Raw genomic sequence first — 57671 nt, 5'->3', positions numbered from 1 at the left:
CGCCGCCGCCAAGCGTGATCTGACCCACGCCCCTGACCTGCGAGAGTTGCTGCTGGATCACCGAATCCGCGGAATCGTAGAGCTGGGCCTTGGTGAACGTGTCCGACGTCAGCGAGAGCACCATGATCGGTGCATCCGCCGGGTTGTACTGGCGATAGCTCGGATTGCTGCGCAGCGTAGTCGGCAAGTCGGCGCGCGCCGCCTGGATGGCCGCTTCGACGTCGCGCGCGGCGCCGTTGATGTCGCGCTTCAAGCCGAACTCGACCACGATCAACGACGAGCCGACGGAGCTGATCGAAGTCAGTTCTTCAACGTCGGCAATGGTGGCGAGCCGCCGCTCGAGCGGCTCGGCCACCGTGGTCCCCATGATGTCCGGGCTCGCGCCCGCCATGTTCGCCTGCACCACGATGACCGGGAAGGCAATGTTCGGCAACGGCGCAACCGGCAGCCGGAAATAGGCGAGCGCCCCGGAGATCAGGATCGCGATGGCCAGAAGCGTGGTCGCGACGGGCCGCCGGATGAATAACGCCGAGATGTTCAAGGCGCGTTCTCCGTCCCGCCGGGAGGCGAATTCTCCGGTTTATTGCGGTTGCGCCAGCGTCGCGTCCGCTCGGCCATTCTGTCGAAGAACAGATAGATCACGGGCGTGGTGAAGAGCGTCAGTATCTGGCTCAGCGTCAGACCGCCGATGATCGCGAGCCCCAGCGGGCGGCGCAATTCCGAACCCGTGCCGGTGCCGAGCAGCATCGGCAGCGCACCGAGCATGGCGGCGAGCGTGGTCATCAGGATCGGGCGGAAACGCAGCAGCGACGCCTCGAAGATCGCCTCGCGCGGCGCTTTGCCGTGATTGCGTTCGGCGTCCAGCGCGAAGTCCACCATCATGATGGCGTTCTTCTTGACGATACCAATGAGCAGCACGATACCGATAATGCCGATCACATCCAGGTCGCTGCCGGCGATCATCAGCGCGAGCAGCGCGCCGATACCCGCCGAGGGCAGCGTGGACAGAATCGTCACCGGATGGATGAAGCTCTCATACAGCACGCCGAGCACGATATACACCGCCACCAGTGCCGCGATCAGCAGATAGACTTCGCTCGACAGCGAATCCTCGAATGCCTGAGCCGCGCCCTGCAGCGACGAGGTGATCGACGGCGGCAGGTTTACCGATTGTTCGGCTTGATGGACGGCTTTGACGGCAGTGCTCAGCGACGCATCTTTCGCGAGATTGAACGAGATGGTGACCGACGGGAATTGCGCGAGATGGCTGATCACGAGCGGCGACTTCGTGATCTGGATCTTCGCGATGCCCGACAGCGGCACCTGGCCCGTACTGCTGGTCTGACTCGGCAGATACAGGTTGCCGATCGACTGCACGTTCGGCAACGCTTCCGGTTTGGCCACGAGAATCACGCGGTACTGGTTCGACTGCTCGAAGATGGTCGAGACGATCCGCTGGCCGAGCGCGTCGTACAGCGCGTTGTCGATCGTCGCAGGCGTAATGCCGAAGCGTGCAGCCAGTTGCCGGTTGACTTCGACGTTCACGCTGAGGCCGTCGGTATTCATGTCGCTTTGCACGTCGGCGAGCGACGGGATCTGCTTCATCCGCGCGATCAGTTCCGGCACGTACTTCTGGAATGCCTGCTGGCTCGGTCCGCGCAGCACGAAGCTGTACTGGTTCGGCGAGACCGTCGTGTCGAGCGTCAGATCCTGCTCAGGCTGCATGTAGAGCCTGACGCCCGGCACATGGGCGACTTCCTGTTGCAGTCGCCGGGCAATCTCTTGCGCCGTATCGGAACGCTTGTCGTGTTCGCGAAGATTGATCAGGAAGCGGCCATTGTTCAGCGTCGAGTTGGTGCCGTCGATACCCACGTAGGAGGTCAGCGAGGTGACATCCGGGTCCTTCAGGATCGCATCGGCGAGCGCGCCCTGGCGATTGACCATCGCGGCGTACGATACCGAGTTGTCGGCCACGCTGATCCCCTCGATCACGCCGACGTCCTGCACCGGAAAGAGGCCTTTCGGAATCACCACGTACAGGATGCCGGTCAGCACGACCGTGCCGACGGCCACCACGAGCGTCAGCACCTGGTGATCCAGCACCGAGCGCAGGCCGCGTTCATAGGCGGCGAGCGTTTTGTTGAACAGGCCCTCGCTGATCCGCTCAAAGCGACTCGGATGACGTTCGGCCTGCGCGCGCAACATGCGCGCGCAGAGCATCGGCACCACGGTCAGCGACACGATCGCGGAGATCACGATGGTGACGGCAAGCGTTACCGCGAATTCGCTGAACAGACGCCCGATCACACCGCCCATGAAGAGCAGCGGAATCAGCACGGCAATCAGCGAGATGGTCAGCGACAGAATCGTGAAGCCGATTTGCCCCGCGCCTTCCAGCGCGGCTTCGAGCGGTGTCTTGCCTTCCTCCAGATAACGCACGATGTTCTCGATCATCACGATCGAGTCGTCGACCACGAAGCCGGTGGCGATGATGAGCGCCATCAGCGAGAGGTTGTCGATCGAGTAGTTCAGCTGGTACATCACCGCCAGGGTGCCGATCAGCGACACCGGCACCGATATGCTCGGAATGAGCGTGGCGGGCACGTTGCGCAGGAACACGAAGATCACCGCCACCACCAGCACGATGGCGAGAATCAGTTCGAGCGCCGCGTCGGAGACCGACGAGCGGATCACGCCCGTGCTGTCCGACACCACGGTCACGTTCATGCCGGCCGGCAGCGTGGATTCGAGCTGCGGCAGTTGCTTCATGATCTGGTTGACGGTCGCGATCACGTTCGCGCCCGGTTGCCGCTGCACGTTGAGCACGATGGCCGGCGAGCCGTTGTACCAGGCGCCGCGCTCGACGTCCTGGGCGGCCTGGCTCACGCGCGCCACGTCGCGCATGAACACCGGGGCGCCGTCCTTGTAGGCGATCACCGTGTCCAGATAGTCCTTTGGATCGGTGATCTGATCGTTGCCGTTGATCGTGTAATCGAGGTCCGGGCCGTCGAAATTGCCCTTCGGCTGGCTGACGTTGACATAGCTGAGCAGCGTTCGCAGATCGTCGATGTTCAGGCCGTAGGCGGCCAGCTTGTGCGGGTCCGCTTCGACGCGGATGGCCGGCACATTGCCGCCGCTCGTCGTGACCACACCCACGCCCGACACTTCGGAAATCTTGGTGCCGAGACGGTTGTTGGCGATGTCTTCAAGCTGGGTCAGCGACATCGACTTCGATGTGACCGCGAGCGTCAGGATCGGCTGGTCGGCCGGATTGACCTTGGCATACGTCGGCGGCGCCGGCAGGCCGGAGGGCAGGTAGCTGTTGGAGGCGTTGATGGCCTGCTGGACGTTCTGCTCGGCGATGTCGAGGTTCAGCGACAGATCGAACTGCAGCGTGATGACCGACGCGCCGTCCGAGCTATACGACGTCATCTGTTGCAAGCCGGGGATCTCGCCCAACTGCACTTCGAGCGGCGCCGTGACCGTGGTGGCCATCACGTCCGGGCTCGCGCCCGGATAGAACGTCTGCACCTGGATGGTCGGATAGTCGACGCTGGGCAGCGACGAAACCGGCAGCACGCGCATGGCGACGAGGCCCACCAGCACGAGGGCGATCATCAGCAGCAGCGTGGCTACCGGTCGAAGAATAAACAGGCGGGAAATATTCATCGGCGCGCGAGCCTGCTACGACGAAGCAGCATGGGCCGCAGCCGGTGCCGACGACTTTGCCGCGGGGGCAGCAGCGGGTTCGGAGGCGGCAGGCTCCGCGGCGGCGCCGCTGGCCGATGCGCCGGCCCCCGCGCCCTTCGGCTTGGCCGCCTGGATTTTGGCGCCGTCGTTCAGGCGGTCCGTGCCGTCCGTGACCACCTGATTGCCTTGAGAGAGGCCGGACAGGATGACCGTGTTCTTGCCGTCGCTCGGGCCGAGCTTGACCTTGTGGACGGAGACGGTGTTGTCCGCGTTGACCAGATAGACGAAGTCGCCCGGCGCGCCGGTTTGCACGGCGGGGGTCGGCACCAGCACGGCATTCTGCATCGTATCGACCAGCAACTTGACGTTGACGAACTCGTTGGGGAACAGCGCTTCGTTCTCGTTGGCGAAAGTGGCGCGTAAGGAGACGGTGCCGGTCGCCGTGGCCATCTGGTTGCTGACTGCGTAGAGCGCGCCGGTGGCAATTTCGCGCGCGTTGTCGCTGGAATAGGCGGTGACGGGCAACGTAGCGCCGCCATTCACGCGCTGCACGATGGAGGCCAGCGCGTCCTGTGGCACCGTGAATTGCACGGTAGTCGGCTTGACGGTGGTGATGACGACGATCCCCGTCGACGATGACGCCGTCACGTAGTTACCCGGGTCGACGAGGCGAAGGCCGACTTTGCCGGAGACCGGCGCGGTGATGCGGCAATAGGCCAGGTCGAGGTCGAACTGGGCGATGTTGGCGAGATCGGACTGGACCGCGGCCTCGTCCTGCTGCACGAGGAATTTCTGATCCTCGAAGGTCTGCTGGGCGATCGACTTGCGCTCGTTCAACTGCGTGAAGCGGGCAAGATCGGCGCGCGCCTGAGCAAGTGACGCGCGGTCTTTGGCGAGTGTCGCCTGAGCCTGCTGCTTGCTGATCTGATATTGGCGCGGATCGATCTGGGCGAGGAACTGGCCTTTCTGTACTTCCTCGCCTTCGTGATAGCCGACGGCCGTGAGGTAACCGCTTAGTTGCGGCAGCACGGTCACGGTGGCGGTCGGCGTGACCGTGCCGAGTTCGCTCAACGTGACGGGCATTGAACCGAGCGTAGCGCTTGCCACGGTGACGACGATCGGGGCGACGTCGCGCGAGGGTTTGTTCTGGGTCAACAGGTGGACAACGACCAGCGCGATCAGCGCCAGCACGACAACTGCAAAAAGAATGAGCCCGCGTCGGGAGCGCTTGGGTTGCTTGGACACGGCTTCGCTCATAGGTCTCTCCGGAAACAGATGCTGCCGTTGATGATCGGGCGGGAAGTCATTCTCTGCTGGGATTTTGGGAACATGCCATGGTTCTCGTGCGTTGTCACAATTTAATGACGAGCCTGGCGACAATGTACCGGGTGTGCGTAAAGCTTGAGTTACCGGAGTAAGACATGTCGGGATCTGAAAGACACGGTCGAGTGTCTTCCGGCCCGCAGCCTGCGCAAACGGACGTTTGAATGTGGGGGGGGTCTTTGGGAGGTGGTCGCGGCGAGCGGCAAGTCGCGCTGAAAGCTTGTTGAAATTATTCGGGCCGCGTTGCTACTTCGATGCCGCTGTCGATCCGGAGTCGCGGTCATCGACGCCGAGAGCATGCCGTCGAGCCACGCAAGGTCACCGGACGCATGATAACGGATCGTGACGATGTCGCTTTAAGTGACGATTCTGACTGAGGACTCCGTCGTAATCGAACCTTCACTGCCGTGGTCGATGTGTCCGTCGATAGGCAGGCCCTCTCCGCTGATCTGGGTCAACCCATCGGCTTATACACAATCTCCAGCGTGACCGCCGGCACGTAACTTCTGCAATGTCTTGGCAGCGACATGAACCTCTTTGAGTCCCAGCCAAATAGCTTTCGCGCCGGGTTCGCCATCGCCCTTGCGGCCGAGGAATCCGCCCAGGCGCGCGATCAAGCGCAGCACCTCGTTGAGCTTGGGCTTGGCCGGCTGCTTGACGTCGGTCAGCAAATACGCGCCGCGAATTTCGTCGACATCGAAGAACAGTTCGGCATCCAGATCGGGGCAACTGCGGCCCCTGTGCATCAGATGGACGATTCGCCAAGCCACGACCAGAAACAGCGCCAGCGCGCGCTCGAGCCGTTCGATCGCGCCCAGTTGCAGCGCCTCGACACGACAACCGTTCTTCAGCACGTTGAACAGGATCTCGATTTCCCAGCGTGCCCGATACCAGTCGATCAGTTCAATCGCTTCCTTCAGCGTCGTGGCTTCGCGGTTGGTAAGCAAGCGCCATTCGATCGGCTTGACGCCGCTTGGTGCATCAAACTCACGCGCCACCAGACACGTGGCCGCTACGCTTTGACCCACGCCTGCCGGCAGTTCGATGCGCCGCAACCATACGTGCTGACGCACCTGGCGCGCCTTCACGCCGTGACGCGAGCCCATCGTGAAGGCAATCTCGCCGAGCGGTGCGTCTTCTGTCGTCGCCGTCCACAGCTTGGCTCCCTCGGGCAGCGCGCGGTCGTGGGTCGAGCGAATCAGCCAATCCGCCGGCGTGCCCAACTCCTGCGCCCGCACCATCAGCGCGAGCATGTCTGCCTCGCGATCAGCGACGTACACCAGTCGCGTGTACGGCAGGCTCGATGCCGTTTCCGCTACCCGCTCGTAACCCTCGATCCAGCGCAGGCTTTCCTTGAGGCCGCCGCGCTTGCCCTGCGCGTCCTTGGGCTCACGCGCCCACATCCACGCGTCGAGTACACCCAGCGGCACCCACCTAAACACCGGCCCGATCACCGGCGCGAGCCTCACGCCGCACCTCCTGCGGCGGTAGGCCAAACCCGCGCATGAACGCTTCGCGCATATGCCGGCGATCGCGAAACCCCGTCTCTTTTGCGATCACTTCCAGCGAGTGCCGGCTCTTCTCGATCATTAGCCGCGCGGCTTCGAGCCGCAATCCTTCGATCGCCTTCGCGGGCGATTGTCCGGTTTCCAGAGTGAACACCCGGCTGAACTGCCGCGGGCTCAGATGGGCCGTACTCGCGAGTTCGTCGACGGTGAGCGGCCGGCTCAGGTGCTTGCGCGCATAGTTCAGCGCGTCCTGGATGCGGTCTGACTTTGGCGCCAGATCGAGCATTTCCGAATGCTGCGACTGGCCGCCCGCGCGCCGCTGATGCATCACGAGCTTGTGCGCGACCGAACGCGCCACATCGGCGCCGAGGTCCTTCTCGACCATCCCGAGCGCGAGGTCGAGCCCCGCGGTCATGCCCGCCGATGTCCAGATCGGCCCATCGACAATGTAGATGCGATCTTCTTCGACGTGGATGTCCGGAAACCGGCTCGTCATCTCGCGGGCATAGGCCCAATGCGTGGTCGCGCGCCGGTTCGCGAGCAGCCCCGCTTCAGCCAGTACAAAACCGCCCGTGCAGATGCCGGCGATGCGCCGCGCGCGCGTAGCCGCCTTACGCAGGAACGCGAGCACTTCGGCTGGGGGCGGCGAGGTTAGCGGCGTGGTGACGCCCGCCGCGATCCACGTGTCGATCGCGGTACGCACCCCGACCGGGCGCGTGACGACGGACATGCCGAGCGAGGAACGCACCTCGCCGCCCGCTACCGAGAAGTTCTCGATCCCGTAGAAGGTTTCGCCCGCCACAACGTTCGCGTATTCGAAAACCGCCTGTGACGCGAGCGCCATCACCTGGAAGCCATCGCTCAGCAAAAATCCGATTCGGTGCACGTCGGCCCTCCGCTATTCATCAGGTCAAACATCCGCTGCGAAGCGATGTCCTGAATCACGACCCTATACGTCATATGCGTCGGCGTCAATCCGGACCACAATCACCTCACGCAATCCCCTCATGCAATCACCAACGAACATTCAGCAGGAGTACATCATGACGCAGGCACATCAGGGTACGGCGCTCATTACGGGCGCATCCACAGGCATCGGCGCGGTCTATGCCGAGCGGCTCGCGCAACGCGGCTACGATCTGATCCTCGTTGCGCGCAGTCGCGACCGGCTAGTCAGTCTCGCCGAGCGCATCGAGAACGGAACGCGGCGGTCCGTCGAGATCATCGACGCCGATCTCAATGATCCGATTTCACGCGCCACGGTGGAAGCGAAACTGACGGAAGATGCGAGCATCACGCTGCTCGTGAACAACGCGGGTGTCGGCACGCACACGCCGTTGCTCGACAGCAATGTCGACGCCATGACGCGGATGATCGACCTGAACGTCACCGTGCTCACCCGCCTCACGTACGCCGCGGTGCCGGGCTTCGTCTCGCGTGGCAAGGGCGTGGTCATCAATATCTCGTCGATCGTCAGCATCGCGCCGGAGATCCTGAACGGCGTGTATGGCGGCACCAAGGCCTTTGTTCTTGCGTTCAGCCAGTCGCTGCATCACGAGCTCGCCACCAAGGGCGTGAAGGTCCAGGCGGTGCTGCCCGGTGCCACGGCCACCGATTTCTGGCAGACCGCCGGCTTACCGATCGAGAACCTCAATCCGGCCATCGTCATGTCCGCAGGCGACATGGTTGACGCGGCGCTCACGGGCTTCGATCGGGGCGAACTCGTCACGATTCCGTCCCTGCACGACGGCGCGAAGTGGGACGCTTTCGAAGCCGCGCGCCAGGCGATGTCACCAGAACTGTCGACCAACACGCCCGCACGCCGCTACACCGCAGATAACGAAAGAACCGTCCAGGACGCTTCGAAACGAACGCGCGAGTAAAGCGGTATCGACACGCCAACGCAGACGGCCTACGTAACCGTGGGCGTCGCAAAGTTGCACCCACAACAATGATGCCGGACACACTCCGCGCGGCGTCGACGCTCTGCGCGCTAACCTGCAGAACTGGCTTGGATCCACCGCGTACTCCTAACTTCTTGCCGACAACAACTCGACGCGCTTGCGGTGCAGGAACCGGCGCACGGCTGGATCGCGTTCGAGTCCCATCGCGAGGTCGTAGGCGACGAGCGCTTCGGCCGTCTCACCGGCACGCGCGAGCAGGTCGGCGCGCGCGGCCCAGTACGGCTGGTAGTCGGCGAGGCGCGGATCGTCCACATACGGCGCGAGCGCGTCGAGCGCCGCCTGTGGGCCGTCCCGTTCCGCCTGCGCGAGCGCGCGGTTCACCGCGACCACCGGCGAAGGTGCAATCGCGAGCAGCGCATCGTAGAGCTGCACGATTTCGTCCCAGTTCGAGCGATGCGTGCGACAGCGGTAGACGTGGGCCGACTGCAGCGCGGCCTCGAGCTGAAAGCGTCCGATGGCGTTGAATGCGCTTGCGCGCCGCAGCAATGCGTCGGCTGCGTCGATCATCGGTGCGTTCCATGTCGCCGGATCCTGAGCCGACAGCGGTACGTAGTCGCCAGCCGCATCGCGTCGCGCATCGCGTCGTGCCTGCGCGTACAGCATCAGCGCGAGCAAACCCAGCGTCTCCGGCTCCTCGGGCAGCAGCTCGACGAGCAGATGTGCAAGAAACAGTGCCTCGCCGACGAGATCGCGCTGCTCGGTATCGCCGCCGACAGGATCGGTCCACCCTTCCGCATACACCGCATAGACCGCTTCCAGCACCGCCGCGAGCCGGCCGGGCAACTCCTCGCGCTCGGGCACGCTGAACGGAATGCCCGCTTCGCGGATCTTGTGCTTCGCCCGCACAAGGCGCTTGCTCATCGCGGCGGGCGACATCAGGAACGCGGAGGCAATCGTCTTCGCTTCGAGCCCCAGTACCACCTGCAGCATCAGCGGCGTGCGAATCGCGGCCTCGAGCGCAGGGTGCGTGCAGGCGAACAGCAGCGCAAGCCGCCGGTCGGGCAACGCGCCGGTTTCACGCTCGTCGATCTCGTCGGCGAGGATCGTGAGCTGATTCGTCACGTCGTCGCCGACGCGGCGATGGCGCGCGCCGTCGATTGCCCGGCGGCGCGCAACCGTCATCAGCCACGCTTCGGGATTCGCGGGGCAGCCGCGCTCCGGCCAGTCGGCGAGCGCGGCCGCAAACGCGTCGGCGAGCGCGTCCTCGGCCGCGGCGACGTCGCGCGTGCGCATCGCCAGCAGCGCGACGAGCTTGCCGTAACTGCGGCGGGCGACCGCCTCGGCAATCGAACGCGCGGCGCCGTCAGCGTCACGGCCGCAACCGTACGGACTCATGCACCGGATGGCGCGTCGTACGGGGCTGTCCAGACCGGGCGCACTTCCATGAGGCCGTGCGCCGCGCCGGGACAACGCGACGCCCAGGCGATCGCCGCGTCCAGGTTGGGCACGTCGATCAGGTAATAGCCGGCGAGCTGCTCCTTCGAATCGGAAAACGGTCCGTCAAGCACCTGCGGTTTGCCGTCGACGAGCCGCACCGTGGTGCCCGTGCTCGTGTTCTGCAGCCGGTTGGCGCCGACCAGAACCTCCGCTTTTTTCAACGATTCGGTGTACGCCAGATACGCGGCAACACCTTGCTGCCGCTCGCTGTCGGTCATCTGGTTCCAGCCGTTTTCTTCCGAATAGATCATCAATAGGTATTGCATATGAGCCTCCGTCATGGGGTTGAGGCGGGTGAATCAAATCGGGCCGCCATCACGATGACGCGCGGGCGGCATGCTGACGGACAGGTGGCCTCGAAAGAATCGCGAGGTTTTCTTCGTCGATCATCGGGCAAATAAGCTACTGCCCGTGGGTTTGTATGCTTGCACGAATCGTGGCACGATGACTTGTTTGACCCGGCGTGATTCTGGGCGATCCGCGGCAGCACGGGTGCATTGTCACGTGTCGAAACTATCTATGCATCGCAGGCGTTTTGTATTGGCAGCACTGAGTGCGGCAGGCGTGACGCTTCGCGCGCATGCAGCGTCGGCGGACCGATTCGATATCCTTTATCCGCATTACCGGCCCGAAGATCGGGCGCGTGCGGCCTTTCCGCTGGCGGTACTCGACCTCGCCATGAAAGCCGCGGGAGCTGGGTATGTGGCGCGCCAGGCCGACGTCCTGATGGAACGGGCGCGCGCATTGGCGGAACTGGCCTGCGGCGGCAAAGCCATCAATCTGCTTTGGACGAGCATGGGCGCAGAGGCGGAACGAGGCTTGAACGTGGTGCGGATTCCGATCAATCGCGGGCTGATCGGATATCGGGTTTTTATCATACGAAAAGACCGTCAAGCTGACTTCGACAGGGTGGAGAGCCTGTCCGATCTGAAGGCGTTGACAGGCGGCCAGGGGCTTGGCTGGATCGATACCGACATCATGCGAGCAGCCGATCTGAGCATCGACACGGTTCCCTATGAAGCGGTGTTCGATATGGTTCAGGGTGGCCGGCTCGACTATTTTCCGCGCGGCGTCGTTGAAGCCTTCGCCGAACTGGACGAGCCGCGGCACAGGGAGCGGAATCTGGTCGTGGAGAAGCGCTTGCTGCTGAAATACCGGTCGGACTTCATTTTCTACGTCTCCGCAGGGTATGAAAGCCTGGCCCAGACCATTAATCAAGGGCTAGCTAAGGCTTATCTCGACGGATCGTATATGCGGCTGTTCAACACCCATCCCTACATTCAAGACGCGCTGAGCCGCGCCGACCTTGCGAATCGCAAGGTGTTCGTGCTCGACAATCCGTACCTTTCCGAAGGGGATCGCAGAATCCCGGACAAGTACTGGATGAGCTAATGCCGTGCGCGCGCGTCCGTCCTTGCCGTGGTGACGACGGGCCTGGTTAAACAGGCTGGACGGGCCGGACGGGTCGACCCGCCGGCGAAGGCATTCAGGATTTCCTGACGGCATATTCAGCAGACCGGAAGTGCATTTTTCCGCGCTTCCTGACTGCGGTGCGCCGCCGGTCTCCCTAGGATGATCTTGTCGTCGTCCTTATCCACGGGCCTGTCATGAGCCGTCATTCAGAAAACCACGAACACGCGTTTGAACGCCTGAACACCGCGTGTCAGCGTCTGTTCGAGACGTGGTGTGAAAGCAGAAGCGTCATACCGCTCGGTTATCTGTTGCACTGCTGGCCGTTGCCGGATAAGGGGCATGCGTCCGTGAAACGGTTGGCAGACGGATTGCGCGAACTGGGCAGGACGGATCCCGACGCCCTTGGCGGGCGCATCTGGCCGATTCTCTGCGATCTGGCTTCATGCATCGACGAGATTGTGCTGTATCCGCGGATCTATTTGCGCAAGGCGGTAGACGATGCGCCGCCGGTGGGGCGGGCCGTGTACGGGATGTAAGTGCCCTTCAGATGAGTCGGGGTACGTTTCACCCAGCGTGAGCGCCGGCCAGGCCCAGGAAAAACCCGAATGACCAATGGGCCGGGCAGACAAACGATAAATGGCCACCCTGCCGATGCAGCGGCAGCCGTGTCAGTATCCCGGTGCGGCAACGAGTGCAGAATAGACGAAACGAGAACCGTAGCACTCGCGGGGATGTATGACGTACAACCTGTTCGACGCATGGTGGAGTTTGATCAATCGCTTCCGGAGCAGCCTTGTATTGCGGCTGCTCGGCACGGTGTTGCTCGTCAGTTGCGTCGTCACCGTGTTGTTGACCGGATTACAGCTTTACCGCGACTACCACCGCGGCGTGGAGCAGATTGAAACGCGCCTCGCCGACATTGATCGCAGCAATCGCGACAGTCTCGCCGAAGCGCTCTGGCGCCTGGACCATGCCCAGTTGCAACTGGAGTTGAACGGCATTCTGCGTCTCGCCGACATTCGTGCCGTGGAAATTCGCGAGCCGGGGACCAACGGGCAGGCTGCTTACCTGAGCGCCGGTCAGCGTTCGGGCGGCCCCGTTGTTGCCCGTTCGTTTCCGCTGGTCTACAAAGTCCAGGGCAAAGAGCGGGAGATCGGCGAGCTCTACGTCGAGGCGACGCTCCTCGACCTTTACCATGACCTGATGCGAACCGCAGCGATGATTCTGGTCACCCAGGCCGCCAACACCTTCCTCGTCTCGCTGTTCATTGTCTACATCCTGTCCCGTCTGGTGATGCGGCACGTCGCGGCCATTGCGCGCACGGTGGAAAACTACGATTTCCGTGAAACGCCCCAGCCATTCCGTCTCCAGCGGCGCAAACCACGCGAGCCGGACGAACTCGAACGCATGGCGGCCGCATTCAATGCCATGGGCGCGCGCCTGTACTGCGCGTATCGCGACGAGCAGGACGCGGCGGCTGAACGCGAAGCACGCAATCTGGCCGAAGCGGCTAACCGGGCCAAAGGTGAATTCCTCGCGAATATGAGTCATGAGCTAAGGACACCGCTGAACGGCATTCTTGGCTACGCGCAGATTCTGGCGCGCGATGTCATGCTGAGCGAGCGGCAGCGCGAACGCGTGGAGGCGATTCGCAATAGCGGCGAGCATCTTCTGACCTTGATCGAAGACACGCTCGATTTCGCGAGAATCGAAGCGGGCAAGCTGCGTGTCGAAATCAGCGACGTGCCGCTGGCGGGCTTTGTCGATGTCATTCGGGAAATCATTGGCGTGAAAGCGGAGCAAAAGCGCCTAGGCTTCGTCTGCGAAATCACTGAGGATGCGCCTGCCGGCGTGCGCGCCGATGAGCGGCGGTTGCGGCAGGTCGTGCTCAACCTGCTTGCAAACGCCGTGAAGTTTACCGATTCTGGTTGCGTCAGCCTGCATATCTCGAGGTCCGCGTCGAACCGCGTCCGTTTCGCAGTACGCGATACCGGCATCGGCATCGGTCCCGATCAGCTGAATACGATTTTCGAGCCCTTCGAGCAACTGGGCGCGGCCGACCGGCGAGCGGGCGGGGCCGGCCTGGGTCTCGCCATCAGCCGGGAGTTTGTGCGCGTGATGGGTGGCGAGATCAAGGTCGAAAGCGGCATTGGAGAGGGCAGTATCTTCCGGTTCGAACTGCCGGCGGCGAGCGTATTGCCGGTGTCGCGCACGACGGCAGCCGTCGCACCGGTTCCCGATACGGTGATGGGCTATGAGGGGCCACGCAGAAAGGTGCTGGTTGTCGACGACGTCGAGGTCAATCGCGCGATCGTGGTGGACCTACTGAGTCGTCTCGACTTTGACACGGTCGAAGCGGAAAACGGTATCGAGGGGTTCGAGAAGGCGCAGCGCGAATACCCGGCACTCATTCTCACCGACATCGTGATGCCCGAAATGAACGGACTCGACCTGACCCGCAAGCTGCGTCAATTGCAGGCGTTCGCGCACGTCCCGATCATTGCCATGTCCGCCAGTCCTTCCGGAACCAACAGGGCGATGAGCCTGGACGCGGGGATGAACGCATTCGTCTCCAAACCGGTCGACCTCGAAGCGCTGCTGACCCAGATCGCCACATTACTCGGATTGACGTGGATCCATGCGTCGCCGCCACCGTCCGCGCGCCCCAGTAGCACCCATAGCCCCAATATGGCCGAGATAAGTCTCGCGGCGGTGCCTCAGCAGCGGATGGAAGAACTGCATCACCTTGCCCGCCTCGGCGACATGCAGGAAATCATCGTCTGGGCCGAGACGATGGCGGAGCATGATCCGCGTTTTCACGCATTCACAGCGCAGCTTTGCGCGCTTGCCCGGGACTATCAGTCGAAAGCCATCCTTCAGTTGGTTGAGCGACACTTGAATGTCGAGCCCAGGTCATGAGCGATCTCAACGCAGATGCCGCCGAGCGGCCGACGATCCTCATTGCGGACGACACGCCCGCGAATTTCGGCGTGGTTGTCGATAGCCTGACTGAGCGCGGTTTTCGGGTACTCGTTGCATTGGATGGCGAAGAGGCGCTCGAACGCGCGCTGTTTTCGCAGCCCGACCTGATCCTGCTCGACGTGAAGATGCCGGGTATCGACGGCTTCGAGACCTGCCGGCGGCTCAAGGCGAATGAGCGCACGCGCGATATCGCGGTGATTTTCATGACCTCGCTGACGGGCGGCGACGACATGGTCGAGGGCTTTTCGGCCGGCGGCGTCGATTACGTGGCGAAGCCCGTCCGCGTCAACGAAATGATGGCCCGGATCGAAACCCATCTCGCCCTGCGCGTGATGCACCGGCAGCTTGTCGCGCAGAACCGCCAGCTTCTGAATGAAGTGGCGGTACGCCAGCAGGCGGAGGCCGAATTGTCACGCGCCCGCGATGTACTCGAGCAGCAGGTCCACCAGCGCACCCGGCAGCTGGCGGAATCGAACGCGAGGCTGTCCGCCCAGGTCGACGAGCGTCGCCGGGCGGAAGCGAAATTACAGGCGAGCGAAGCGCGCTTTCGCACGATTGTCGAAACCAGCCCCATTCCGCTGTGCATTACGTCGATGCCCGAGGGCGACATTCTGTACGCGAATGAACCGCTGCGGGATCTGTTCGGTCTCGATGCGCGCACGGGCATGCTGACCAACATCGTCGATTTTTACGTGAATGCCGACGATCGTGACCGGTTGGTGTCGCATCTGCGCAGTGAGGGCAGCTTCAACAACGGCGAAGTCCACTTGCGGCGAGTGGACGGCTCGGCGTTCTGGGCCATGGCGACCGCGCGCGTGGCGACCTTCGGCGACGCGCCGGCGATCTACGTTGGCCTGAACGACATCACGTCGCGCAAGCGTATCGAGCAGGAGCTGTTCGAGTCGCGTAATCAGTTGCGCGAATTGTCCGCGTACATGGAGGCGATTCGCGAGGAAGAGCGCAAGCGCATCGCGATGGAAATTCATGATGAACTGGGCCAACTATTGACGGCGCTGAAGATGGACGTTTCGCTGCTGAAAATGCGCCTCGGCCATGATTCCGACGCGATGCGCAAGGCCGACGACATGCGTGAACTGGTCGAGAAAACGATCTGGATGGTCCGCAATGTCGCGAACCATCTGCGGCCGGTGGCGCTGAACTTCGGGGTCGTTTCGGCACTGGAGTGGCTGGTTGAAGACTTCGTCCGCCGTAACGCCATTCCTTGCCAGTTGCACATCAACGGCGGCGAGCCAGTGTTGCCGGAGGCGTGCGCCACCGCCGTGTTTCGTATTGTTCAGGCCTCGCTGACCAACGTCGGGCGTCATGCCAACGCGGCGCGCGTCGACGTCACGCTGACCAGCACCGCGTCGACGCTCGATCTTCACGTGAGCGACGACGGCTGCGGTTTTGATCCCGCCATCGCGAGAACCGGTTATTCGTACGGTCTCCTCGGTATGCAGGAGCGTGCCCGCCTGATCGGCGGGGCGATGACGATCGACAGCGCACAAGGCATGGGCACAGCCATTTCCATTCACATTCCGTTTGCAGGCGGGGAAAAAAATGATCAACGTCCTGATTGCTGACGACCACGCTGTTGTGCGTGGAGGTCTGAAACAGATTATCGCGACCACAACGGACATTGTCGTCGCCGCCGAGGCCGCGCAAGGTTCGGAAGTCCTCGAGCGGCTGCGTGCGAGGCGATTCGATCTTGTGCTGCTGGATATGACGATGCCCGGGATTAGCGGCGTCGATCTGATCCGGCGCGTACGTGCCGAGCAGCCCTCGTTGCCCATACTCGTGCTGAGTATCCACAACGAGGCGCAGGTCGTTTCGCGCGCGCTGCGAGCCGGGGCGACGGGCTATGTGACGAAAGACAGCGACCCCGACGTGCTCCTCGCGGCAATCCGCAAGCTGGCCGGCGGAGGGCGCTTTATCGATCCGAAGCTGGTCGACGCCATGGTCTTCGAGACCCATTCCGGCGACGCGCCGCCGCACGAGGTTCTGTCCGACCGTGAATTCCAGGTGCTGCAGATGCTGGCTGCCGGCAACGCTATCAATGAGATCGCCGAATCGTGTTCACTCAGTGCCAAAACCATTAGCACTCACAAGATGCGTCTCATGCAGAAACTCGGCCTCAACAACAACGCCGAACTGATCCGATATGCAATCCGGCACGGTTTGATCACGGAGTAACCGTGCCTTTAGTGAACGTTTGGGACCGTTAGAGCGCGTTAGGGAAAAATTAGGGAAATCCTGAACCTGGAACCAGCGTTTCCTGAATGCACAATCCATCGCTGCTGACGGAAAATTTATTCCCGCTGCCCCACGATGGTCAAATGGGAACGAGTAGTGCGAGGTGCAGACGTGGTTGCGATGAAAAGTTCACTGCGCGGCTTGCGCGAAAAACTGCAGGCAACCGTGGGCGCGAAGCCGGCCCGTTTGCTCGCGCTGCATGGCTCGCAAGATGGTCTGACCTGCCGGGTATGCCTCGAAATCTTACGGCCCGATGGTCCGATCGTCTTGTTCTTCTATCGGCACATTGACGGCACCTGGCACATGTTTCCGCCCGAGGACAACCAGGGCAGGATGGGATTCGAACGGCTCGTGGCGTGACATGACGGGTTTGAACAAGGGAGATCGCGAATGAACTCTGAGCACCTGGAACACACGGAGCACTCGGGGGAATTGTCGAGGCACGAGACGGAATTGCGCGCGTGGATGAGCGATTGGTATGACCACGCGTATGCGATCGGCTTCATCCGGCCGCCTTTCATACTCGACCATGCGACTGCATTGAGGCTGGAAGGCTATTTCAATGTAGGACTGACACCCGCGGAGGGTGCCAACGCGATCTTCGGCATGCTTCATTGACCCGTCATTGACCCGTCATTGACCCGTCAGGCGCGATAAAGCGCCTGCTGCGTCAGCGGGAAAGCACGGTTTGCCAGCATGCGTCACGCATGGCAGGATGAAAGACCGTTCAGGCGATAGCCTGGGCGGCAATGCGCCGATCCGGGCGCATCATCCCGTGTCGAGAAACCATCCATCCATGCATCGCAGGCACTTTGTACTGGCCACACTGGGTGCCGCAGGCGTGACGCTTGGCTCGCGTGCGGCGCCGGCCGAGCCCTTCTTCGATATCGTCTATCCGCGCATTCGTCCTGGCGGCGATGTGCATGCTGCGTTCGCGCTTGCTGTCCTCGATCTGGCGATGAAAACGGCGAAAGCCTCGTATACGGCGCGGCAGGCCGAAATCGTCATGGAGCGTGGCCGTGCGCTGGCGGAACTGGCGAACGGCAACAATACGATCAATCTGCACTGGACCAGCATGGAGGCAAAGGCCGAGCGCGGCCTTAATGTCGTGCGGATTCCTATCCATCGTGGACTGATCGGTTATCGGGTATTCGTCATAAGAAAAGACCGGCAAAAGGATTTCGACAGAATTGAGCGCTTGTCAGATTTGAAGGCGTTCACGTGCGGCCAGGGGTTAGGATGGATCGATACCGATATCCTCAGGGCAGCAGGTCTGGAGGTTCAGACGTCGACTTACGAGACGATGTTCGAGATGACCCAGAGCGGCCGCGTGGACTATTTCCCGCGAGGCGTGGTTGAGGCGTTCTCCGAACTGGAAGGGCGTCAGCATCGTGAGCCTGATCTGGTGGTCGAGAAACGGCTGATGCTGAAGTATCGATCCGATTTTATTTTCTATGTTGCAACGGGCCACGCAGCCCTGGCGGAGACGATCGACAAGGGCCTCGTGATGGCGTATCGCGAGGGTTCTTACATGAGACTGTTCAACTCGCATCCCTACATTCAGGATGCGCTGGCCCGCACAAAACCCGCGTGGCGGAAGACGTTTCAACTGGATAACCCCTACCTCTCCGAAGCGGACCGCAGAATTCCAGACGAGTACTGGATGCTCTGACCGCATTCCGGAAGGTCTTTGGCGCGCTGTCGAAAGACAGCCTACCCGGACCGGACTTTTTGCTGCCAGACATCGATCTCTTCCGCGATTTCGTCGACGCGGTCGCTGTTACCGCTGCTTGCCTCGTCGATCCATCGCCGTGCCCATTCGAACGCATATTGCTGTGCCGCCTCGATGTTCCTGAAGCTTGGACCAATCAGCCCGCTACGGGCGATCCGCCGTGCATCCCGCACGATCTCGGCCCATCCGCGGAAGCGACCGTTGGCCACCGGATCGGCGGCGAGATAGATCACGTAGCCGCGCGGGTCGAATTCGCATTTGCCCTTCGACGCAAGGCCCATCCAGGGCGAGGCGGTTCGAAGAATGGACTGAGCGCGTTCAACCGGAGCGTGGCGTTGGACGCGCTCAGGCACAGTACGCGAAGCATTTGGAAGCTGCCGCGCAATCTGGGTGAACGGTTCTACCGTATGACGTGGCGGCTGGGTGTCACGCGGTGTCTGCCACGTCGCCTGGTCTTTCCAGAACACCTGGCGAAGACCTTCGTCCTTGGATTGGCGTTCTATGACGCGAGGCGTGGCATGGCGGATGTCCGGCAGTCCGTCCGGGCCGCAACGAAGCGTGCGGCCGGCGTCCGAGAGGAGCTTGTGCATTTGCGCGAGGGCGCCGGTAGAACGCCATTTTTCGAAGCGGTTCCGGCACGTCGGAATCGACGGATAGGTGCCCGGCAAACGGGCCCACGGCTCAGCGGTGGTGAGTATCCACAGCACGGCATTGGCTACTGCGCGAACCTTTACGCGCGGGCGGCCGCGTTGCCCATGAGCGATGACGGTATCCGACAGGACGGGTGCCAACTGTCGCCATTCCTGGTCACTGATTTCGTTGAAATTCACGCTGTCCTCCGATTGTCCCCCGACACCCATTCCATTGCGCGCGGCCCGGTGTCTCCAGTCGCGCTATGCGCTGCCCATCGCCCACGTCGACAGGGCCGACAAGGCAAGCAGATCCTCGACGCAATCCGATACCTCGCAGAGTTCCTGAAACGAGGCGCCCTTGGTGTCGTACAGATGGTGTCGTCTGAGCTCGCGTAGCGCGTTGGCGAGGCGGCGGAGGGCCTCGGGGTCGCTGTTCGTCAGCGGCCAGGCTTTTAGCAGTTGCGCCAGCGGCGCAACGCTTCGGCTTTCGCACCACAGGTCGAAAAGGTGCAGGCACATCGCGTTGATATGCTCGATAGAATTTTCGCGCTCGGACAGGTAGGGGAACATGACAGCACTCAACTCAAGGACGATCGACGTGTGTTCATCGTATGCGTCCAGTTCTCGCAGTGATGTCGGGACATCGAGAAAAAACGGGAGGTCGATGCTGAACTTCGGGTCAGGGAATCCTTAAGGGCGGCGCGCAGGCAGTTCGCGGCGGTCGGCTGAGCCCATCGGTGGGCGGCGCGGGGCGGCAACCGTGCAGCGAGACTATCCCCACTTGCGGCGGTTGCCCTGCGCATTCACGGCGAGATTTCGCTGTCCGATTTGCCGGAAGCGCAACGGTTCGCGCCGGTCATATGCGTCACACAGTACGCGTCACTCGGTGCCGCGAACGATCCGCAGATCACGCTCGACGGCGTCGCCCAGGGCTTCAAGTGCTTTCTTGTAAGCACTGCTTTCATAGGCGGCAATGGCCTGCTCGTAGGTCGGAAACTCGACCACGACAGTCCGTTCTTTCAAGCCTTGTTCATGAACTTCGTCGGCGACTCCGCGCACGATGAATTTGCCGCCGGCGGCCGTCAAAGCGGGCGCGGCCAACTGTGCGTACGCTGCCAGCTTTGCCGGGTCTTTCGTCGCGCGGTATGAGGTGACCCAGTATCCCTTGCTCATGTGAATCTCCTTGTCTTGAGGCGGAAAGTGATGGTTGCGTTGCAAGCATCGGCGAGGGAATTATGTCATCGATCGCCAATTCCGTTGATCTCACGCTGCCATGCCGATCCGGCCGCGGCCGGAGTCGCCAGCTGTGCGGCGTGAGCGAATGCGCCGCTCTTGTCCTGTGCATAAAACGGTACCTTGCATTAAACAATACTGGGTGCTAGAGTTCGTTCGTCATCTCGCGGATAGGTGTGTTCCGCACCAGTGCATAGCAAGGTACCGTGCTATGCACACTAATGTAATGGAATTGAATGAAAACGCAGCTCAAGAAGGGAACGCTCGATATGTGCGTGTTAGCTGTCCTCGCCGGCGGCGACAGCTATGCGTACGAGCTCGTCTCGACACTCTCCGAAACCATGGAGATCAGCGAGGGCACGATCTACCCGCTAATGCGCCGCTTGCAGGCCGAGGCGTGGGTGTCGACGTATTTCGTGGAGTCTCAGTCGGGGCCGCCACGCAAGTATTACTCGCTGACGGCGGCAGGCCGCAACAGTCTGGCGGAAATGCAAGGCGAATGGCGCAGTTTTGTCGATGAAGTCAACGGTGTGCTGGCCTTGTCCGGCACGCCCTCAGGAAGAGGGGAAAAGCAATGACGCAGGACGCATTCATCCAGCAATTGCGCCACGAACTGCGGAGTTTGCCGAAGCAGGTGGTCGACGAAATCGTCGCCGACTATCGCGAGTACTTCGGCGACGCACTCGCAGCGGGCCGCAGTGAGGCGGACGTGGTCGCGGCGCTCGGCGACCCGGTCAAGCTCGCACGCGAACTGAAGGCGCAGGCGACCTTCCGCCAATGGGAAACGCGGCGCTCGTTCGGCAACCTGATGCGCGTGGTCGCGTCGATCGCGGGGCTCGGTTTGTTGCAATTGTTCCTGTTGATTCCGTTCATGTTTTATCTGCTGATGCTGACGGTCGGCTACATGGTTTCGGGTGCGCTCGTGGTTGCCGGACTCGTGACGGTGGTCGCGCTCGGCAGTCATCACCTGTTCGGGTGGCCGGCATTCCATTCGGTGCCGTTCACCTTCGAGAGCAGTGACGTGAAAACGGGTCAGCAGGCGAACACCAACGGCAACGGCAACGACGATGACGACGCGGATGACGCCCCCAAGCAGGGCGACCCGCACCTCGCAACCGCCAATATGAAGGTGTTCCGGGTGGACGGCGACCGTTTCGTGCTGCGGCCGGATGCAGCCACACGGATTTCGGTTGTGACGCTTGCCGGCCCGATCGAAATAAAGAATGACGAAGGCAAACTCAAGATCAATTCGGTCGGCGGCGCGCGCGATCTGTTCAAAGTCGCCCCGGACGGCACATGGTCCATCGCATCCACCGACATCGTAGCGCTCGATCTTAAGGATGGCGAAGGGGACAAGGTATCGGTCGCGCGCATCGGAATCGGTGCGAAGTCACTGGCGTGGGACATCAGGAACCACGGCGACCACGTGTCCTTCGTGCAGGGCGCGGACGGCAGCGGTAAAAGTCTGGCGGTCCACAGCGGCTCGGATTCGGTCGTGATCGATCGCGACCACATTGCGATCAAGGACGGTTCGGATAACGTCGTGATCATCGGGCCGCATGGCTCGGGCATCGGCGCGATGATCTACGGATTCGCGATGCTGGTCGCCGGCATCGTCGGTTTGTGGCTGTGTTTGTGGTTGACGCGCATCACATGGCGCGCTTTGGTCCGCTATGTTCAGCGGCAACTCGATCTGATTACTGCTCGACTCGACGAAGGGCAATCCGCCTGAAGCGCGGCGCAGGTTGACTGACGTCTCTATCCTCATTCGATGAAAAGGAAACGGTCATGAATATGCACTATTCAGGCGGTACGGCAGTCCCGGCACACCGGCAACCTGCTTCCGGGCTGCGCTATCCAGACAGTCGCGTGGTCGGCGTCCAGAGCGTTGCCGTCTGGCTCGCGCACGGGGTTCGTATCGCTCGCGCGAATCCGGTGCTGTGGCTCTTGGCGATTCTGGGCTGTGCCGATTTCGTCACGCTGTTTGAGCTGGCGCCGCCGTTGCGCGTGCTGGCGGTGCTCGTCGGGCCGGTCCTCGCAGCCGGTCTGGTGCTGATGCAGGAACGTGCGAGCAATGCGCGCCCGTGGTCGATCCGCGAGACGATCGAAGCCGTCAACGTGCATCGCAATGCGTTGATTACGATCGGGCAGTGCGGCGCTGTCGTTGCCTATGCGGGTCAACTGATCGCGTTTGTAGTGTTTCACGTGTCGATGAAGGCATCTGTTGCGCCGAACGGCGTGCATGATCTGACGATCGTCTACGGTGCGCATAACGGCACGGGCAATGCGCTGGAGCCGGTGCTCAATATGCTGGCCTATGCGCTCGCGGCTTCGCTGGTATGGTTCGCGCCACCGCTGGTTGTTCTGAACAACGTTTCACCTTTGAACGCGATGGCTGCAAGTGTGCGTGCCGTGGCGCGTAACTGGCGCGTCGCTTCGGTGTTCGGCATCGCGATTGCCGTCGACGTGTGGCTTGCCACCTTCGCGCCGCTTCTATTGCGCGGATTGCTGGTGACGCCGCTGGTCAGCGCGCTGATCGTTCTGTCGATGTACGGCGCGTATCGCGGCATATTCGAGAAGTCGTAAGTGACGGGCTCGCGCCGGGGTAAAAAAGATAGCTGCCCGGTCGAGATAACGATATCGGAATTGAATCATTCTCACGACACGTTCTGATCGCTACGCTTGCGGACATATTGCAAGCGAGGGCATATGGCCATTTCTGTTTCCACGTCTTTTTCCGCGCGGCGGCGCACGCTGAAGCTGCTCGGCGCAGTGCCGGCGCTTGCCGCAACCGGTGCATTTTATTCACGCAACGCGCGGGCCGCCGATCTGGCATCGACAACGCTCGTGCTCGGCGACCAGGCCGGTGGCACACGTGCTCTCGCTGAAGCGGCGAAGGTACTCGACGGCACGCCGTACGCATTTCGCTGGGCCAACTTCCAGGGTGCCGCGCCACTCTTCGAGGCGCAACGCGCAGGTGCCGTCGATCTTGCGCCGGCGGGCGACTTGCCTGTGCTTGCAGCGGCTGTCGGCGATCCGACCTTGAAGATCGTCGCGACGCGTGTGGGGTCGGGCGCGCAACTTGGCATTCTGGTTGCGCCCAATTCGCCGATTCGCACGGTGGCGGATCTGAAGGGGCGCACCGTGTTCGTGTCGTCGGCGCGCGGCAGCATTTCGCAATTCCAGTTGTATGGTGCGCTCGCCGAAGCCGGACTTTCGAAGGATGACGTCAAGGTTCGTTTCATCCTGCCGGTCGATGCGTTTGCGGCGTTAGCGTCCGGTTCGATCGACGTGTGGGCGACGTTCGATCCGTACTACGGTATCGCGGTTCAACGTGGTGCGCGTATTTTGCGTGATGGTTCCGGGATCAATAGTGGTCTCGGCTTTATCACCGCATCGGGCGCCGCGCTTGCGAACACGCGCAAACGCACGGCCATCGCAGACGTTCTGCTCAGGCTGCAACGCGCGGGTGAATGGGCGCTTGCGAACCCCGATGCTTATGCGCAGATCTACTCGACATTGACGCGCTCGCCGCTCGATGCCGCGAGACAGATCACGCAGCGCGCGGCATTGAAACAGCACTTCGTGACCGAGGCGGATATCGCCGCACTCCAGAAAGTCGCCGATAGCGCGGCTCGCGACGCTATCCTGCCGCGCCGCATCGACGTCCGCGCGATTGCCGAGACGCACATCGCGAAGGTCTGAAGCGAACGCCACGTTTTTGACGTCGACGTCCGCTCCAACCGCAAATTCAACCACAACCTCAACGATCCAGCCGATCCACCAGCGCAAACGGAATACTTTCCGCAAACAACTCCCGGTCTCCCGTCGCACTCGTCTGCGTATTCAACTGCAGCGCGAAATTCAAACCCGGGCTGCGTGTGCTGGTGGTGCGTTCCTTGACCTTGAGTTCAACCGGCATCCACGAAGCCGGATCGTTGAGAATCCCGTCCACCTTCTCGTCAATCTGCGCATGCCCCGCAGCCCGTTCGCCCGGCGGCAATTGCTTTGACATCGCCGCCAGCAGATCGAGCTGTTTCGCGGCGCCGCGCTTGAGCCGGTAGCGGTGGAAGTAAGTCTGGTTCGGCCGCCGGTTCGCCTTCACGTCGCCGAGGTGCCGGTCGAGCCGTTGTTCGGCGAGGGTGCGCGCCGGCGGTAGCTGCGGCTCGGGCATGCCGTTTAGCAGCGCTTGCTGCCGCTCGCCTTCCTGTTCGTCGTTCACCTGCTCGGTGAACAGGTCGACCCACTGGTCACGGCTCGCATCGAGCGCGCGCGTGTAGGTTTCGGCGCTCGAATACTCCGTGTCGAGCAGACACGCGCGATGCATCAGCGCGCCGTCTTCGCGCACGAGTTGCACTTTGGCGAGGTGGCTGTCGTCGTTGAAGGTCATGGTCGCGGATGGCGCGTCGAGCGAGACGAGGCCCACGCCCACACTCGAACTATGCGCGCCGACCGGCTGTGTCGCGCTGACGGTGCCGCTCAGCCGCCCGATCAGCCGCGAGCCGGCACCCACCCGATGCTGCTCGACTTGCATGCGCCCGCTTTGCTCGTTCGAATCGAGCGTCTGTTTCGCGGTCTTCTCGTAACCGATGCCGATGTTCGCGCCGGCGCGAAACGGCGAACCGGTTTTTGGCACGCTCACGGACAAGCCGACGTCGGCGGAGGCACCGCGTTTGACCGTGCGCGACACGGTATCGGTCCAACTGACCGACACGTCCGGGTCGTTGAAATAATGCTCGGCGAGCCGGTTCCAGGTGCCGCGCGAGCCGCCCGAATTGGCGCCGTGCGCCTGGGTCGTTTCGTCGAAGACATGATCGATGATGCCTTCGAGTTTTTCGCGCATGGCGCCATCGTCGTAGCCGGTGCCGTTCGGATTGACGCGGCGCGCCACGCGCAGCGATATGCCGCTCGGTTCGGACAGTTCCTGCGAGTGCAGCACGGCTTGCGTTGTCAGGCCGGCGCGCATCTGGGTGAGGCCGACGTCCATGTCGTAGCCGACCAGCACGCCGACGCCCGCATGCCGCACCTGCGTTTTGGCGGTGCCGACGAACATCTCGACGCCGTGCGTGCCACGGCTCAATTCGACCACCGCCTCACGCGTTTTCGACGCGCGCAGATCGAGGCGGGGCGCGATCGGCACGCCGCCGGTATGCAGCACCTTGCTGAGGTTCGCCGACAACCCGCGCGTGCTCAAACCGATGCGCCGACCGTCGGTCAGACGCAGGCGTGAACTCGATTGCAGATCGTGCGCGACGTCCTTGAGCGTTTGCCGGACCGCGCCGGCGCTGTCCGCGTCCGCGGCGGGCGCGGGTGGCCGCGCTTTGTCCTTCAGGCTCGATACGTGGGTCCAGAAGGGCGAATCGGCGGGCACCTTCGCGACCTTGCCCCACGAGGCGAGCCGTTCCGGATTGAATGACTGTTTGGCGATCGACTTGAACGGCTTGCTGCGCGCGAGCGTGTGCGGATCGGTGTTGGCCCAGCGCGTCGTTTCGGTTTGCAGGCGCGCGAGCGTGGCAGGCGAACCGACGTCGCGCGGCTGCAACTCCGCGCACAGTTGCTGCGCGCGTTCGGTGACCCTGTGCAACTGATCGGCGTCTAGCTTGCCGTTCGGAAAGCCGCCCGATTCGAGCCAGACATGCAGCGTCGCGAGTTCGGCAATCGACTGCTCCGGGCGCGCGTGCGAAAGCGCCGCCGCCGCCCGCATCTCGGGACGCTCGCAAAGCGGCTCCAGCGACCCGCGCATCGCCTCTTCGAGTTTTCCCTGCTCGGCGCCGATCGTTTTGCGCGGTACGCCTTGCGTGCCGAAGCGCAGCGCCGACAGCGGCGAGCTGCGTTTGCCGACGAGCCGCGGCAAGAAGGTCTTCCAGCGGTTTTCGCCGACGCGGTCGATGGTCTTCGCGGAGAACTTGTTCAGACGCTCACGGGCTTGCGACAACTCGCTGCCGCGCCCGTCTTCCCGAAAGTTCTGGCGCCACGCGAAGAACGCGCCTTTCTGATCCGCGTTCAACGCATCACGCCCTTGCGTGGTCAAGGTCGACGCAGCTTTGTAGGCCTGCCACGCGAGTGAGGTTTCGTTGAGCGGCGTGCCGTCGGCGGGCTTTGAGCGTGCGGCGACCGCGGCCGGCGCGGGATCCTGCACTGGGCCTGCGCCGTGCAGCGGTGGGTCGAGCGCGTCGGCGGCCTGCAGCATCATGCGCTGCGCGAGGTGGGTCGATGCATTGCCCGGCGGCGGCTGGCCGCCATGGCGCAACTGGTTGAGCGCGTCGAAGCCGGCATCGGTGCGCGCAAGCGTTCGCGCGACTTGCCAGGCGCCGGCTTCTGCAGGCGTCGTCGACTGGGCCGTGTCCATGTGCGCGAAGTCGAGGTTTTCGAGCGCGTCGAGCATTTCGTTGGCGCTTCGCGCGTCGCCGATATTCGCGCCATGCAGCGCCTGAGCCAGCAGCGCGCCGCGGTGGGTGTCGCGGGCGGCATCGGGGCCGCTCAGCGCGGCCAGCCGATGCGACAGATCGACTTGCGAGAGCAGATCGCCGGAAGGGCCGGGTAATTGACGGCCCACGTAGTCGCTCAACGCGGCTTCGCCGGCCATCGCGTCGAACGGAATCGAGGCTGCTTCGGTTTGGTTCTCTACTGCGCGTCTGCTCGCAGAGGCCGAAGACGAAGAAGACGAAGAAGAACCCGAAGCACGCGCGGTCTTGCCAAGCGCCTGCTTGATCCGCGGTTCGGTCTTGAGCAGCGGTGTTCCCGCAGCGGTCGAAGCGGCAGCCGGCTTGGTGGCATAACGCTCGCCGTTCGCGGTGAAATCCGCCGGCGCAAACGGCTTGCCGTGCTGGCTCGTTTGCGACAGCGCGGTGCTGATGTCGAACTTGCTTGCGCGCAAACGCGCGCCGGTACGCGAGAGCTTATTGCCGAGCCTGCCCAGCAGCGTCTCGTCGACCAGCGGCCGAGCCTGCGGTTCACCCGTGACCGGCGGCACCGCTGGGGTATTGCCAGCTTGATGACCGGGCGCCTCGGTTGGTTCCGCGTTGGTCGTGTGAGGCAGGTGCGGTACTGCATGGATGTCGGACATGTGCGTGGCGTTCAACGAGCGGCAGTTGAAGTCACGGTATGGAGCGCATGTGACACCCCCAGGCAGGGTGCGAAGCGAGGTCACCGCATGCGAAGCAGCCCCGCGGCGGCTGATGCATCGAGCGCCTCGAGATCGACGGTGATGCGCAGTTCGAGCCGTTGCGCGCCATGCTGCCGCGCGCGTTGCAGCGCGTTTTCGAGCAGCGGGCGCACGGCGCGCGGATCTTCGCCGCTGCGCAGTCGCAGCATTGCATTCAGACGCAACAGTTCCGGCACGTACCAGAGCTCGCCGGTCCGCTCGCTGCGGCTCACGGCTTCGCGCAGCGTCGCGCCGAGCGAGGCCGCGAGTTCCGGTTCGTCCTGCAGCGCGAGGCGCGGCAAGAGCGTGGCGATGAAGGCGATGTCGGGCACATAGATGCGCTCGCGCGCAATCCGCTTCACCGCGCCGGCAATCAGCCGCCGCGCGGCTTCCTGGTCGCCGCGCCGGGCGTCGAGCCAAAGTTGAAAATCGAGACCGAGGCGCAGCCACCGTTTGACATCCGCCGCTCGCGCCCGCGTGACGAGTGCCGCGGCGCAGGACTCGGTCAGCGCGATGTCGTCGTCGAGTGCGGCGAGCGCGCAGGCGAGGCCGAGCGCAATGCAGCCGGCCAGCGGTTCGCTTTCGTCGGCGGGGTCGCGGATCGTGACGCGCGGCGGCATGGTCAGATGCGGCTGGCCGACCAGCCACAGCGCGACGGCATGAATCGCCCGCGCCACAAGATGCAGCGACAGCCCGTAGCTGGTGGCCACCGCATTGGCCTCGCGGCTCAGGTCTTCGTCGATCTCGTCGGCCGTATCGTCGTTGAGTCCGACGACCGGTGCGAGCAGGCGGATGGCGGTGTCGAATTCGCCCGCATACGCCTGGACGATGCCCTCGATGCGCCGTGCGTTGATGCTCACGGCCGGACTGTGCGCCACCGGCGCGATCTCGCTGAACGCGTTGGAGAGGCGCCGGCAATGCTCGATCTCGCCGGCGTCGAGCGCGCACATCACGAGACAGAACAGCGCGCGCAGACGATACGGCGTGTCGGCGCAGATATTGGCGAGCTCGTAGGTGCGCTGCCAGCTGTCGACAATTTCATTCGATGCGCTGCGCTTGAGCATCAACGCGCGCGCCAGCACGGCACGCAGGCGCATTTCGTCGCGAATCCGCCGCATCGACACGCTGTCCACCCGCGCCAGCACCGCGCGCACCCAGCCGATGTATTCGTCGACGAGCGCGAGCGCCGCCCAGATCGGCGCCGTGTTGTCGAGCAACTCGGTGCACAGTTCCACTTTGTCGACCGACACGGCCCATTCCAGCGCGGCGCGCAGCGCGTCGATATCGTGGCGGCTGTGCGCGGTGGCCACGGCGACGCCCGCGCCGAAACGGCGCGCCATGTCGCGGGCGACAAACTGCGCGTGATGCAGATCGGCTTCCGCGCTTTCGCGATTGCGCTCCAGCGCGTCGAGCGCGAAGCGGCGCACGGCGGGCGGCAAGCGCAGCCGCAACGCGCCGTCGCAGTCGACCGTATTCACGAGGCCCGCGTCCATCAGCGTATGAAGCTGGCGTTCTAGCAGGCGCGGCTCGGGCGGACCGAAACCATAGTCGCTGCCGAACGCGCCGAGCATTTCGTAGGCGGCGTCATGCGAGAACGCGGTGGCGAAAATGCCAAGCCGGCGCAGCATGGTGCGGGTTGGCGCTTCGAGCGCCGCGTACGAGAGATCGAGCATTACGTGGACGATCGCCGCGCGCGGCAGCACGATGCGGCGCCCACCGCTGCGATGAGTCATCACCGTGTCGAGTTCGCGGGCGAACGCCACGATCGCGTCTTCCGGCGGCACGCCCGCGCGCACCTGGCCGGCGATGGTCGCAGCGGCGAGTTCGAGCGCGAACGGCACGCCGTCGACGCGCCGGCAAATCAGCGCGGCCGCCGCGAAGGTGGCCGGCGCAATGCTGCTCACTTCGGGCAGCGGCGCATGCAAGGCGGCTGCTTTCAGGCAATGCGCGAGCCGGGCGAAGAGGAGTCGCAGCGCGTCGTAGTCGAGTGTGGCGGGCGTGCTGTCGATCTGTTCGGGCGGCGCGCGCAAGGCGGCGACCGGCACCGCCGTTTCGCCGCCGATGAACAGTGGCGATTCGCACGTGGCGATCACATGCAAGCCACCCGTGTTCGCCACCAGCGTATCGATGAGTTCGGCCGCCGCTTCGCTCAGATGATCGCAGTGATCGACGATCAGCAGCATGCGGCGCTCGCCGATCTGCGCGGCCAGATTGGCCGCCATCGGCAACTCGCTATCCGGTTCCAGGCCGACGGCCGCGCCGATCGCATTGGCGACGCGATCGGGTTGCGCGAGCGAGGCAAGCGCGGCACAAAAATCGCCGTCCGGAAAATGCGGGGCGAGGTGGCTCGCGGCTTCGATCGCCAGACGCGTTTTACCCACGCCGGACGCGCCGGTCAGTGTGATGATGCGGCGCGCGGGCACGAGCGCGAGCAATTCGGACAACTCGGCATGACGGCCGATGAACGGCGACGGGTCGATGATCTGCGAGCGTAGCGAGGTGACGGCGCTGGTCGGCATCAACGCCGGAAAAGCGGAAGTGGCCGGGGCCGCCGCGGCGGCGAGGCTCGATGCCGCTGTGACCGACGTCAGCGTGGCGGACGGCGCGGCATTCGCAAACGCGGTGCGCGAGGCGCCAGGCGCCGTGCCGCGCCACGTCGATCCATAAGATGAGCCGTAGGGCGAACCGAATGTGAGTCCGGTTGTGAGCCCTGTCGTGAGCCCAGATGTAAGCCCGGTTCTGAACCCACCTGTGAGCCCGCCCGCGAGTCCGGGCGTGACGAGCGGGTGGGTCGCGGCCGTTGCGGCAAACGAGGTGGCGAGCGACGCGGCAATGCTGCCGGTGGTCGCCACGGGCAGATCGAGTCCGGTGTCGGGTGTGTCGAGCACGCGGATTTCGCCCGCGAAACGATAGCCACGGCCGGCTACGGTGACGATCAGATCGCGGTCGTCGTCGAGGGCGCGGCGAATCGCAGAGATCTGCGCCTGCACCGTGTTCGCGTCGACATTGCTGCCTGGCCACACGATTTCGCGTAACTCGGCGGTCGACACAACCCGGCCGCGCGCCTCGAGCAGGGCGGCGAGCATCGCGAAGGGGCGTGCGCCGAGTTCGATGACGGCGCCGTCGGCAATCAGCAGACCCACTTCGCGCGCGAGCCAGAATCGCGAGAAGGCGATCACCTGACCGGTGAGTCGCGGTAGCGACATGATGGGTCTCCGGCGTAGTAGTGTTTCGGTCCACCGGCGAGAGGGACTCGCGAGGCATGCGTAACGAACGGCCGCGGTGCGGTATTCGTCTGACCTTTGTATTATCGCCCGAGAAGTGAACAATTGCTGATGTTGCGAACACTTCTTCGTTCCGGCTCGATGCGTCCTTGAGTGCCTCTGCTGGGTGGTCGGGCTGCTTCAGGCGTCCGCGAGACTCCACTGCATCGTGTTGCGCAGCCACGCAACGCCGGCGCTGGCCGGCTCCGGCGGCACCGGCGCGGGACGCGTCAAGGCGTAGAGATAGCTGTCGGCGGCGGCGAGGCCGCGGTTCGGGCGCGGCTCGTGATTCGTCAGCAGCGCTTCCTTGACGAAGCCGAGCCGCTCCATCGAACTGTGCGCGGCGCCGTCCACGGCGCAGCACGCGAAAATCCGGTACACGCCAGGTTGCTCGATCAGCCGGTCGATCAATTCCTGCAGCGCGAGGATGCCTGCCCGGCGGCGTCGGGCGCCGCCATGCCGGCTGATGATCACGCCGATCTCCACGCGCGGCAGCGTCGGCTTCAATTCGATCAGCGCGGTCAACCGGCCGCTGTCCTTGCATTCGAGCGCGTAGCGAATCAGGCTGCCGTCGCTCCAGCCGCGCAGCGCCTCGTCGATGAATTCGGCGGTTTGCGAAACGCCGGTATGGCGCGGCACCGGCAGGTCGCGCATCGTATCGGCGTCGCCGAGCATCTGGTCGAACAGGGAGGGGGCATCGGCGAAGGTTAGCGGGCGCAGCCGCAAATAAGGCGTTTCCATGCTGTCGAGCGGGGTGAAGCGCATGAGTCGGACTCCGAATGAGCGGCGAACCCGCGTAGTGTGCCGCTCGCATGTGACTCGCGCGCGACGGCCCGCGAACCGGCGTAAGAGGGGGCGAAGACCGGGGCGCGGATGAACGGGGCGGGGCGGGCGTGTGGCGGGCGGCGCTCGCGGCGGTGCTCGTAGCTGCGCTCGCGACTGCGCGTTCGATCCCGCCGTGGCCTGTTTTCAACTTCGCGCCGGTGCACACTTTTTCGCGTCGCGGCCGCGGGCGTCGTACGCCGGTTGTAAGGTCGAGCAGGACGCCTGTTCGACGTCCCCGTCTTGCGCTTCGTCACGACAGCGCGCATTCCCATCAGGAGCCTCGCACCATGCCGGATTCCCCATCGATTTCACGCTCGCGCAGCACGCTGCCGCTATCCGATGCCAGCACGCAGTCGTCGCCGACCAGCGGCGGCCGCAAACCTGTCGATGGGGCGGCGCACGCCAGTCAGCAAGCGGATGCGAATCTCAGCCAACTGGTCGCCAACAACAGCAGCGAAGCAACCGGCAAACGCAAGGGCACGTCGTTCTCGGCCAACACGTCGGCGGCGGCCAAACCCCCGGTGACCCAGCCGGGCGCGGGCGGAATACCGGGCGGCATACCAGGTCAACCCGGCCAACCCAACCGGCCCGGCCGCTTCGGCGGGCTCGCGCAAGGCGCGGCGACCGTCGCGAACGATGCCTCCGGTCTGGCCTCGGCAGGCATGAACGTGCTGGGTGGCGTGATGCAATTCGAGCAGGCGGCGGTCAACCAGATCGCGGAGCTGATCAAGCAGGGCGCGCACAATGTCGAAGAGGCGTCGAAGGGGTGATGTGATGCACGCGGCAAGGTCCGCTGTGCACGGACCTGCCGGTCGTCGTCGCCGGAACGGCTTCCGCTCTGAAGCAATGCGCCTGCGGTGAGGCGTTATATTCGTTGACTGACCGAGACGCGGGAGCCGGGCTTGCACCGAGTCCGCGCCGGAGGCGAACTAAGCCCGCAGCCAGAAGAACTCGCCCGAAGCGATGCCTTCAAACATCTCGTCGTTCGATTCGACGATGCTCTGCCGCCAGTAGCGGCCATGTTCCGCGTAGTGCGCGAGCAGATCGGCGAGTCCTTCGCCGTTCAGCTCGTCGGCGAAAGGCAGACGCAGCACCAGCACCACGCCGCCGGTGTCCGTGTCGAGTCCCAGTTGCGCCTGGTCCTGCGCATAGATCAGCAGGTTCGCTTCGAGCATCAGCCGGAAGACGACGAGCGTGCGTCCGGCCGTCACCGTGCCGAAATGAAAATTCGCGTACATCGCGTCGAGGTCGCGCTCGAAATAGTCGAGCCGCACGTCGAAGCCTTCGACCTCGATCGACCGCGTGCGCAGCACATGGTCCGCGTCGCCGAGACCGACGGTCGCGCACAGATCCATGATCAGGCTGGTGTAACGCTCGCTGCTCATCCTCGTACCTTGCTTGGGCGATTCGCGCGGGGTTCGGCGCGGCGCGGATGCGAGCCGTGCGTTGCATCCGGCGAATGCTGAGAATGCTGGAAATGCTGGAAATGCCGCAAAAAACACGGCCGGATCCCGCGCGAAGCGGGACCGGCCGTGTGCGGACCGCCGCCGTCGGCGAGCGGCTCGCGGCTTCGATGCTTAGCCGCCGCGCGAAGCATCCTTGACGTTGCTTGCACCGCTCTTCGCAATGTTCGCCACCGATGCATACATGCTTTGCTCAACTTGCATCTGGGCGGACATCATCGTCATCTGGTCCATTTGCTGCGTGAGACCAGCCATCATTCCGCCTGCGCTTCCTACGGACATAAAAACCTCCAGTGACTATGGGTAGAGAGTAGAGAGTGAGTGGCCTATATCGAGACCTGCCGCCGCGCCGGCTGCTCGTGAGAGCGGGCCGCCGCAACAAGCGCTTTGCCCGCGAGCCCGGCGCGTGACGCGCGATGAGCGAGGCCCACGGTGAGCCGCCGCGCGCCGTATCAGGCGTGCGCGCCGGCCTGTTTTTCCTGCAGCCGCGCGATCACGCGCGACGCAGCGAGGAAGCCGCGATACAGCTTCGCCAGATTGTTGCGATCGAGGTCGGTTGCGCCCTGGGTGTCGCTGATCCGCTGCGCGGTCGCGTCGAGCGCCTGACGGATCGCGTCCACTTTCGGCGCGCCGGCCGGATCGGCGAGCGTCTTCTGTAAATCGTTGAATTCGCTGGCGTGGGCTTCAAGCTGCTCGTACATGTCGATCTCCTGATTGAACGGGGGCGGTGTGCCGGTGATGGGTCAACTCGGACTGCGCGGCTGCGCAGGCGGCAGTGTGGCGGGATTGGGCAGCGGCACGACGCTGGCCGCGCTGCGTGTAACGGTGTCGTTGTCGACGATCGAGGCGTTGGCCGGGTTCGATCGGGTTACGGTGTTTGCTGCGTTTGCTGCGTTTGCCGTGTTTGTGTTCGCATTGCCATTGGCAACCGCCACGCCGCTTGCTCCGCTTGCGCCCACTGCCGCACTCGCCGAAGCTGCCGCGTCGCTCTCCGACGCCGGCGGATCGACCGCGTAGATATGCTTGACGCCGTCCGGCGTCTGCGCGTAACGCACGTCGTCGGAGGAAATCATTTCGGAGTACGACGCCGCGGCCGCGGTCCCCGTGCCGACGTTCGCGTTTTCCGCGGCTTCCACGAGCACGTTCTTCACGTTCGGGTCCAGATCGGCGCGCACGCGCGCGAGCGCGGCGTCGAGATCCGCGCGGCTGCTGACGGCGCCGGTCACCGCGAAGTTGCCCTCGCCGAGATAGCGCACGTGCGCGCCGGCTACGCCCAGCGAATCCTCGATGCTGCGCGCGTCGTTCTGCGCGACGTCGTAATTGCGCGAGATGCCGGCCGTCGAAATCCGCGCGAGCAGGTTGCGCACGGCGTCGTCGTCGGCGGGACTCGTGACCATGCCGGTGACCACCACGGTGTTGCCGACCGCGTGCGCCTGCAAACCGCTCACGTGGGCCGCGGCCAGCGCCTCGCTGACGCGTTGCGCGCGGTCGTCGGCATTGCGCGGCAGGGCGGCGCGGCTCATCTGCGTGGTGGTCAGCAGCGAACCGGCGACGATCACGATGCCGAGCGCGAAGCACGCCACCACGGCGCCGACATAACGGTGGCGCTTCTTGCGTTCGGCCGCGAAGCGCGCTTCGGCGGGGCGCGTCAGCAACATCGACAGCAGGTCGAGATCGGACGGCCAGACGGCGTCGTCCGCACCGACGCACAGGATCATGTCGTCGAACTGCATCGGCACGAAGTCCACCAGCAGCACCACTTCTTCCGCGACGGCCGGCTGCGCGGGCTGGCCTTCTGCCGGGTTTGCCATGCCCACCGCGTCTGCTGTGTCCGCTGTATCCGCCGTTTGTGCGGCTGCGGCCGCAACCCGCTGCGCGCTGACCACGCCGCTCGCGTCGACGTGCAGCAGCGCATCCGCACCCCGCCAGTCGGTGAGGCGGATGTCGGCATCGTCGTCGGTGCCGACGCGATGCGTGCCCGGCGAGAGCTGCAATTGCGCTCCCGCGTGAACGCCCGTCAGTATCCGCAGCAGTTTCATCGTGCTCGCACAGGGTGGGGTGGGAAGAGTGCCGGGGCGTGCGTGGTGCGCGGCGCGACCGGTCCGATCGACCTTAATGTAGCCGCCCGTTATGGCAGGTCCCGGAGCGGATGCGAAGGCACCGCGTGGGATGCGAAGCCGCGCGGCAAACCCGCTAGTGTAGTGCGTCATAAATAGTGCAACTTATTCGCAATTTTCCTGTCTTGTTCCTTTGTATTCCTGATTGATTGAGGGGGGAATCGTGAGAATTGCTGAAAAAGTCGAGCTGAGCGAAGGGCAACGCAATCAACTGGAAACATGGGCAGCTGGCCGCACAGTCGCGGTTCGACTGGCCGAGCGCGCCAACATGATATTGCTCGCGGCACAGGGTCTGACAGACAAAGAGATCGGTGCAAAGCTGGGTGTCTGGCGAGGCACGGTAGCGCGCTGGCGGGTTCGCTTTATCGCTGGCGGTGTAGCGGGTATCGAACACGACCAAACGCGCCCGGGGTGCAAACCGAAGATTTCGGCACGCAAAGTGAAGGCCATCGTGGCGCTGACCACGCAGCAACGTCCCGATAACGCGACGCATTGGAGTACGCGCAGCATGGCGGCAGCGGTCGGCGTCAGTGCAGCGAGCGTGCGGCGCATCTGGCAAGCGCATGGACTCAAGCCGCATCGGATTGAAACCTTCAAGGTCTCGAACGACAAGCACTTCGCCGAAAAACTGGAGGATATCGTCGGACTTTATCTCGATCCGCCGGAGCACGCACTGGTCTTCAGTTGTGACGAGAAGTCCCAGATCCAGGCTCTGGACCGAACCCAGCCTGGCTTGCCGATGAAGCGAGGTCGTGGTCAGACGATGACGCACGATTACAAGCGCAATGGTGTGACGACGTTGTTCGCCGCACTGAACACGCTCGACGGCACTGTCATCGGCCAGTGCCAAACGAAACATCGTCATCAGGAATGGCTGGGCTTCCTGCGCAAGATCGATTGCAGTACACCCAAGGACAAGGAACTGCATTTGATTGCAGACAACTATGCAACCCATAAGCACCCCGAGGTGAAGGCGTGGCTGGCCAAGCACCCACGATTTCACATGCATTTCACGCCCACCAGCGCCTCCTGGCTCAATATGGTTGAACGTTTCTTTCGTGATCTATCGGAAAACCAACTACGGCGCTCTGCATTTTCCTCGGTGCCCGACCTGGTGAGCACCATCGAACAGTACGTCGAGAAGCACAACCGTGATCCGAAACCGTTCATCTGGACGGCAAAGGCTTCCGATATCCTGGCGAAAGTCACGCGTGCCAGGAAGAAGCTGAATAAGATGCAATCCGTTTGACGCAGACCACTAGCGGCCGCCGTTCGGGAAGGCGCGGCGCGGGCCTGGCGGCGGGGCGGAATGGGGCGATAGCGCAGCGGGTGGGGCTGTATTGGCGTCTGCTTTGCAGCCTGCATTTGGGCCTGTTTCCGCGGCGGACCCGCCTGTGCCGGATGCGCCAATCGCGCCCGAAGCCCCCGGTGCATCCGAAGAGCCCGAAGCCGCCGCCCGCCCGAGTGCGCCACTGCGCATCACGCACAAGGTATCGATCGAGCGGGCGAGTTGCGCGTCATTCGACGGCTTCTCCGCATGCAGCCAAAGCAGCGGAAACAGCAGGTTGAAACGCTGTACCCGTTCCGGCGGCGGCAATCGCGTCACCCCCTGGGTGGCCGGCCCGGCTGCACGCTCGCGCAACGCGGCCACACTGGAACCCGCACCCGGCTGCGACGCGGCGATGCTGCCGATCTTCTGCTGCACGCCTAGCAGATCGATCGCCTGTTCGAGCACGCGCGAGTCGATCGGCATCTGCGGATTGGCGGCCAACTGGTCGCGCAGAGTCAGCATGTCGCCGCGCCATGCGTCGCGCACCGCGGCGGCGCGCGCACCTTCCTGCCCCGGCTGGGAAAATTGAGCGGCGACCGCGTCGAGCCTGCCTGAAGGCGGCGGCGGCACAGCGCTGCGATCGCCGCGCGCCTTGATCGCCGGCGCCGCGCCCGTGCCGTGCTCGTCGCCATGGTCACCTTGCGAATGACCGCCCCCACCGCCGCGCCCGCCGCCGTCGCGGTTGACCTTCTGCCCCTCGGCGTGATGCGCTTCGGCGTCGTCCGGACCATCGTCGTCGAGACCGCCGGCGTTGCTGCGTTGTTTTTTGGCGGCGCGGCGCTTGCGAGCCAGCTGATCCGCCATCCGTTTGGCGCGGACCGAACTCACAGACGGACCACGCTGCGCGTCGTTGCCGTACGTGAAATTGGTGGTGCCGCGATACAGCGCTGCGAATTGCGCACCGTTGCGAGCGCCCTGCGCATTGGCGGTTTTCTGCTGCGCCCGGGCGACGTGCTGTGCCTGGGCCGCCGCCGTGTCGCTGCCTTGATGAGAAATGCGGCTCATGTCGGTCGCCTCGCAGGTCGGTCAGGCAGTGCGCCGCTTCACAGCGGCACGGCGGCCTGCATCATTTCGTTGGCGAAGTGCAGAATCGCCGCGCACGAGAGTGGCGCGGCGACCACGATCACCACCGTCACCGCAATCAGTTTGACCGCATGCGACAGCGTCTGATCCTGCATCGACGTGATCGCCTGCAGGAACGACACGCCGAGGCCGACCACCGCCGCGACGATCACCGCGGGTAACGAAACGGTCAGGCACAGCAGCATGCCCTCGGTGGTGAAGCGGATCAGAGAATCGATTTCCATCTGGGTTTCTCCCGGCGTTTTCATGAAACAGCCGCGCTATTTGTACGACATCACGAGGCCGTGAATCAGCGTCGACCAGCCGTCCATCACAACGAACAGCAGCAGCTTGAACGGAATCGCCACGTTGGTTGGCGTGACCTGGTTCAAACCCATCGCGAGCAGCACGTTCGCGATGATCAGATCGATCACGATGAACGCGATGTACAGCAGAAAGCCGATCTTGAACGCATCGGTCATCTCGGTCAGCGTGAACGCGGGCGCCAGCACGATCAGATCGTCTTCCTTGATTAGCGCGGCTTCGTCTTTTGGCCACACCACGGAAGCCGAGCGCAGGAAGAAGCGCTTTTCGCGCTCGTTCGTGTGCTTGACGAGGAACGCGCGGAACGGCTCACGCGCCGCGCCGAACGCCTGGATCAGCGCTTGCGACGGCTGCGACGCGAGCTGCTGGCCTTCGAGCGATTTCGCGGCGAGCATGCCGATCGGCGCCATCACGTAGATGGACACCAGAATCGCGATGCCGTTGAGCACCATATTCGGCGGCACCTGCTGCACGCCGAGCGCATTGCGCAAGAGGCCCAGCACCACGACGATTTTCGCGTAAGACGTGACGACCATGGCAACGAAGGGCAGCAGGCTGATCGCGACGACGACCAGCAGCAGCCCGGTGATATCACTGAATTGGACCATGCCTGTGCGCCATGCGAATGATGCGGATGCCGAGATGCTCGCCGACCGTCACCAGCTCGCCATAGCCGATGGTTTGTCCGTGCGCGACGAGCCGCAATTGCGCGTCTGCCACGGGTACGGGCAGTTCGAGCACGTAACCGGGTCCGAGCGCCGACAACTGGGCGAGCGGTAATGCCACCGTGTCGATCTCGAACTGAACCGGCAATTCGAGTTCACCGATCCGGATCGGATCGGCGGGTCGTCGATGGCGAGCCCGGCGTCGGCGCTCGCCGGGTCCAGCTCTTCTGACATGTTCGGCTCCTTGACGATGACGAGCGACTGCCCGTCTATTTCCACAGCGGCGCACACACGGGTGAGCCCGGGGGTTCCCCACGCGGCGACGGCGCGCGGCCGTGCGTGGGGCGAAGAGGGGGCGCTCGATGCATCGAGCAGCGTGGCATCGAGCGAAGGGAAGGCGGCGCGCAACAGCACGTCGCCGGATTCCAGCGCGTGCAGCGTGTCGACCGGTAAACGCTTGACGCCGAGGATCAGGCTGCCGGGGACGGTGAGGTCAACGGCGGTTTCTGATGCGGGATCGGGCGACGAAGGCGAAGTGTCTGAAGCGGTCGCCGCTGCCGGTGATGAAATCGAAGCAGGCGAGGGTGCCACACGCAGCAACCGGTCGAGCACGTCATAGCACGCGGGATCGGCGCTGAGCCCGACTTGATAGCGGCGTTCATCGAGTACGAACGAGAGCGTCACTATGGGTGAAACCGCAGTGGTTTCGCCAGTCGGCTTGCGTGTCGAAGTCGAATCGCCCAGACGCCCACGCCGCACCGCGACGACGCGTAGGTCCCTGAAACCTGCGCGGATCAATCGCTCGAACAGCGGTTCCAGCACGACACCCGCGACGGCCTGGCGCAATGCGACGTCGGCCGGTGGCTTCGCGCTGAGCGCGTCGCTATCGGGCCACGCGGTGATCGCAAGCGGTGCATAGGCGTGCAGATCAAGCGCAACGCGCACGCCAACGCCAACGGCCGACATGCCGTCAGCCGGTGCGAGCGTCAGTTCGATTACGCCCGGGTCCGTGTAAGCCGCATCAAAGCTCTGGGCATCGGCCAGGGCCGCTTGCCATTCGGTGATGCCGAGCGTCGCATGCAGATAACCGGCGACGCGCGCGTCGCAAACCGCGCGCGTCACACGAGCGGCGGCGTGGCTGATGGCCTGTAGACGCAGCGGCGTGATCGGTGCAATCGGAGCGATTGAAGCGCCGGTAGCCGCAGCGTTCGCCGAGCGTGAGTGACCACGCTCGAAGTCTCCCGGCGGGCTCGTCGGCTCCACTGCCACCGCGTGCTCACCAGCGATATCTCCGGGCATGCTCGACAACTCAATCGCAACCCCGCGCTCACGCGTCGCATCGCCCGCCATACGTGCCAACGCCGTCACCTTGTGCCCACGCGTGGCGTGCGGATCGTTCGCGGCTTCGTCTTCGGTCGTCGGCTCGTCGAGCGGATAGATCATGCGCAGGGAATCTGTCACCAGACAGTGAGTTCGATTTCGCGGGCTTCACCCCACGCGCGCAGCAAGGCGTCGAGTTCTCGCTCGAGCAGTGCGCTGTGTTCCAAGAGTAATTGCCGCGTTGCCGTATCCGGCGTGTCGAACCGAAGCTGCAGACTGAAACGCGAAAGCGTCAGATACAGCGTGGTTTGAGGCAGCAGTTTCTGATCGAGCGGCAACTGCACTTCCCAGTTGCCTGCTTCGGCAATCGAAGGATCGCCGCAGAACGCGCCGATCTCGCGAGCGAGCGAGCCGAGCAGTTGCACGAAACGTTGCTGCTGCCGGTAGACGGCCGTGACGACCGGCGCCGCGGCATCGGCGACGCGCGCGCCGATGGCGAGACGTTCGGCCGAGGGCGTGCTATCCGCGCTTGCCGAAGGATTCGCGTTATTACCCGACGCGGATAACGCGGACGCGTCCTGCTGCGCATCACCATCACCGTCGCCGCGAGCGAACAGGCGCGGCGCGGATGGCGCAGTGGCATCCGCAGTCTCATCAACCGCATCCGCGTCGCTGCCGCCTTGCGAGCCCGCGTGCTCGTCGGCGTTCGCGTTGCTATTGAGCCGATGCAATGTCCGGCGTCGTCCGAGCAGCGACGCATAGTCGAAACCACGTCCACCCGATCCACGCGAGCCGGCGTGCGCGTCGATGTCCTCTGGCGTGTCGCCGTCCGCCTCGCCGGGAATGACGCGCACGTGGCGCGAGACGATATACGTCATTGCCGGGGCCTCAGATCGACACGCGGCCGAGCGGCCGCAATTCGACGTGTTCGCCGAGTTCCTGATACGAATACACTGCGAGCCAGCCGAGCCGCGCTTCGATCATGCGCCGCACGTAACGGCGAATATCCATCGACGTCACCAGCGCCACGCCCTCACGCGGCACGGCGCCGACGAAGGATTGGATCTTGTCGATCAGCAACGTGGCTTCATCGGGTGGCAAGGCGAGGAAATTGCCCGTCGGCGTCTGCTTGATCGACTGACGGATGTGCTGCTCGACCGGCATGTCGAACAGCACCGCCGACAGGGTCCGCTCGCCGCTTGCGGCCCGATGTGCGAGAAAGCGCGAGAGGTCGCCGCGCACGTACTCGGTCAGCATCAGCATGTCTTTTTCTTTGGGTCCCCACGCGATCAGACTTTCCATGATCGTGCGTACGTTGCGAATCGAAATCTGTTCTTCGAGCAGACGGCGCAGCACGTCGGCGATCCGTTGCGGTGGCAGCACCTTCTGCACTTCGGCAACCAGCCCCGGATAGTCGCTCGCCAGTTGATCGAGAATCCACTGCACTTCCTGAATGCCGAGAAAGAGCGGTGCGTGGCGCCGCATCAGCGCTACCGACGCATGCGCGATCGCCTGTTCCGCACGCCATACCGACGTTTTCGGCGGCACTGCGCGCTCTTCGAGCCAGCGTGTCGGCGTGCCGCTGGCGTCGATGGGTGGACCGGCCTCGCTTTGTGCAATGAGCGCTTCCAGCGCCTGGCTCTCCTCGCTCGTCAGCGTGACGGGCGCAGCCGAATGCGCGAGACGGCTCGCTTCGGGCAGCATCACTTTGCCGGCGGGAAGCTCGATGGTCAGTTGCGGCACATCGTGCACGAGAATCTGACAGGTCGACGCAGGCAGCGCGGCATACGTCCACATCGTGATGCCCGGAAACGGCAGGCCGAGTTCTTCCTGCAAACGCGCGCGTTCGGTCTCGAACGACTTGTCGAGCGCGGGCATAGTCAGCCGTGCAACGAGGTCCGGCGCGATGCGTACGCCGAGCGGGCAGGTGAACTGCGGCGCACGCGCCAGAATCGCGGGCACGTCGATCTTCGAACCCGAGCGCTGCATGGCGTGCAGCGATTCGCGTTCATGGTTTTGCTGCTGCGGCTTTTTAGCGTTCAGACGCCACGCAGTGAAAGCGAGCGTGCCGGCGAGCAGCAGGAACAGCGCGGCGGGAAAACCTGGCACTGCGGCAAAGCCAAGCAGCAACACGGCCGCGAAATACAGCGCACGCGAACTGGAACCGAGCTGGCGGCCAATCTCGTCGCCGAGCGAACCCGGCTTGGCTTGCCGCTCGTCGGCGACGCGCGTGATCATCACGCCGGCCGCGACCGACAACAACAGCGACGGAATCTGCGACACCATCGCATCGCCAACCGACAGAATCGAAAAGCGGTTCGCCGCTTCGCCCGCGCTCATGTTGTGATACGCAACCCCCACCGCGATACCCGCAACGATGTTGATCATGGTGATGATCAAGCCAGCGATCGCGTCGCCCTTGACGAACTTCATCGCGCCATCCATGCCGCCGTGCAACTGACTTTCCACAGCAAGCGTTGCGCGTTTGCGGCGTGCTTCCTCGGCGCTCAGCAGGTTGGCGCGCAGATCGGCGTCGATGCTCATCTGCTTGCCCGGCAGCGCGTCGAGCGTGAAGCGCGCGCCGACTTCGGCGACCCGTTCGGAACCCTTGGCGATCACGATGAACTGCACGGTTGTGATGATCACGAACACCACCAGCCCGACCACCAGATTGCCGCCCACCACCAGTTCGCCGAAGCTCTCGATGATATGGCCGGCCTCCGCATGCAACAGAATCGACTTGGTCGAGGCGATGTTCAGGGAGAGCCGGTACAGCGTGGTGAACAGCAGCAGCGAGGGGAACGCGGAGAGCGACACCACGTCGGGCACATACATAGTCACCATCAGCAGGGTCACGCTGATCGTGATGTTGACGCCGAGCAGGATGTCGATCAGCGCCGGCGGCAACGGCAGGATCATCAGCGAAATGATCGCGACGATCAGCGCGACGATGCCGATTTCACCGCCGGCAGGAAGTTTCAGCGTCTTCAGCATGGAGGGTCTCGTCAGTGGAGGGCGGGCGGCGGCCCGACTTGATGCATGACTGCGCCATTGGCGTGGGCGTCGGCGTCGGGCACCTGTTCGCCATCCACGCGCCGTACGCCAATCGCATCGACCCAGCGCAAAATCGCCGCGACCGTCTCGAACAGTTCTTCGGGAATCGGCTGATCGACACCGACCTTGTACAGCGCCCGCGCGACCGGCGGATTGCCGATGATCGGCACGCCCGCATCGCGTGCCGCGCGCCGCAATTCGGCGCCGGCCTCGTCCATGCCTTTGGCGATCACGCGCGGCAGCGGGTGTTCGTCCGGGGCATAGCGCACCGCGACCGAGTAGTGCGTGGGGTTGACCACCATCATGTTGGCCATGCCCACTTTCGATTGCGGCGGCGCGTTCAGCATTTCGCGTGCGAGGCGGCGCCGTTCGCCCTTGATGCGCGGATCGCCTTCCTGGTTCTTGTGCTCGCGTTTGACCTCGTCTTTCGACATCTTCATCTTCTTGAGGAACATGAAGTTTTGCAGCTTGACGTCCGCCGCGCCGACCAGCACGAACACCGCCGCGGCCACCATGAAGAGCTTCAGCAGCAGGTCCCAGAGCATGCGCGTGAGTTCCGGCAGTGGCTGATATAGCGAGCCGACGATCAGCGGAAACAGCCACTTGATGGTCTGCCACATCACGCAGAACACGATCGCCGCCTTGACGATCATCTTCGCGCACTCGATCAGCGTGCGAACCGAGAAGATGCGCTTGAGACCCGCCATCGGGCTGACGGCTTTCGGATCGGGCGTGATCGGCTTGGTGGCGATCTGCATGCCGACCTGGCCGATCGAACCGGCAATCGCCGCGAGCGCCGCGATGCACACGCACGGCACGATCGCCGACAACGCAAGACCGCCGATCTTGTAGAACTGCGTCTGCATATTGGTCAGCGAATGGTCGCCGTTGACGAAGTCCGTGGCGATCAGCACCGCTTCGCGCATCGCGTCGCTGAAGTGGCTCGCGCCCGCCATCAGCAACAGCACCACCGCCGACATCGAGATCGAATCGGTCAAGTCGCTGCTGCGGGACACCTGACCTTCCTTGCGCGCGTCCCGCAGCTTTTTCTGAGTGGGCTCTTCGGTTTTTTCGTCGCTCATGTCGGCTCGGTAGCGATGTGAGGAGGGGCGTGGGCGGGAAGGATTCGCGGCGCGTTCGCGCGCTGAACGCGAAATGAGCACCGCCTATCCCGGCCGACGATAGCGCGCGGGCCTGCCGTGCGCGCCGGGCGAGGCGAAGCGGGCGCGCGCATTCCGAAGTACGCCGGCGCGCTTCGCATCCCATGCGGCCACTTCGCATCGCACGGTTTGCCGCCGCGCGCCGGTTGCTATGTTTGCGTCATCCTTCCCGACCGGCTGCGAACGGCATGGTCGAACTCAACGCTTGTGTCAGGAGCCCATCGCCATGACCGTAAGCACGCCGGATTACCTGAATTGCAGCCCCGATGTCGTCGGCGGCCTGATCGAAACTGTGTCGACCGCGTTGCTCAGCAACTTCCCGAAGGTATCTGCCGATCCGTACGACATCGAACTCGTACTCGACGCGCTGCGCGTGCTGCGTCCGCGCGTCGCCGAAATCGACACGCTCGACGGCATCCTGCACATGGTGCGCGGCCACTGGGACGACGCCATTCACGTGCTGCGCCAGGTCGGCGAAAACGCGCCGCGTTTCGGCTATGCCAAGGCGCTGCTCGCGTTCTGCCTCTCCGCGAAGGGCGATCCGGACTGGAAGCAGTCCGCGACCGAAGCGATGGAAAACAATCCGACGCGCGATACGCAGTCGCTGGTGCGCGCGCTCGAAGCGCGCGAAGACCTGTTGAACGCGATGAAGGTGAAGCGTGCCGGCGGCCAGTTCGTCACGCCGAAATCGATCGAGGCACTGACGGAGTTCGACGCGGAAACCGCCGAAGGCGCACCGAACGCGGAGCCGGCCGTCCAGCCTGCAACGCAACCCGCTGCGGCAGCCCCCGCCCCGGCTGCAGCCGACTACGCGCATCAATCGTTCCTGCGAGCCTGATCGTTTCTGGAGCCGGACATGACCGTCAATGCCACCGCGACCGCCTTGCAGGCCTCGCTCGAGCAGATGTCTCAAAGTGCGGGTGCGGGCGCCGCGCCGGCCGCGCAGACCACCCCTGAACTGGCCGACAAGTTTCAGTCGCTGATGCAGAAGGCGCCGATGAGCGCGCCTGCCACGCCGCAGCAGGACGGCACGGCGGTTGCTTCGAAGCTGGTCGCCTCGCAGGACGCCGAGTTGCAGCACACCGTCAACGACGCGCTGCAACTTGCCCAGCAGGCGCCGACCATGACGATGAACGAGATGAGCGCCGGCACGATCCGCATGACGCTCGAACTCGCCAGCACGCAGCTCGATCTGGAAGCGAAGATGGGCGTGGTGGATTCGTCGAAATCGGCGATCGAAACGCTGATGAAGAACCAGTAACGCACCTGCACGCTCCTGCGCGCGCCACCGGAACGTGGCGCCGCGCAGGGGCGAATCTTCTGCACACGAAGCGAGACGCCGCCACCATGTTCGACCGAGTGCCGATCCGCCGCCGCGCCGCGCCGTTGCTCTGTGTGCTCGCGCTATGCCTGATGCTGGGCGGCTGCAAGAAGGAGCTGTACGGCAACCTGTCCGAGCAGGACGTCAACGAGATGGTGGTCGCGCTGCTGGAGCGCGGCGTGGATGCGTCGAAAGATACCTCGGACGCGGGCAAGACCTGGTCGCTCGACGTCGACGACGCGCAGATGGTGCGCGCGATGGAAGTGCTACGCGCGCGCGGTTTGCCGCACAACAAGTTCGACGACCTCGGCGCGCTGTTCAAGAAAGACGGTCTTGTATCGACGCCGACCGAGGAGCGCGTGCGCTTTATCTACGGCACCTCGCAGGAGTTGTCGTCGACCTTGTCGAAGATCGACGGCGTGCTGGTGGCGCGCGTGCAGATCGTGTTGCCGAATAACGATCCCTTGGCGCAGACCATCAAGCCTTCGTCGGCGGCGGTATTCATCAAGTACCGGCGCGACTCCGACATCGGCGCGCTGGTGCCGCAGATCAAGACGCTGGTCATGCACAGCGTGGAAGGACTGACCTACGATCAGGTCAGCGTGACCGCGGTCGCGGCAGATCCGGTCGAATACTCGCAATTGCCGCAGAGCACGAGCATGCCGGCGTGGTTGATCGGCGCGCTGGCCGGTGTGGTGGTGCTGGCGGCGACGGCGCTACTGGTGCTGGCACGCCGTGGCCTGCTGACGGGACGGACTGCCGGCGAGGCGGGCGGTGCTGCTGCTGGAACGGGCGCGCCCGCGAGCGGCCGCTTCGCTGGATTGCTGGCGCGCTTGCGCCGTCTGCGCCCCGCGAACTGATCCGGCGACGCGGCTACGATGAACGCGCCGACCGATTTGCCTTTCATGCGCGTGGCCGCGGCGCTCGATTCGTATCGCCGCAACCTCGCGAGCACGGCCCACTGGGCTGACCCGTCGTGGAGCGCCGCGATGCTCGGCGCGAATGCGGCGCAACTGGAACACTGGCGCGGCGCGCTCACGCGTGCGGGGGCGGCGGCGGTCGAACGCTGTTCGCAGGCGCTCGCCGAGGCCGCGGGCGTTAAACCGCCTTCGTTCGCAACCCTGACGCAAACCGCGCTGAAGCCGACGCCTGCCGGCACCGCGCAGCCGAATGCCGTGCTGCTCGACGTGCTGCCGGTTCACCACGCACTGCAAGTTTTGCGCATGCGCGCGCTGTCGTTCCGGCGCGCCGAGGCACGTCGTCTGATCGATAAACGCACGCGTTCGCAACTGTCGGAGTGGACCGGTGTGGGCATCGACCGTCTCACGCAGGACGCGCATCTTGCCGATGCGCCCGATATCGCGCGCCTCGCCGCGCGGGCCGCCATGCCGCCGTTGACGGCGCTGGATGCCGGGTCGCTGGCGGTGGAGGGCTGCGCGCTGCTGTTGCGCGATCTGGGCGGTGCGCAGGCAGCGAGCGGTGCAAATGTCGCTAGCGACCCAACCGAAAGCGCACGCGTGCCATTCCCGCTGCTGCGGCTCGCGTTGCCGCGCGTGCTGCCGACTCCCGCATGGCTTGCGTCCGTGCCGGAAGGGCTCGATGCGCCCGGCTCGGCACGGCTGTTCGCCCGTCTGTCTGATCTGCTACCGGAGTTTGCATGGCTATTTGGTTGAAGCACGCGCGCTCCGCCTTCGGCGAAATCGATGCATACGGTTCTTCCGCAAGAGTCGGCGTGGCTGCGGATGTGATTCCACGCGCGACCTTCGGCGAACTGGTCTCGATCGACGAAGCCTACGCGGCGCTCGCTGTCGAACGCGACGCACTGCTCGCCGACGCGCGCGACGAGGCGGCACGCATTGTCGAAGCTGGTCACGCGCAAGCCGCCCAGATTGCGGAGCAGGCGCAGCGCGAATACGAAACCGCCAGCGAGCAGGGCTACCGCGACGGCTGCGATCGCGCGCTCGCCGACTGGATGCAGCGCCTCGCCGACGTCGCCAATGCGCAGAGCCAGTTGCAGATTCGCATGCGCGAGCGGCTTGCGCAGATCGTCGCCTCGGCGGTCGAGCAGATCGTGCGCGTGGAGCGTCACGAGGCGCTGTTCGAACGGGCGCTCGCGACAGTCGACCGCATCGTGGAAGGCGCGACCTATCTGCGCGTCGCCGTCCATCCCGACGACTACGCCGAAGCCAAAGCCACCTTCGACCGGCTCGCCTCGCGCTGGCGCGATCTCGGGCAGCCCATCCCCCTTTCGGTGATCGCTGACAAACGGCTCGATCCCGGCAGCTGCGTCTGCGAGTCCGACTTCGGCACCGTGGATGCGAGTCTCGACACGCAATTGCGCGCCATGCGCAGCGCCGTGTCACGCGCGCTGAAGCGCTCGGTCGAAGAAGCCGATGCGGATGCTCAGAGCGAAGATCTCGCAGCGGACAACTCAGGCTACGCCATCCGCGATGACGAGGAGGCCGCATGAGCACGCCATGGCTGACCCGCACGGTTGATTTCGACCGCCTCACCGACGAGATCGAACGCGAGATTCTCGCCGTGCCGGGCGTCACGCGCACCGGCAAAGTACTGGAAGTGATCGGCACGCTTATCAAGGTGGCCGGTCTCGATCTGTCGCTCGGCGAGCTGTGCGAATTGCGCGCACCGAACGGCACCCTGCTTCAGCATGCCGAGGTGATCGGCTTCACGCGCGACGTGGCGCTGCTGTCGCCGTTCTCGCGCCTCGAACACATTTCGCGTTCGACCCAGGTGATCGGTCTCGGCCGCTCGCTGGCGGTGAAAGTCGGCGACATGTTGCTGGGCCGCGTGATCGACAGCCTCGGCGAACCGGTGGATGGCGGTCCGCCGATTCACTCCGACACCTTGCGGCCGATTTTCGCGTCGCCGCCCGACCCGATGAGCCGCCGCATGATCGAAGCGCCATTGCCGACCGGCGTGCGCGCCGTCGACGCGATGATGACGCTGGCCGAGGGCCAGCGGATGGGCATTTTCGCGCCTGCCGGTGTGGGTAAAAGCACCTTGCTGGGCATGTTCGCACGTGGCGCTTCGTGCGACGTCAACGTGATCGCGCTGATCGGCGAACGCGGCCGCGAAGTGCGCGAGTTCGTCGAGTTGATTCTCGGGCCGGAGGGCATGGCGCGCTCGGTGGTGGTGTGCGCGACCTCGGACCGTTCGTCGATGGAGCGCGCGAAAGCGGCCTACGTGGCGACCGCGATTGCCGAATATTTTCGTGACCGCGGCCAGCGCGTGCTGCTGATGATGGATTCGCTCACGCGTTTCGCGCGCGCCGGCCGCGAGATCGGCCTGGCCGCGGGCGAACCGCCCGCGAGACGCGGTTTCCCGCCGTCGATCTTCGCCGAATTGCCGCGCCTGCTGGAACGCGCGGGAATGGGCGAGACGGGTTCGATCACCGCGCTCTACACCGTGCTCGCCGAAGACGACAGCGGCAGCGATCCGATCGCCGAAGAAGTGCGCGGGATTCTCGACGGCCACATGATCCTGTCGCGCGAGATCGCGGCGAAGAACCAGTACCCCGCGATCGACGTGCTCGCCAGTTTGTCGCGCGTGATGCCGCAAGTCGTGCCCAACGATTATGTGCAGGCCGCTGCACGGATTCGCGAATTGATGGCGAAGCATCGCGAGGTGGAGATGCTGTTGCAGATCGGCGAATATCAGCCCGGCGCCAATGCGCTCGCCGACGAAGCCATCGCCAAGGCCGACGCGATCAAGGCGTTCCTGTCCCAAGGTACTGGCGACTACGCCGCGCCGAACGAAACCGAAGCGCTGCTGTACGACCTGAGCGGGCCCGGCTGATGGCGGCGGGATCTCTGGGGATGCAACAACGGCGCATCGTCGCGCTCGAACGTTCATGCACGCGGCGCCGCCGCCTCGACGAAACTTTGCGTGCGACGCTGACGGCGCAGCGCAACGCGCATCTGCAACGCGAAGCCGCGCGTGAGGCGAAGGCGGAACAGGTCGCGCACGAGACCGGCGTGCTGCAGTTCTACCAGCATCGCATCGACGGCATGATGACCGGCACCGAGCCGTTTTCGCTCGATGATCTGAACAACTGCCGCCTGTACATCGGCGTGGTGAACGACCGGCTGCGTGTGCTCGAAGCGGAATTCGCGCAAGCCGAAGCCGCGGTGCAGGAGAACGCCGCCGCGATCGCGCAGACGCAACGCGATATCGCCTTGAATCAAGGCCGTATCGACCTGTGCGGCGAGCGGATTCGCGATATCCGTCGCGTTCAGGAGAACGCCACCAGCGACGCGAGCGACGAAGAGGCCGAAGAAACCGCGCTCGCACGACGTTTCCAGGCGCGCAGGGCGCACGCATGAACGATATCCTTTCCGCGCTGCCGCAACTCGGCACGCTGCTGGTCGGCTACATCACGTTGGTTGGCGTGTGCTCGCTGCGATTGTTCATCGTGATGTTCATTTTCCCGCCGACCGCGGACGGTTTGCTGCAAGGCGTGGTGCGCAATGCCATCGTGCTGCTGTTCAGTTCCTACGTGGCGTACGGTCAGCCCACCGCCTTCATGCAATCGCTGCACGGCGTCATGCTGCTGGAAGTCGGTTTGCGCGAGGCGCTCATCGGACTCGTGATCGGTTACGCGGCCTCGATCGTATTCTGGGTCGCGGAGGGTGCGGGCACTTATATCGACGATCTGACCGGCTACAACAACGTGCAGATCACCAACCCCACTCGCCAGGAGCAATCCACGCCGACCGCCACGCTGCTCGGGCAAATCGCCTCCGTGGCGTTCTGGGCGCTTGGCGGCATGACCTTCCTGCTCGGTACGCTGTACGAGTCGTATCACTGGTGGCCGATCGTCTCGGCGGGACCGAACGTGTCGAACATACTCGAATCGTTCGTGCTCACGCAGACCGACACGCTGATGCAGACCATCGCCAAGCTCGCCGCGCCGATGATGTTCATTCTGCTGCTGGTGGACTTTGCTTTCGGCTTTGCCGCGAAATCCGCCTCGAAGCTCGATCTGATGACGCTGAGCCAACCGGTCAAAGGTGCGGTAACCGTATTGATGCTGGCGTTGTTCGTCGGTATTTTTGTCGACCAGGTGCGCGATCAGGTGACCTTGCGTGGCCTTGAGGCGCAGTTTCGCGCGCTCAACGAAACGGCCAAGGCATCGAATGCGCCGGATACATCAAATCTCAAACCTTCTCAAATGCCCGGCAAAACTCAGATTAATTGAAACTTCGTTTCATGCGCCTGGCTACATTGACTCCACTCGACGCAATGCGCGTACCGCGTGCGACGCGTTCCCGCACTCAGAGGAGTCGTCCATGTTATCGATGCTTTACTTTCCCGCGATAGCCGCACTCGCGACGCCCGCGCCTTGTGCTCACACGGCACTGTCCGGCCGTTTTCTCGATACGCTGCTGGACGGCAAGCTGAACGCCGCGAGTCAGTTGGCGAGCCGCTGGGCCGACGAAGCCGGTAACGCCGATGTCGCGCCTCATGCGCTGCAATTGCATGCCGACCTGCAACTGATGCTCGGCATTGAAGTCGAGGCCGAGGAGAACTACCGTCGCTCGCAAAAACTGATTCGTTCGTCGAAGCATGCGATCCGTACCGCGTCGTGCCGCAACGCTGCATGGCAGGCACTGTTCCGGCATCGGCTCGGCACCGCGCTCGCATGCTTTTCGCGTGTCGCCGACGAGCCCGAAATCGACCCGGCGCGTGCCGTGGAAGCGCACTTCGGCATTGTTTGCGTGCTCTATGAACTGGGCCGCACCAGCGAAGCCGCCGACGCGCTCGACGATCTGTTCGAACGGGTGGAGCGCGATCTCGACGATGCGGCAGGCCATTGGCACGCGCTGCTCGCCACGCTGCGCTTCGACCTTGCCGTGCAAATGGAAGTGCGTAACGCGACGGCGCTGCGCGATCACGTCTACTGGCAATCGGGTTTGTCGAGCGAACGCGCGCCGCGGCCGGGTCAAGGCGCCGATGCGAGCGTCGACAGTCTCGCTCGCGCGGTGTTCGGCGTGCGCGCGCCGGTGCTGCGCTCGCGCATCGACTATCTGCAGCAACTGCGGCTCGCCGCCTGCGCGGATCGCGATGCGATCGGCGAACTGCAGCGTCATTTGAACTGGTCGCGCGAGCAGGGCCTCGGCGACTATCAGCGCACACTGCGCCTTGAAATCGCGCTGGCGACGCTGGCCGGCGCGGCACCGCATCTGGCCTGCGCGATTCTCGAACCGCTGCATCAGATCGGCCGCAACGGCACCACGGGCCACCGCCAGCTCGAATATCTCTACTGCAGCGCCAAAACGCGTCAGGCCGAAGGGCGCGCGCAGGAGTCGCTGCAACTGTATAGCCGCTACGCGCTGGTAGCCATGCAGTGCCTGCGCGAAGACTCGCAGGCGCGCGCGCCGTTCCTGCAGCGCAGCGCGAAAGCCTCGCCGCAACTCGACGACGTCGGCGCGCGTTTGCCGGCCAAGTACCGCCGCGCTTACAGCTACGTGCTCGACAACCTCGACCGGCGCGATCTCTCGGTACGTGAAGTGGCCGCCGAAATCGGCGTGACCGAGCGCGCGCTGCAAAGCGCCTTCAAGAATTTCCTCGGGCTATCGCCGACCGAATTGATCCGTCGTCAACGCATGGAACGGATTCGCGCGGAACTCACCGACCGGTCGTATTCGAGCGATCGCGGCGTGCTCGGCGCGGCGAGTAAATGGGGCGTGCAAAACCGCTCGACGCTCGTGAACGGTTATCGCAAGCAGTTTCACGAAGCGCCCTCGGAGACGCTCGAACGATAGCGTGGTTGCGGTTTTTACGACGATTTTTACGCGGCTCTTTCCCTCACCCTCATCCAGTCGACTCCATGAAATCGAAGACGCTGTTCTGCGCCGCGTGGCTCGCGGCGTCCCTGACGCTCGGCGCGCTGCAACTTGCCGACGCCGCTCCCGTGCGATGGCGCAGCAATACGGTGCATATCGCCGTCGAAGGCAAGGACCTGAAAGACGTGCTGCGCGATTTCACCGCGAGCCAGGGCGTGGCCGCGTCGATCGCGGGCAATGTCCAGGGCGCGGTGACGGGCCGCTTCGACATGTCGCCGCAACGCTTTCTCGACACGCTCGCGTCGACCTTCGGCTTCGTCTGGTTCTATGACGGCAGCGTGCTGTCGATCAGCAGCGCCAACGACGTCACGCATCAGGTGATCAAGCTCGATCACGCCTCCGCGTCCGATCTGCGCGCCGCGCTGCACACCATGAGTGTCGACGACGCGCGCTTCCCGGTCGTCTACGACGAAAGCGCGGGCACGGCGATCGTCAACGGTCCGCCGCAATATGTGCAGATGGTGAGCGAGATCGCACGACGCCTCGACGACAACGCGAACCGCCGCAGCGGCACCGTGATTCGCGTGTTCAAGCTGAAGCACGCATGGGCCGCCGATCACAAGGTGCAGATCGACGGCAACACGATCACGGTGCCGGGTGTGGCCACGGTGCTGTCGAACATGTATCACGCGAAGCAGGAGAAGGGCGGCGGCGGGCAATCGCAGACCTCGGTGCTGCCGAATATGCAGCGCGTTCCGCCGATGACCGACGTGGGCGGCACCACCAACGGCGGCGGTCCACCGCCGTTGCCGCCGAACATGGCGGATGGCCAGGGGGGCGGCACGGGTGCGACGCTCGGCGGCCTGGTCGGCAACGCGCAGCCGTCCAACTACGGCAGCACCGGCAATGTCGGCTACGGCAACGCGCCTGGCGCTTCGCAAGCGAGCCAGCCTAGCAGCGGCGATCTGACTCTGCCGATCATGCAGCCCGACCAGACCACCAACTCGGTTCTAATCCGCGATACGCCGCAGCGCATCGACCAGTACGCATCGCTGATCGATCAGCTCGACACGCGGCCCAAGCTGATCGAAATCGAAGCGCACATCATCGAAATCGACGACGACGTGCTCGCGCAGATCGGTGTGGACTGGCGCGCGCACAACAGTCATCTCGACTTCCAGACCGGCACCGGAACGTATCAGCAGAACAGTTACGCGAACGGCCAGATCAATCCGAACTTCGGCACCACAACGCTCGCCGACGGCACCACGGTGGTCTCCGCGACGCCGGTAGGCGCTTCGATCACCGCCGTGCTCGGCGACGCGGGCCGCTATCTGATGGCGCGCGTCAACGCGATGCAGTCCACCTCGAAGGCGAAGATCGACGCGTCGCCGAAGGTCGCGACGCTCGACAACGTCGAAGCCGTGATGGACAACAAGACCAAGTTTTTTGTGCGCGTATCCGGCTATACGTCAGCGGATCTGTATAGCGTGTCGACCGGCATCTCGCTGCGCGTGCTACCGATGGTGGTGCAGGAAGACGGCCAGACACGTATCAAGCTCGAAGTGCATATCGAAGACGGTCAGCTCACCGGGCAGCAGGTCGACAACATTCCTGTGATCACCAGCAGCCAGATCAATACACAGGCTTTTGTCGGTCAGGGCGAGAGCCTGTTGATCGCCGGCTACAGCGTGGATAACAACTCGAACGGCGTGACCGGTGTGCCGGGCCTGTCGAAGATTCCACTCATCGGCGCACTGTTCCGCAACAACAACGACTCCCGCTCGCATATGGAGCGCGTCTTCCTGTTGTCGCCGCGCGTGCTGGATCTGTAAGCGGGGGGCGGTGAAGCGTGGGGCAAGGGCGGCAGATGCCACCTCTTGCCCCGCGTGCTTTTTTGGCAGCCGTTCATCGACTGCATGCTTCCTTCCCGCGGTGACTTAACGACGGCGCGAGTTGCCGCCCAGCAATGCAGCGGGAATCGAAAACGACATCAGCGCGGATGAGGCATCGGCACCCGATGCAGCGCCGTCCGACCGTTCCACCGCGCACGTCGCGAAGCCCGCAACGGGGTGCACGATGTGCGCCACGCCGCTGTGCCACATGGCCGCATACTGACCCCACGGCTGTGCGCTGCGCGCGGCTTCGCTGTCCTCTGGATGCACGTCGAGCGTGCGGGCAGGACGCGTGGGCTGGCCGACGCGTTCACGGGTCGCATCGCCGCGGGCGATCCCCGCCGCTTCTGTGATTGCCGTAATCGCATCCACCGCTTCCGTGATCGCCACAATCTCATCGACCGTTTTCGCAGCCGGAGCCAGGACGGGCATGATCGCCTCGGCATCCGCCTTGCCGTCGCACAACTCGACGCGATATCCGTGCGCATACATCGTGCGTAGCTGCACGCCTGACGCGCCATTCAGCCCCAGCTTCTTGCGCAGCTTGTAGATGTGCTGTTCGAGCGTGCGGCCGACGATATCTTCCGTGCTGCTCCAGATCGCCCCCGCAATCTGCCGGCGGCTCACATACTCGCCGGCGCGTGAGAACAGGAGCCACGCAATCGCGAATTCGCGTACCGTCAAGCGGATTTCGCGTTCGTCGACCAGCACCGTGCCGGTACGCCGGTCAAGACGATAGGGACCGAGTCCTGCCCAATCTTCGGATTGCACCGGTTGCGGCGACTGGAACCGGCGCAACGCCTGGTAGGTGCGGACCTCGAGTTCTCCCGGGTCGATCGGCGAGAGCACCACATCGTCGGCGCCGACTTCGAAGGCCCGTTCGATACTGTCGCGATCGGCAAAGGCGCCGATCACGATCAACGGCGCGCGGCGGTCGCCATAGCAGGCACGGCGCGCGAACACCGCGCGCGTCGCATCGATTCCCGTTGCCGCGTCGACCAGAATGGCGTGATAGTCCTCGCGATAGATCGCGCGAGAGAGCGCGACGTCATCGAGGAAGCGGCAGCATTCGATCGTATCGTCGCGAAAGCATTGGCAAATCAGATTGAACAGACTGCTGCTGGTAGTCATCACGGCGAATTTCAACATGCCCTCCCGGGACGGATGCATAAGGTTGCTTCCCAAACCGCATTGCTTGCCCCGAAAATTACGGCCCTTAAAATATCAGGGCTGTAACGAATTGTTTCACCCCAACATGCATTGAAATAGCATGAAAGATTGGCAATTTGTTTCGCATCGTTCCGATCGGAGGAATAAGCGTAAAGATCGCAGCGATTAGACGGGAGATGCGCGGCTATTCGCAATTGCGGTATCAATTACCGTTACGTAAATCCGGGTGGGTAAAAGAGACCCCGATCGCCTTGAATCGCACGCGAAGCAAGGTTCGCAGTACCTTTCAGCGTTGCAAGCCGTATTTACTTTTGTTGAGCATTTGCTAAGCGTGTTTTAAGCAATGCGGCTTCGCATTTCCATGAGCTTTGTTGAATCTGTGGGATGAGCGGCTAATTACACTCGCATGAGGTGGCCGCGAAGCGGCGCCGCGCCGTCCTTTTTCCCGTGCTGATTCCATTGCGAGTGCGCTCATGGCTTTTCTATTAAACGCGTGGTACGTCGCCGCTTTCGCACGCGAAGTTCGCGCCGACGCGCCGTTTTCGCGCACGCTGCTCGGTCGTCCCGTGGTGCTGTATCGCGATGCCGAACAGCGCGCGGTCGCACTCGACGATCGCTGCGCGCATCGTTTCGCACCGCTGTCGCGTGGCCGTATCGTGAACGGCGTGCTCGAATGTCCGTATCACGGCCTGCGGTTTAACGAGAGCGGGCAGTGCGTGCGCAATCCGCACGGCGACGGCCGGGTGCCGGCGGGCGCGAAGGTGCGGGCCTACCCGTCGCTCGAACGCTATGGCGCGATCTGGTTCTGGCCGGGCGACCCCGCGCGCGCCGACGCGGCATTGCTGCCGTCGTTCCCGTTCGTCGATCCCGCCGCTAATGTTACGCACGACGGTTATCTGCATACGCGCGCGCACTATCAACTGAGCGCCGACAATCTGCTCGATCTGAGCCACTTCCAGTTTCTGCATCCCGATACGCTGGGCAGCGAGGCGATTGCGCGCGGCGACGTGCAGTCGGGCAATCTCGACGACATCGTTTGGGTGCGCCGCAGCACGTACGACGAAGCTCTGCAACCGTTCGTCGCGCAAGGTTTCGGGATTCCGCCGGGTACGCGGGTGGATCGCTGGATGGACGTGTGCTGGACGCCGCCCGGCCTGCTCTCGATCGTGGTCGGCGTGACCGCGGCCGGCATGCCGCGCGTAGCGGGGCTGATCGCGCCGTCGGCGCATTGGCTCACGCCGGAAACCGCGAGCACGACGCATTACTTCTTCGCGTTCGGTCTGCCGAAAGAAATGGGCGACGCGGCGCGCGAACTGGTGCGGTATGCCGTCGAAGGGCTGATGAAGCCGTTCGAGTGCGAGGACCTGCCGATGCTCGAAGCGCAGCAGAAGAATCTCGGCGACAGCGATTTCTGGGCGATGCAACCGGCGCTGCTGCCGATCGACGCCGGTGCGATTCGCGCACGGCGCGTGATGGAGCGGTTGATTGCAGCGGAGCAGGGCGCGGCGTCCGTGCCCGCTCGCACGATTGCGATTACGCCGGTGGTGGACACGTCGCAAGCGGTGGCTTGATGGGCGCCGTCCTTGATGTTGCCGCGAGTGGGGAATCGCTTAACGCGGTGTGGGTGGAATTCATCGTCGAAATGTTGAGTACGGCCGGTGTGCTTCATGCCGTGTTGTGTCCCGGTGGACGCGCGAGCGCCATGTGTCTCGCGTTCGATGCTCATCCGCGAATCGCCGTCGAGATGGTCTGCGCGGATGAGCGCAGTGGCGCGTTCGTAGCGCTCGGGATCGCGAAGGCGAGCGGCGAACCGGTCGCGATCGTCACGACGTCCGGCTCGGCGGTGGCGAATGTATTGCCGGCGTTGACCGAAGCGGACGCGTCCGATGTGCCGCTCGTCGTCCTGACATGCGACCGGCCACGTGCGTTGCGTGGCACCGGATTTGGCCAGATGGCCGATCACCTCGGCGTGACCCGCGCGTTCGTGCGCGCGCAGGCGGACCTCGCCGATCCCGAAGATTCTGTGCAGATTCTTGCGCAGGCCCGTGATGCGCTCGCGGTAGCGCTTGCTGCCATGGTTGACGGCGTGGCCGACGTTGAGGACAGCTTGTCGCGTGTCGATGCACACCCATCGTCGAGGCGGCCGACGCGCGGTCCCGTGCATCTCAATGTGCCGCTGGCGGGTGTCTACGATGCGGTCGAGACGCAGCCGGTTTCGTTCGAGACGGTCCGCGTAGCGCGAGCAACGGTGGCGCAGGGTGATGCCATCCATGCTGCACAGGCATCCGCGGCTTCGCATGTTCACCCCGCGTCTCCCCGCGCCGAGGTCAGGACTTCGGAGGCGTCTCCCACGCATATCGTCGAACGCGTCATGGCGCGCGTGCTGGCGAGGCGCGGCAGCCGTCCGCTCAGTGACGGCCTCGACGGCTTAATCGTGGTCGGCCCCGAACCGGGCGTGCCGCCCGGGGCGATTTTCGCGTTGGCCGCGGCGAGCGGTTTTCCCGTACTCGCCGATGCGGGCAGCGGGCTGCGATCGGGACCGTCCGCGCTGGCGCCGGAAGCGGCCGCTCGCGGTGCGTCGGGCG

50 protein-coding genes and 2 pseudogenes (2 of these 52 cut by a window edge) are annotated in these 57671 nt (G+C 64.0%); 27 read left to right on the top strand and 25 right to left on the bottom strand.

Features of this window, described 5'->3' with window-relative positions:
• From B0G76_RS32150 to B0G76_RS32130, 5 genes and pseudogenes are all read right to left on the bottom strand, one after another.
• A protein-coding gene (locus B0G76_RS32150) for an efflux RND transporter permease subunit (protein ID WP_120296053.1) crosses the window boundary here: on the bottom strand, nucleotides 1–541 show its 5' end (the start). It extends 2780 nt beyond the left edge of the window; the window shows 541 of its 3321 coding nt (coding positions 1–541); its start codon is at nucleotides 539–541; its stop codon lies beyond the left edge, outside the window.
• A complete protein-coding gene (locus B0G76_RS32145; RefSeq protein ID WP_120296052.1) occupies nucleotides 538–3669 on the bottom strand; it encodes an efflux RND transporter permease subunit in 3132 nt (1043 codons plus the stop codon). Before B0G76_RS32145 ends, B0G76_RS32150 begins: the two co-directional genes overlap by 4 nt.
• A gap of 15 nt (nucleotides 3670–3684) precedes the next feature.
• The gene (locus tag B0G76_RS32140; protein ID WP_120296051.1) at nucleotides 3685–4947 is read right to left on the bottom strand and encodes an efflux RND transporter periplasmic adaptor subunit; all 1263 of its coding nucleotides are present in this window, start codon (nucleotides 4945–4947) and stop codon (nucleotides 3685–3687) included.
• A gap of 533 nt (nucleotides 4948–5480) precedes the next feature.
• Nucleotides 5481–6509, bottom strand: a pseudogene (locus tag B0G76_RS32135) (IS4 family transposase); the annotation flags it as partial.
• Entirely contained in the window at nucleotides 6448–7407 is a 960-nt protein-coding gene (locus B0G76_RS32130) for a GlxA family transcriptional regulator (RefSeq protein ID WP_120296050.1), read from the bottom strand. The pseudogene B0G76_RS32135 and the gene B0G76_RS32130, both read right to left, overlap by 62 nt.
• A 157-nt stretch (nucleotides 7408–7564) precedes the next feature.
• Between B0G76_RS32130 and B0G76_RS32125 the strand changes: the two genes are divergently transcribed.
• A complete protein-coding gene (locus B0G76_RS32125) occupies nucleotides 7565–8404 on the top strand; it encodes an SDR family oxidoreductase (RefSeq protein ID WP_120296049.1) in 840 nt (279 codons plus the stop codon).
• A 147-nt stretch (nucleotides 8405–8551) separates the two neighbouring features.
• Here the strand turns inward: B0G76_RS32125 and B0G76_RS32120 are convergent, their stop codons facing one another.
• Together B0G76_RS32120 and B0G76_RS32115 are read right to left on the bottom strand one after the other, a co-directional pair.
• Complete coding sequence (locus B0G76_RS32120; protein WP_120296048.1) at nucleotides 8552–9820, bottom strand: RNA polymerase sigma factor; 1269 nt, start codon at nucleotides 9818–9820, stop codon at nucleotides 8552–8554.
• Nucleotides 9817–10188: a YciI family protein gene (locus B0G76_RS32115; protein ID WP_120296047.1), complete on the bottom strand. Its 372-nt coding sequence runs from the start codon at nucleotides 10186–10188 to the stop codon at nucleotides 9817–9819. The genes B0G76_RS32120 and B0G76_RS32115 overlap by 4 nt, the downstream gene beginning before the upstream one ends.
• 253 nt (nucleotides 10189–10441) lie before the next feature.
• Between B0G76_RS32115 and B0G76_RS32110 the strand changes: the two genes are divergently transcribed.
• From B0G76_RS32110 to B0G76_RS32075, 8 genes are all read left to right on the top strand, one after another.
• Nucleotides 10442–11314, top strand: coding sequence for a hypothetical protein (locus B0G76_RS32110; protein WP_120296046.1), 873 nt, complete (start codon nucleotides 10442–10444; stop codon nucleotides 11312–11314).
• A gap of 215 nt (nucleotides 11315–11529) precedes the next feature.
• Nucleotides 11530–11871, top strand: a complete 342-nt coding sequence (locus B0G76_RS32105; protein ID WP_120296045.1) for a hypothetical protein — start codon at nucleotides 11530–11532, stop codon at nucleotides 11869–11871.
• A gap of 199 nt (nucleotides 11872–12070) precedes the next feature.
• Nucleotides 12071–14254, top strand: coding sequence for an ATP-binding protein (locus B0G76_RS32100; RefSeq protein WP_120296044.1), 2184 nt, complete (start codon nucleotides 12071–12073; stop codon nucleotides 14252–14254).
• The gene (locus B0G76_RS32095) at nucleotides 14251–15900 is read left to right on the top strand and encodes a response regulator (RefSeq protein WP_120296043.1); all 1650 of its coding nucleotides are present in this window, start codon (nucleotides 14251–14253) and stop codon (nucleotides 15898–15900) included. The genes B0G76_RS32100 and B0G76_RS32095 overlap by 4 nt, the downstream gene beginning before the upstream one ends.
• Complete coding sequence (locus tag B0G76_RS32090; protein WP_120296042.1) at nucleotides 15878–16510, top strand: response regulator transcription factor; 633 nt, start codon at nucleotides 15878–15880, stop codon at nucleotides 16508–16510. Before B0G76_RS32095 ends, B0G76_RS32090 begins: the two co-directional genes overlap by 23 nt.
• Nucleotides 16511–16690: 180 nt before the next feature.
• Nucleotides 16691–16930 carry a hypothetical protein gene (locus tag B0G76_RS32085; protein ID WP_120296949.1) on the top strand — a complete coding sequence of 80 codons (240 nt, stop codon included), beginning with the start codon at nucleotides 16691–16693 and terminating at the stop codon, nucleotides 16928–16930.
• A gap of 30 nt (nucleotides 16931–16960) precedes the next feature.
• Nucleotides 16961–17188: a hypothetical protein gene (locus B0G76_RS32080; RefSeq protein WP_120296041.1), complete on the top strand. Its 228-nt coding sequence runs from the start codon at nucleotides 16961–16963 to the stop codon at nucleotides 17186–17188.
• A gap of 178 nt (nucleotides 17189–17366) precedes the next feature.
• A complete protein-coding gene (locus B0G76_RS32075; protein ID WP_120296948.1) occupies nucleotides 17367–18242 on the top strand; it encodes an ABC transporter substrate-binding protein in 876 nt (291 codons plus the stop codon).
• Nucleotides 18243–18283: 41 nt separating this feature from the next.
• On the opposite strand, the gene B0G76_RS32070 is transcribed toward B0G76_RS32075, so the two are convergent.
• The 3 genes from B0G76_RS32070 to B0G76_RS32060 all read right to left on the bottom strand — a co-directional run bounded on the left by B0G76_RS32070 (nucleotide 18284) and on the right by B0G76_RS32060 (nucleotide 20107).
• Nucleotides 18284–19132 (bottom strand): transposase, encoded by an 849-nt coding sequence (locus B0G76_RS32070; protein ID WP_183082188.1) that lies wholly within the window; start codon nucleotides 19130–19132, stop codon nucleotides 18284–18286.
• A 63-nt stretch (nucleotides 19133–19195) separates the two neighbouring features.
• Nucleotides 19196–19504 (bottom strand): hypothetical protein, encoded by a 309-nt coding sequence (locus B0G76_RS32065; protein ID WP_120296039.1) that lies wholly within the window; start codon nucleotides 19502–19504, stop codon nucleotides 19196–19198.
• Between the two features lie 309 nt (nucleotides 19505–19813).
• Entirely contained in the window at nucleotides 19814–20107 is a 294-nt protein-coding gene (locus B0G76_RS32060; RefSeq protein WP_120296038.1) for a DUF1330 domain-containing protein, read from the bottom strand.
• A gap of 296 nt (nucleotides 20108–20403) precedes the next feature.
• Here B0G76_RS32060 and B0G76_RS32055 point away from each other — a divergent pair, with 296 nt between their 5' ends.
• The 4 genes from B0G76_RS32055 to B0G76_RS32040 all read left to right on the top strand — a co-directional run bounded on the left by B0G76_RS32055 (nucleotide 20404) and on the right by B0G76_RS32040 (nucleotide 23872).
• Nucleotides 20404–20745 carry a PadR family transcriptional regulator gene (locus tag B0G76_RS32055; protein ID WP_120296037.1) on the top strand — a complete coding sequence of 114 codons (342 nt, stop codon included), beginning with the start codon at nucleotides 20404–20406 and terminating at the stop codon, nucleotides 20743–20745.
• Entirely contained in the window at nucleotides 20742–21899 is a 1158-nt protein-coding gene (locus B0G76_RS32050) for a DUF1700 domain-containing protein (RefSeq protein WP_120296036.1), read from the top strand. The genes B0G76_RS32055 and B0G76_RS32050 overlap by 4 nt, the downstream gene beginning before the upstream one ends.
• 56 nt (nucleotides 21900–21955) lie before the next feature.
• Complete coding sequence (locus B0G76_RS32045; protein ID WP_120296035.1) at nucleotides 21956–22753, top strand: BPSS1780 family membrane protein; 798 nt, start codon at nucleotides 21956–21958, stop codon at nucleotides 22751–22753.
• 123 nt (nucleotides 22754–22876) lie between these two features.
• Nucleotides 22877–23872, top strand: a complete 996-nt coding sequence (locus B0G76_RS32040; protein ID WP_120296034.1) for an ABC transporter substrate-binding protein — start codon at nucleotides 22877–22879, stop codon at nucleotides 23870–23872.
• A 58-nt stretch (nucleotides 23873–23930) separates the two neighbouring features.
• Here B0G76_RS32040 and B0G76_RS32035 read toward each other — a convergent pair whose 3' ends face one another.
• From B0G76_RS32035 to B0G76_RS32025, 3 genes are all read right to left on the bottom strand, one after another.
• A complete protein-coding gene (locus tag B0G76_RS32035; RefSeq protein WP_120296033.1) occupies nucleotides 23931–27233 on the bottom strand; it encodes an autotransporter in 3303 nt (1100 codons plus the stop codon).
• An 80-nt stretch (nucleotides 27234–27313) separates the two neighbouring features.
• Complete coding sequence (locus tag B0G76_RS32030; RefSeq protein WP_120296032.1) at nucleotides 27314–30517, bottom strand: winged helix-turn-helix domain-containing protein; 3204 nt, start codon at nucleotides 30515–30517, stop codon at nucleotides 27314–27316.
• A 198-nt stretch (nucleotides 30518–30715) separates the two neighbouring features.
• Entirely contained in the window at nucleotides 30716–31339 is a 624-nt protein-coding gene (locus tag B0G76_RS32025) for a GNAT family N-acetyltransferase (protein ID WP_120296031.1), read from the bottom strand.
• 347 nt (nucleotides 31340–31686) lie between these two features.
• Here B0G76_RS32025 and B0G76_RS32020 point away from each other — a divergent pair, with 347 nt between their 5' ends.
• Entirely contained in the window at nucleotides 31687–32169 is a 483-nt protein-coding gene (locus tag B0G76_RS32020; RefSeq protein ID WP_120296030.1) for a hypothetical protein, read from the top strand.
• 159 nt (nucleotides 32170–32328) lie between these two features.
• Here the strand turns inward: B0G76_RS32020 and B0G76_RS32015 are convergent, their stop codons facing one another.
• From B0G76_RS32015 to B0G76_RS32000, 4 genes are all read right to left on the bottom strand, one after another.
• A complete protein-coding gene (locus B0G76_RS32015) occupies nucleotides 32329–32784 on the bottom strand; it encodes a CesT family type III secretion system chaperone (protein ID WP_120296029.1) in 456 nt (151 codons plus the stop codon).
• A 192-nt stretch (nucleotides 32785–32976) separates the two neighbouring features.
• Nucleotides 32977–33144 carry a hypothetical protein gene (locus tag B0G76_RS43095; protein ID WP_183082249.1) on the bottom strand — a complete coding sequence of 56 codons (168 nt, stop codon included), beginning with the start codon at nucleotides 33142–33144 and terminating at the stop codon, nucleotides 32977–32979.
• A 170-nt stretch (nucleotides 33145–33314) separates the two neighbouring features.
• The gene (locus B0G76_RS32005; RefSeq protein ID WP_120296027.1) at nucleotides 33315–33563 is read right to left on the bottom strand and encodes a type III secretion protein; all 249 of its coding nucleotides are present in this window, start codon (nucleotides 33561–33563) and stop codon (nucleotides 33315–33317) included.
• A gap of 42 nt (nucleotides 33564–33605) precedes the next feature.
• Complete coding sequence (locus B0G76_RS32000) at nucleotides 33606–34901, bottom strand: type III secretion protein (protein ID WP_120296026.1); 1296 nt, start codon at nucleotides 34899–34901, stop codon at nucleotides 33606–33608.
• Nucleotides 34902–35142: 241 nt separating this feature from the next.
• Between B0G76_RS32000 and B0G76_RS31995 the strand changes: the two genes are divergently transcribed.
• Nucleotides 35143–36228, top strand: a complete 1086-nt coding sequence (locus B0G76_RS31995) for an IS630 family transposase (RefSeq protein ID WP_120296025.1) — start codon at nucleotides 35143–35145, stop codon at nucleotides 36226–36228.
• A 9-nt stretch (nucleotides 36229–36237) separates the two neighbouring features.
• Here the strand turns inward: B0G76_RS31995 and B0G76_RS31990 are convergent, their stop codons facing one another.
• The 7 genes and pseudogenes from B0G76_RS31990 to sctU all read right to left on the bottom strand — a co-directional run bounded on the left by B0G76_RS31990 (nucleotide 36238) and on the right by sctU (nucleotide 43816).
• Entirely contained in the window at nucleotides 36238–37314 is a 1077-nt protein-coding gene (locus B0G76_RS31990; RefSeq protein WP_120296024.1) for a hypothetical protein, read from the bottom strand.
• A 38-nt stretch (nucleotides 37315–37352) separates the two neighbouring features.
• Complete coding sequence (gene sctS / locus B0G76_RS31985) at nucleotides 37353–37616, bottom strand: type III secretion system export apparatus subunit SctS (protein WP_035546645.1); 264 nt, start codon at nucleotides 37614–37616, stop codon at nucleotides 37353–37355.
• A 36-nt stretch (nucleotides 37617–37652) separates the two neighbouring features.
• Nucleotides 37653–38303 carry a type III secretion system export apparatus subunit SctR gene (gene sctR / locus B0G76_RS31980; protein ID WP_120296023.1) on the bottom strand — a complete coding sequence of 217 codons (651 nt, stop codon included), beginning with the start codon at nucleotides 38301–38303 and terminating at the stop codon, nucleotides 37653–37655.
• Nucleotides 38287–39050, bottom strand: a pseudogene (gene sctQ, locus B0G76_RS45005) (type III secretion system cytoplasmic ring protein SctQ); the annotation flags it as partial. The gene sctR and the pseudogene sctQ, both read right to left, overlap by 17 nt.
• 767 nt (nucleotides 39051–39817) lie before the next feature.
• Nucleotides 39818–40558 (bottom strand): type III secretion system protein SctP, encoded by a 741-nt coding sequence (gene sctP / locus B0G76_RS31970; protein WP_120296022.1) that lies wholly within the window; start codon nucleotides 40556–40558, stop codon nucleotides 39818–39820.
• 10 nt (nucleotides 40559–40568) lie between these two features.
• The gene (sctV, locus tag B0G76_RS31965) at nucleotides 40569–42674 is read right to left on the bottom strand and encodes a type III secretion system export apparatus subunit SctV (protein ID WP_120296021.1); all 2106 of its coding nucleotides are present in this window, start codon (nucleotides 42672–42674) and stop codon (nucleotides 40569–40571) included.
• Between the two features lie 11 nt (nucleotides 42675–42685).
• On the bottom strand, nucleotides 42686–43816 hold the full coding sequence (gene sctU, locus B0G76_RS31960) for a type III secretion system export apparatus subunit SctU (RefSeq protein ID WP_120296020.1): 1131 nt from the start codon (nucleotides 43814–43816) through the stop codon (nucleotides 42686–42688).
• Between the two features lie 304 nt (nucleotides 43817–44120).
• Here sctU and B0G76_RS31955 point away from each other — a divergent pair, with 304 nt between their 5' ends.
• The 10 genes from B0G76_RS31955 (at nucleotide 44121) to sctC (ending at nucleotide 53856) form a co-directional block, all read left to right on the top strand.
• On the top strand, nucleotides 44121–44732 hold the full coding sequence (locus B0G76_RS31955; RefSeq protein ID WP_120296019.1) for an HrpB1 family type III secretion system apparatus protein: 612 nt from the start codon (nucleotides 44121–44123) through the stop codon (nucleotides 44730–44732).
• Nucleotides 44733–44750: 18 nt separating this feature from the next.
• Entirely contained in the window at nucleotides 44751–45155 is a 405-nt protein-coding gene (locus B0G76_RS31950) for a type III secretion protein HrpB2 (RefSeq protein WP_120296018.1), read from the top strand.
• 86 nt (nucleotides 45156–45241) lie between these two features.
• Nucleotides 45242–46075, top strand: coding sequence for a type III secretion system inner membrane ring lipoprotein SctJ (sctJ, locus tag B0G76_RS31945; protein ID WP_120296017.1), 834 nt, complete (start codon nucleotides 45242–45244; stop codon nucleotides 46073–46075).
• Between the two features lie 18 nt (nucleotides 46076–46093).
• On the top strand, nucleotides 46094–46888 hold the full coding sequence (locus B0G76_RS31940) for a type III secretion protein HrpB4 (RefSeq protein ID WP_120296016.1): 795 nt from the start codon (nucleotides 46094–46096) through the stop codon (nucleotides 46886–46888).
• On the top strand, nucleotides 46873–47685 hold the full coding sequence (sctL, locus tag B0G76_RS31935) for a type III secretion system stator protein SctL (protein ID WP_120296015.1): 813 nt from the start codon (nucleotides 46873–46875) through the stop codon (nucleotides 47683–47685). Before B0G76_RS31940 ends, sctL begins: the two co-directional genes overlap by 16 nt.
• Nucleotides 47682–49031, top strand: coding sequence for a type III secretion system ATPase SctN (gene sctN, locus B0G76_RS31930; RefSeq protein WP_120296014.1), 1350 nt, complete (start codon nucleotides 47682–47684; stop codon nucleotides 49029–49031). The genes sctL and sctN overlap by 4 nt, the downstream gene beginning before the upstream one ends.
• A 20-nt stretch (nucleotides 49032–49051) precedes the next feature.
• Entirely contained in the window at nucleotides 49052–49558 is a 507-nt protein-coding gene (locus tag B0G76_RS31925; protein WP_183082186.1) for a type III secretion protein, read from the top strand.
• A complete protein-coding gene (sctT, locus tag B0G76_RS31920) occupies nucleotides 49555–50433 on the top strand; it encodes a type III secretion system export apparatus subunit SctT (RefSeq protein WP_120296012.1) in 879 nt (292 codons plus the stop codon). The genes B0G76_RS31925 and sctT overlap by 4 nt, the downstream gene beginning before the upstream one ends.
• 91 nt (nucleotides 50434–50524) lie before the next feature.
• Nucleotides 50525–52000, top strand: a complete 1476-nt coding sequence (locus tag B0G76_RS31915; RefSeq protein ID WP_120296011.1) for a helix-turn-helix transcriptional regulator — start codon at nucleotides 50525–50527, stop codon at nucleotides 51998–52000.
• Nucleotides 52001–52065: 65 nt separating this feature from the next.
• Nucleotides 52066–53856 (top strand): type III secretion system outer membrane ring subunit SctC, encoded by a 1791-nt coding sequence (gene sctC / locus B0G76_RS31910; protein WP_120296010.1) that lies wholly within the window; start codon nucleotides 52066–52068, stop codon nucleotides 53854–53856.
• A 105-nt stretch (nucleotides 53857–53961) separates the two neighbouring features.
• Here sctC and B0G76_RS31905 read toward each other — a convergent pair whose 3' ends face one another.
• Nucleotides 53962–55065 carry a response regulator transcription factor gene (locus B0G76_RS31905; protein WP_259460786.1) on the bottom strand — a complete coding sequence of 368 codons (1104 nt, stop codon included), beginning with the start codon at nucleotides 55063–55065 and terminating at the stop codon, nucleotides 53962–53964.
• 494 nt (nucleotides 55066–55559) lie between these two features.
• On the opposite strand from B0G76_RS31905, the gene B0G76_RS31900 reads away from it, so the two are divergent.
• Nucleotides 55560–56657: an aromatic ring-hydroxylating dioxygenase subunit alpha gene (locus tag B0G76_RS31900; protein WP_120296009.1), complete on the top strand. Its 1098-nt coding sequence runs from the start codon at nucleotides 55560–55562 to the stop codon at nucleotides 56655–56657.
• Nucleotides 56657–57671: the 5' portion of a 2-succinyl-5-enolpyruvyl-6-hydroxy-3-cyclohexene-1-carboxylic-acid synthase gene (menD, locus tag B0G76_RS31895; protein ID WP_120296008.1), read on the top strand. It continues 986 nt past the right edge of the window; only the first 1015 of its 2001 coding nucleotides appear in the window; the start codon lies at nucleotides 56657–56659; its stop codon lies beyond the right edge, outside the window. The genes B0G76_RS31900 and menD overlap by 1 nt, the downstream gene beginning before the upstream one ends.

The sequence above is a fragment of the Paraburkholderia sp. BL23I1N1 genome (assembly GCF_003610295.1).
GTDB lineage: Bacteria > Pseudomonadota > Gammaproteobacteria > Burkholderiales > Burkholderiaceae > Paraburkholderia.
The sequence above is the reverse complement of the archived record's forward strand: the minus strand, read 5'-3'. Positions and strand labels throughout refer to the sequence as shown.

Coding starts and splice junctions, on each gene's coding strand:
- B0G76_RS32075 (WP_120296948.1), top strand. CDS start 17,367: ATGCATCGCAGGCACTTTGTACTGGCCACACTGGGTGCCGCAGGCGTG.
- B0G76_RS32140 (WP_120296051.1), bottom strand. CDS start 4,947: ATGAGCGAAGCCGTGTCCAAGCAACCCAAGCGCTCCCGACGCGGGCTC.
- B0G76_RS31900 (WP_120296009.1), top strand. CDS start 55,560: ATGGCTTTTCTATTAAACGCGTGGTACGTCGCCGCTTTCGCACGCGAA.
- sctT (WP_120296012.1), top strand. CDS start 49,555: ATGAACGATATCCTTTCCGCGCTGCCGCAACTCGGCACGCTGCTGGTC.
- B0G76_RS32080 (WP_120296041.1), top strand. CDS start 16,961: ATGAACTCTGAGCACCTGGAACACACGGAGCACTCGGGGGAATTGTCG.
- B0G76_RS32060 (WP_120296038.1), bottom strand. CDS start 20,107: ATGAGCAAGGGATACTGGGTCACCTCATACCGCGCGACGAAAGACCCG.
- B0G76_RS32090 (WP_120296042.1), top strand. CDS start 15,878: ATGATCAACGTCCTGATTGCTGACGACCACGCTGTTGTGCGTGGAGGT.
- B0G76_RS32000 (WP_120296026.1), bottom strand. CDS start 34,901: ATGAAACTGCTGCGGATACTGACGGGCGTTCACGCGGGAGCGCAATTG.
- B0G76_RS31950 (WP_120296018.1), top strand. CDS start 44,751: ATGACCGTCAATGCCACCGCGACCGCCTTGCAGGCCTCGCTCGAGCAG.
- B0G76_RS43095 (WP_183082249.1), bottom strand. CDS start 33,144: ATGTCCGTAGGAAGCGCAGGCGGAATGATGGCTGGTCTCACGCAGCAA.
- B0G76_RS31925 (WP_183082186.1), top strand. CDS start 49,052: ATGCAACAACGGCGCATCGTCGCGCTCGAACGTTCATGCACGCGGCGC.
- sctS (WP_035546645.1), bottom strand. CDS start 37,616: ATGGAAATCGATTCTCTGATCCGCTTCACCACCGAGGGCATGCTGCTG.
- B0G76_RS32065 (WP_120296039.1), bottom strand. CDS start 19,504: ATGTTCCCCTACCTGTCCGAGCGCGAAAATTCTATCGAGCATATCAAC.
- B0G76_RS32030 (WP_120296032.1), bottom strand. CDS start 30,517: ATGTCGCTACCGCGACTCACCGGTCAGGTGATCGCCTTCTCGCGATTC.
- B0G76_RS32105 (WP_120296045.1), top strand. CDS start 11,530: ATGAGCCGTCATTCAGAAAACCACGAACACGCGTTTGAACGCCTGAAC.
- sctR (WP_120296023.1), bottom strand. CDS start 38,303: ATGGTCCAATTCAGTGATATCACCGGGCTGCTGCTGGTCGTCGTCGCG.
- B0G76_RS31905 (WP_259460786.1), bottom strand. CDS start 55,065: ATGTTGAAATTCGCCGTGATGACTACCAGCAGCAGTCTGTTCAATCTG.
- B0G76_RS32055 (WP_120296037.1), top strand. CDS start 20,404: ATGAAAACGCAGCTCAAGAAGGGAACGCTCGATATGTGCGTGTTAGCT.
- B0G76_RS32040 (WP_120296034.1), top strand. CDS start 22,877: ATGGCCATTTCTGTTTCCACGTCTTTTTCCGCGCGGCGGCGCACGCTG.
- B0G76_RS31915 (WP_120296011.1), top strand. CDS start 50,525: ATGTTATCGATGCTTTACTTTCCCGCGATAGCCGCACTCGCGACGCCC.
- B0G76_RS32025 (WP_120296031.1), bottom strand. CDS start 31,339: ATGCGCTTCACCCCGCTCGACAGCATGGAAACGCCTTATTTGCGGCTG.
- B0G76_RS32100 (WP_120296044.1), top strand. CDS start 12,071: ATGACGTACAACCTGTTCGACGCATGGTGGAGTTTGATCAATCGCTTC.
- sctC (WP_120296010.1), top strand. CDS start 52,066: ATGAAATCGAAGACGCTGTTCTGCGCCGCGTGGCTCGCGGCGTCCCTG.
- B0G76_RS32115 (WP_120296047.1), bottom strand. CDS start 10,188: ATGCAATACCTATTGATGATCTATTCGGAAGAAAACGGCTGGAACCAG.
- B0G76_RS32015 (WP_120296029.1), bottom strand. CDS start 32,784: ATGAGCAGCGAGCGTTACACCAGCCTGATCATGGATCTGTGCGCGACC.
- B0G76_RS32120 (WP_120296048.1), bottom strand. CDS start 9,820: ATGAGTCCGTACGGTTGCGGCCGTGACGCTGACGGCGCCGCGCGTTCG.
- sctL (WP_120296015.1), top strand. CDS start 46,873: ATGGCTATTTGGTTGAAGCACGCGCGCTCCGCCTTCGGCGAAATCGAT.
- sctJ (WP_120296017.1), top strand. CDS start 45,242: ATGTTCGACCGAGTGCCGATCCGCCGCCGCGCCGCGCCGTTGCTCTGT.
- sctV (WP_120296021.1), bottom strand. CDS start 42,674: ATGCTGAAGACGCTGAAACTTCCTGCCGGCGGTGAAATCGGCATCGTC.
- B0G76_RS32020 (WP_120296030.1), top strand. CDS start 31,687: ATGCCGGATTCCCCATCGATTTCACGCTCGCGCAGCACGCTGCCGCTA.
- B0G76_RS32005 (WP_120296027.1), bottom strand. CDS start 33,563: ATGTACGAGCAGCTTGAAGCCCACGCCAGCGAATTCAACGATTTACAG.
- B0G76_RS32110 (WP_120296046.1), top strand. CDS start 10,442: ATGCATCGCAGGCGTTTTGTATTGGCAGCACTGAGTGCGGCAGGCGTG.
- B0G76_RS32125 (WP_120296049.1), top strand. CDS start 7,565: ATGACGCAGGCACATCAGGGTACGGCGCTCATTACGGGCGCATCCACA.
- B0G76_RS32045 (WP_120296035.1), top strand. CDS start 21,956: ATGAATATGCACTATTCAGGCGGTACGGCAGTCCCGGCACACCGGCAA.
- B0G76_RS32145 (WP_120296052.1), bottom strand. CDS start 3,669: ATGAATATTTCCCGCCTGTTTATTCTTCGACCGGTAGCCACGCTGCTG.
- B0G76_RS31955 (WP_120296019.1), top strand. CDS start 44,121: ATGACCGTAAGCACGCCGGATTACCTGAATTGCAGCCCCGATGTCGTC.
- B0G76_RS32085 (WP_120296949.1), top strand. CDS start 16,691: ATGAAAAGTTCACTGCGCGGCTTGCGCGAAAAACTGCAGGCAACCGTG.
- B0G76_RS32050 (WP_120296036.1), top strand. CDS start 20,742: ATGACGCAGGACGCATTCATCCAGCAATTGCGCCACGAACTGCGGAGT.
- B0G76_RS31940 (WP_120296016.1), top strand. CDS start 46,094: ATGAACGCGCCGACCGATTTGCCTTTCATGCGCGTGGCCGCGGCGCTC.
- sctU (WP_120296020.1), bottom strand. CDS start 43,816: ATGAGCGACGAAAAAACCGAAGAGCCCACTCAGAAAAAGCTGCGGGAC.
- B0G76_RS32035 (WP_120296033.1), bottom strand. CDS start 27,233: ATGTCCGACATCCATGCAGTACCGCACCTGCCTCACACGACCAACGCG.
- sctN (WP_120296014.1), top strand. CDS start 47,682: ATGAGCACGCCATGGCTGACCCGCACGGTTGATTTCGACCGCCTCACC.
- sctP (WP_120296022.1), bottom strand. CDS start 40,558: ATGACGTATATCGTCTCGCGCCACGTGCGCGTCATTCCCGGCGAGGCG.
- B0G76_RS32095 (WP_120296043.1), top strand. CDS start 14,251: ATGAGCGATCTCAACGCAGATGCCGCCGAGCGGCCGACGATCCTCATT.
- B0G76_RS31990 (WP_120296024.1), bottom strand. CDS start 37,314: ATGAGCCGCATTTCTCATCAAGGCAGCGACACGGCGGCGGCCCAGGCA.